Source organism: Brevibacillus sp. SKDU10 (genome assembly GCF_001645205.1).
Lineage (GTDB): Bacteria > Bacillota > Bacilli > Brevibacillales > Brevibacillaceae > Brevibacillus_B > Brevibacillus_B halotolerans.
The window spans coordinates 1-51,659 of sequence record NZ_LSSO01000068.1; the positions used below are offsets into that span (position 1 = coordinate 1).

The 51,659-nt window shown below is 41.9% G+C and carries 46 protein-coding genes, 2 tRNA genes and 1 riboswitch; of the genes, 41 read left to right on the plus strand and 7 right to left on the minus strand.

The genetic code is table 11. The annotated features are described in order from the left end of the window. The first annotated feature begins 20 nt into the window (after positions 1-20). The 15 genes from AYJ08_RS04605 to AYJ08_RS04670 all read left to right on the plus strand — a co-directional run bounded on the left by AYJ08_RS04605 (position 21) and on the right by AYJ08_RS04670 (position 16,939). A tRNA-Gln gene (locus AYJ08_RS04605) sits at positions 21-95 on the plus strand. Between the two features lie 11 nt (positions 96-106). Beyond that, positions 107-186, plus strand: a tRNA-Leu gene (locus AYJ08_RS04610). Positions 187-559: 373 nt separating this feature from the next. After that, positions 560-721 (plus strand): cytochrome c oxidase subunit 2A, encoded by a 162-nt coding sequence (locus AYJ08_RS23350; RefSeq protein WP_119912705.1) that lies wholly within the window; start codon positions 560-562, stop codon positions 719-721. 35 nt (positions 722-756) lie between these two features. Continuing rightward, complete coding sequence (locus AYJ08_RS04615; protein ID WP_003336039.1) at positions 757-1,224, plus strand: cytochrome c oxidase subunit II; 468 nt, start codon at positions 757-759, stop codon at positions 1,222-1,224. Positions 1,225-1,249: 25 nt separating this feature from the next. Continuing rightward, on the plus strand, positions 1,250-2,929 hold the full coding sequence (locus tag AYJ08_RS04620) for a b(o/a)3-type cytochrome-c oxidase subunit 1 (protein ID WP_064016772.1): 1,680 nt from the start codon (positions 1,250-1,252) through the stop codon (positions 2,927-2,929). Positions 2,930-3,192: 263 nt separating this feature from the next. After that, the gene (locus AYJ08_RS04625) at positions 3,193-4,812 is read left to right on the plus strand and encodes an ABC-F family ATP-binding cassette domain-containing protein (RefSeq protein WP_064016773.1); all 1,620 of its coding nucleotides are present in this window, start codon (positions 3,193-3,195) and stop codon (positions 4,810-4,812) included. A 63-nt stretch (positions 4,813-4,875) separates the two neighbouring features. After that, positions 4,876-7,965: a DEAD/DEAH box helicase gene (locus AYJ08_RS04630; RefSeq protein WP_064016774.1), complete on the plus strand. Its 3,090-nt coding sequence runs from the start codon at positions 4,876-4,878 to the stop codon at positions 7,963-7,965. Then, positions 7,962-8,837 (plus strand): SWIM zinc finger family protein, encoded by an 876-nt coding sequence (locus AYJ08_RS04635; protein WP_064016775.1) that lies wholly within the window; start codon positions 7,962-7,964, stop codon positions 8,835-8,837. Before AYJ08_RS04630 ends, AYJ08_RS04635 begins: the two co-directional genes overlap by 4 nt. Beyond that, positions 8,834-9,526: a 4'-phosphopantetheinyl transferase family protein gene (locus AYJ08_RS04640; RefSeq protein WP_064016776.1), complete on the plus strand. Its 693-nt coding sequence runs from the start codon at positions 8,834-8,836 to the stop codon at positions 9,524-9,526. Before AYJ08_RS04635 ends, AYJ08_RS04640 begins: the two co-directional genes overlap by 4 nt. Positions 9,527-9,705: 179 nt before the next feature. Then, positions 9,706-11,226, plus strand: a complete 1,521-nt coding sequence (gene adh / locus AYJ08_RS04645) for an aldehyde dehydrogenase (RefSeq protein WP_064016777.1) — start codon at positions 9,706-9,708, stop codon at positions 11,224-11,226. A gap of 48 nt (positions 11,227-11,274) precedes the next feature. Continuing rightward, on the plus strand, positions 11,275-11,616 hold the full coding sequence (locus tag AYJ08_RS04650) for a DUF779 domain-containing protein (protein ID WP_064016778.1): 342 nt from the start codon (positions 11,275-11,277) through the stop codon (positions 11,614-11,616). Between the two features lie 323 nt (positions 11,617-11,939). Next, complete coding sequence (locus AYJ08_RS04655; protein WP_064016806.1) at positions 11,940-12,995, plus strand: FecCD family ABC transporter permease; 1,056 nt, start codon at positions 11,940-11,942, stop codon at positions 12,993-12,995. Positions 12,996-12,998: 3 nt separating this feature from the next. Continuing rightward, entirely contained in the window at positions 12,999-14,033 is a 1,035-nt protein-coding gene (locus tag AYJ08_RS04660) for a FecCD family ABC transporter permease (protein ID WP_064016779.1), read from the plus strand. Positions 14,034-14,090: 57 nt separating this feature from the next. Beyond that, positions 14,091-15,806 carry an ABC transporter ATP-binding protein gene (locus AYJ08_RS04665; protein WP_064016807.1) on the plus strand — a complete coding sequence of 572 codons (1,716 nt, stop codon included), beginning with the start codon at positions 14,091-14,093 and terminating at the stop codon, positions 15,804-15,806. Between the two features lie 83 nt (positions 15,807-15,889). Next, a complete protein-coding gene (locus AYJ08_RS04670; protein WP_064016780.1) occupies positions 15,890-16,939 on the plus strand; it encodes an NAD(P)/FAD-dependent oxidoreductase in 1,050 nt (349 codons plus the stop codon). Between the two features lie 189 nt (positions 16,940-17,128). Here the strand turns inward: AYJ08_RS04670 and AYJ08_RS04675 are convergent, their stop codons facing one another. Both AYJ08_RS04675 and AYJ08_RS04680 read right to left on the minus strand, forming a co-directional pair. Then, positions 17,129-18,781, minus strand: coding sequence for an ABC transporter substrate-binding protein (locus AYJ08_RS04675; protein WP_064016781.1), 1,653 nt, complete (start codon positions 18,779-18,781; stop codon positions 17,129-17,131). Positions 18,782-18,914: 133 nt separating this feature from the next. Continuing rightward, positions 18,915-19,940, minus strand: a complete 1,026-nt coding sequence (locus tag AYJ08_RS04680; protein ID WP_064016782.1) for an ABC transporter substrate-binding protein — start codon at positions 19,938-19,940, stop codon at positions 18,915-18,917. A gap of 276 nt (positions 19,941-20,216) precedes the next feature. On the opposite strand from AYJ08_RS04680, the gene AYJ08_RS04685 reads away from it, so the two are divergent. Next, the gene (locus AYJ08_RS04685) at positions 20,217-20,906 is read left to right on the plus strand and encodes a helix-turn-helix transcriptional regulator (RefSeq protein ID WP_064016783.1); all 690 of its coding nucleotides are present in this window, start codon (positions 20,217-20,219) and stop codon (positions 20,904-20,906) included. Positions 20,907-20,923: 17 nt separating this feature from the next. Further along, a complete protein-coding gene (locus tag AYJ08_RS04690; RefSeq protein WP_082890863.1) occupies positions 20,924-22,219 on the plus strand; it encodes an L-cysteine desulfidase family protein in 1,296 nt (431 codons plus the stop codon). A gap of 94 nt (positions 22,220-22,313) precedes the next feature. Here AYJ08_RS04690 and AYJ08_RS04695 read toward each other — a convergent pair whose 3' ends face one another. Continuing rightward, on the minus strand, positions 22,314-23,018 hold the full coding sequence (locus tag AYJ08_RS04695) for a YjjG family noncanonical pyrimidine nucleotidase (protein ID WP_064016784.1): 705 nt from the start codon (positions 23,016-23,018) through the stop codon (positions 22,314-22,316). Positions 23,019-23,215: 197 nt separating this feature from the next. On the opposite strand from AYJ08_RS04695, the gene AYJ08_RS04700 reads away from it, so the two are divergent. From AYJ08_RS04700 to AYJ08_RS04730, 7 genes are all read left to right on the plus strand, one after another. Continuing rightward, entirely contained in the window at positions 23,216-24,550 is a 1,335-nt protein-coding gene (locus AYJ08_RS04700) for a CoA-disulfide reductase (protein WP_064016785.1), read from the plus strand. A 33-nt stretch (positions 24,551-24,583) separates the two neighbouring features. Next, the gene (locus tag AYJ08_RS04705; RefSeq protein WP_022586805.1) at positions 24,584-24,964 is read left to right on the plus strand and encodes a RidA family protein; all 381 of its coding nucleotides are present in this window, start codon (positions 24,584-24,586) and stop codon (positions 24,962-24,964) included. Between the two features lie 157 nt (positions 24,965-25,121). Then, on the plus strand, positions 25,122-25,694 hold the full coding sequence (locus AYJ08_RS04710) for a DNA-3-methyladenine glycosylase I (protein WP_064016786.1): 573 nt from the start codon (positions 25,122-25,124) through the stop codon (positions 25,692-25,694). A gap of 345 nt (positions 25,695-26,039) precedes the next feature. After that, a complete protein-coding gene (locus AYJ08_RS04715; protein WP_231929004.1) occupies positions 26,040-27,227 on the plus strand; it encodes a hypothetical protein in 1,188 nt (395 codons plus the stop codon). Positions 27,228-27,524: 297 nt separating this feature from the next. Then, positions 27,525-27,737, plus strand: coding sequence for a small acid-soluble spore protein Tlp (tlp, locus tag AYJ08_RS04720; RefSeq protein ID WP_064016787.1), 213 nt, complete (start codon positions 27,525-27,527; stop codon positions 27,735-27,737). Positions 27,738-27,937: 200 nt separating this feature from the next. Further along, the gene (gene mnmA / locus AYJ08_RS04725; protein WP_064016788.1) at positions 27,938-29,068 is read left to right on the plus strand and encodes a tRNA 2-thiouridine(34) synthase MnmA; all 1,131 of its coding nucleotides are present in this window, start codon (positions 27,938-27,940) and stop codon (positions 29,066-29,068) included. A 17-nt stretch (positions 29,069-29,085) separates the two neighbouring features. Next, the gene (locus tag AYJ08_RS04730) at positions 29,086-29,421 is read left to right on the plus strand and encodes a hypothetical protein (RefSeq protein ID WP_064016789.1); all 336 of its coding nucleotides are present in this window, start codon (positions 29,086-29,088) and stop codon (positions 29,419-29,421) included. A 126-nt stretch (positions 29,422-29,547) separates the two neighbouring features. Here the strand turns inward: AYJ08_RS04730 and AYJ08_RS04735 are convergent, their stop codons facing one another. Further along, positions 29,548-30,945: an amino acid permease gene (locus AYJ08_RS04735; protein WP_064016790.1), complete on the minus strand. Its 1,398-nt coding sequence runs from the start codon at positions 30,943-30,945 to the stop codon at positions 29,548-29,550. A gap of 165 nt (positions 30,946-31,110) precedes the next feature. Here AYJ08_RS04735 and AYJ08_RS04740 point away from each other — a divergent pair, with 165 nt between their 5' ends. After that, the gene (locus AYJ08_RS04740; RefSeq protein ID WP_064016791.1) at positions 31,111-32,721 is read left to right on the plus strand and encodes an acetate--CoA ligase; all 1,611 of its coding nucleotides are present in this window, start codon (positions 31,111-31,113) and stop codon (positions 32,719-32,721) included. Between the two features lie 199 nt (positions 32,722-32,920). Here the strand turns inward: AYJ08_RS04740 and AYJ08_RS23355 are convergent, their stop codons facing one another. After that, entirely contained in the window at positions 32,921-33,037 is a 117-nt protein-coding gene (locus tag AYJ08_RS23355) for a YjcZ family sporulation protein (RefSeq protein WP_099421450.1), read from the minus strand. 154 nt (positions 33,038-33,191) lie between these two features. On the opposite strand from AYJ08_RS23355, the gene AYJ08_RS04745 reads away from it, so the two are divergent. After that, positions 33,192-33,425 (plus strand): hypothetical protein, encoded by a 234-nt coding sequence (locus AYJ08_RS04745; RefSeq protein WP_064016792.1) that lies wholly within the window; start codon positions 33,192-33,194, stop codon positions 33,423-33,425. A gap of 201 nt (positions 33,426-33,626) precedes the next feature. Here the strand turns inward: AYJ08_RS04745 and AYJ08_RS24870 are convergent, their stop codons facing one another. Beyond that, positions 33,627-33,722, minus strand: a complete 96-nt coding sequence (locus tag AYJ08_RS24870; protein WP_197490584.1) for an IS3 family transposase — start codon at positions 33,720-33,722, stop codon at positions 33,627-33,629. A gap of 167 nt (positions 33,723-33,889) precedes the next feature. Between AYJ08_RS24870 and AYJ08_RS04750 the strand changes: the two genes are divergently transcribed. From AYJ08_RS04750 to AYJ08_RS04800, 11 genes are all read left to right on the plus strand, one after another. Next, positions 33,890-34,264: a hypothetical protein gene (locus AYJ08_RS04750; protein WP_064016793.1), complete on the plus strand. Its 375-nt coding sequence runs from the start codon at positions 33,890-33,892 to the stop codon at positions 34,262-34,264. A gap of 406 nt (positions 34,265-34,670) precedes the next feature. Further along, on the plus strand, positions 34,671-34,994 hold the full coding sequence (locus AYJ08_RS04755) for a thioredoxin family protein (RefSeq protein WP_082890865.1): 324 nt from the start codon (positions 34,671-34,673) through the stop codon (positions 34,992-34,994). 165 nt (positions 34,995-35,159) lie between these two features. After that, positions 35,160-36,158, plus strand: coding sequence for an ABC transporter substrate-binding protein (locus AYJ08_RS04760; protein ID WP_064016811.1), 999 nt, complete (start codon positions 35,160-35,162; stop codon positions 36,156-36,158). 33 nt (positions 36,159-36,191) lie between these two features. Then, complete coding sequence (locus AYJ08_RS04765; protein WP_064016794.1) at positions 36,192-37,103, plus strand: ABC transporter permease; 912 nt, start codon at positions 36,192-36,194, stop codon at positions 37,101-37,103. A 5-nt stretch (positions 37,104-37,108) separates the two neighbouring features. Continuing rightward, positions 37,109-37,906, plus strand: a complete 798-nt coding sequence (locus tag AYJ08_RS04770) for an ABC transporter ATP-binding protein (protein WP_064016812.1) — start codon at positions 37,109-37,111, stop codon at positions 37,904-37,906. 66 nt (positions 37,907-37,972) lie between these two features. Then, positions 37,973-39,193 carry a branched-chain amino acid ABC transporter substrate-binding protein gene (locus tag AYJ08_RS04775; RefSeq protein WP_064016795.1) on the plus strand — a complete coding sequence of 407 codons (1,221 nt, stop codon included), beginning with the start codon at positions 37,973-37,975 and terminating at the stop codon, positions 39,191-39,193. A gap of 71 nt (positions 39,194-39,264) precedes the next feature. Beyond that, positions 39,265-39,375, plus strand: a riboswitch (SAM riboswitch). Between the two features lie 142 nt (positions 39,376-39,517). Beyond that, on the plus strand, positions 39,518-40,600 hold the full coding sequence (locus AYJ08_RS04780; RefSeq protein ID WP_082890867.1) for a sugar ABC transporter substrate-binding protein: 1,083 nt from the start codon (positions 39,518-39,520) through the stop codon (positions 40,598-40,600). 80 nt (positions 40,601-40,680) lie between these two features. Next, entirely contained in the window at positions 40,681-42,174 is a 1,494-nt protein-coding gene (locus AYJ08_RS04785; protein WP_064016797.1) for a sugar ABC transporter ATP-binding protein, read from the plus strand. 1 nt (position 42,175) lies between these two features. Further along, positions 42,176-43,177 (plus strand): ABC transporter permease, encoded by a 1,002-nt coding sequence (locus AYJ08_RS04790; protein WP_064016798.1) that lies wholly within the window; start codon positions 42,176-42,178, stop codon positions 43,175-43,177. Between the two features lie 102 nt (positions 43,178-43,279). Further along, positions 43,280-44,371 carry a mandelate racemase/muconate lactonizing enzyme family protein gene (locus tag AYJ08_RS04795; protein ID WP_064016799.1) on the plus strand — a complete coding sequence of 364 codons (1,092 nt, stop codon included), beginning with the start codon at positions 43,280-43,282 and terminating at the stop codon, positions 44,369-44,371. Next, positions 44,368-45,351, plus strand: a complete 984-nt coding sequence (locus tag AYJ08_RS04800; RefSeq protein ID WP_064016800.1) for a C40 family peptidase — start codon at positions 44,368-44,370, stop codon at positions 45,349-45,351. The genes AYJ08_RS04795 and AYJ08_RS04800 overlap by 4 nt, the downstream gene beginning before the upstream one ends. Before the next feature lie 770 nt (positions 45,352-46,121). On the opposite strand, the gene AYJ08_RS04810 is transcribed toward AYJ08_RS04800, so the two are convergent. Further along, the gene (locus tag AYJ08_RS04810) at positions 46,122-47,627 is read right to left on the minus strand and encodes a class I adenylate-forming enzyme family protein (RefSeq protein WP_064016802.1); all 1,506 of its coding nucleotides are present in this window, start codon (positions 47,625-47,627) and stop codon (positions 46,122-46,124) included. Between the two features lie 503 nt (positions 47,628-48,130). On the opposite strand from AYJ08_RS04810, the gene AYJ08_RS04815 reads away from it, so the two are divergent. The 4 genes from AYJ08_RS04815 (at position 48,131) to AYJ08_RS04830 (ending at position 51,241) form a co-directional block, all read left to right on the plus strand. Further along, positions 48,131-49,354, plus strand: a complete 1,224-nt coding sequence (locus AYJ08_RS04815) for an alanyl-tRNA editing protein (RefSeq protein ID WP_064016803.1) — start codon at positions 48,131-48,133, stop codon at positions 49,352-49,354. Between the two features lie 67 nt (positions 49,355-49,421). Further along, a complete protein-coding gene (locus AYJ08_RS04820; RefSeq protein WP_031415491.1) occupies positions 49,422-49,604 on the plus strand; it encodes a hypothetical protein in 183 nt (60 codons plus the stop codon). Positions 49,605-49,881: 277 nt separating this feature from the next. Then, entirely contained in the window at positions 49,882-50,856 is a 975-nt protein-coding gene (locus AYJ08_RS04825; RefSeq protein ID WP_064016804.1) for a PfkB family carbohydrate kinase, read from the plus strand. A gap of 181 nt (positions 50,857-51,037) precedes the next feature. After that, positions 51,038-51,241 carry a hypothetical protein gene (locus AYJ08_RS04830; RefSeq protein WP_064016805.1) on the plus strand — a complete coding sequence of 68 codons (204 nt, stop codon included), beginning with the start codon at positions 51,038-51,040 and terminating at the stop codon, positions 51,239-51,241. Positions 51,242-51,659: the final 418 nt, after the last annotated feature.

Here is a 51,659-nt window from a genome sequence, read left to right on the forward strand (position 1 = left end):
TCCGTCTCTCCCCACCATTTTGGGGTATAGCCAAGCGGTAAGGCAACGGACTTTGACTCCGTCATTCCCAGGTTCAAATCCTGGTACCCCAGCCAACTTTATATTTGCCGGTATGGCGGAATTGGCAGACGCGCGCGACTCAAAATCGTGAGGGAAACCGTGGGGGTTCAAGTCCCTCTACCGGCACTACAATAAAAAAGCGGAATTTACGTTAGATGCGTAGATTCCGCTTTTTTCGTTGTCTATTATCATTTTCTAATCTTGGACTACAAGAGAATATATAAAAGCTAATAAATGAGAAATGAAATGTAAAATTATGAAAATAAAAAGTAATCATTTTTCTCACAAAAAGTCTCTTTTTTCTAAGATGATTTTTAAATAAATAGAATTTTGTCAAAACCTTGACAATGGCGAAAACTGGATAGCTCTAAAGGGCTAAAAGTGATGAATCTCACACCCTTTACAAATGTGGGAATGGTTTAATCAAATCGTAAACAATGCAAATTCCTTTTTGGGAAAAAACTGGATGACAAGGAAGAAAAAGAGAGGAGGTCATCGGATGAACAGCTCTCAAACTCAACCGAATCAAAAGGCAGAGAACGAGAAGCATCAGGAAGGCGAACTAAATTTAAAAGGAACGCTAGCTTCGGTCTTTCTAGTAGGTCTGTTTATCGCAGTGACTTGGTTTGCTGTATTTGGGGTTTTTCTAAGCAGGGCGTAGCTGGTATAGAGAGGGAATGAACGGGAGGGTATTTTATGCATTTACACCGCTTTGAAAAAATTTGGCTGATGGTTGGGGGCGCGACGCTTGTGCTGTTTTTGATCGTCTTGTCTGTCAATGCCTATGCAATGGGGATGATGCCGCCAAGCCATATGAAAATGATAGACCCAAAAAAGGTAGATGAAACTGCCCCTTTTGATAATCTAGGACTTCATAAAACTGGTGATAATGAATACGATCTTGTCATGACATCATTTATTTTTACTTTCCAACCTAATCAAATTGAAGTTCCAGTCGGTGCTAAGGTTAAATTTGTTGTAACGAGTAAAGACGTGGTACACGGCTTCGAGATACCAAAAACAAATGTAAACATCATGGTGTTACCTGGTCACATCAGCGAAGTCACTCACACATTTGACAAGCCAGGAACGTACTTAATTCTCTGTAATGAATATTGTGGCGCTGGTCACCAGTTAATGGCAGCTACAATTGTTGTGAAGTGATTCGGAAAGGTAGTGACGATAAAGTATGGTAGCGCAATTAAAGGAATATCATAAAACACAACCGGTGGTAAAAGTAGATGCCGCGGCTGCAAAACTTTCGTTGGCGCATATTTATGTGGCATACATTGGTTTTGCTATCGCCATTTTGTGCGGCTTGCTTCAAGGTCTGGTACGGGGTGGGGTTATAAGCTTGCCATCTTGGTTAGGCTATTATCAGGTTTTAACAGCCCACGGGGTATTATTGGGTCTAGTTTTTACAACATTCTTTATTATAGGATTTTTCATCTCAGGCTGTGCTCGCACATCAGAGGGAAAGCTGACCCCTGTAGCTTTGAAGCTGGGTTGGATTGGTTGGATTCTCATGACGGTGGGTACAGCGATGGCAACAGTAGCGATTCTATCAAATGAAGCCTCGGTTCTGTATACATTCTATGCACCAATGAAAGCGTCTCCACTGTTCTATATTGGGGCAGCCTTACTAGTCGTAGGCAGCTGGATGGGCGGATATTCGATTTTTGCGAATTACATTCATTGGAGAAAAATAAATAAGGGAAAAACATCTCCCCTATTTCAATTCATGGCTGTTTCTACCATGATTTTATGGCAGATTGCAACATTAGGGGTAGCAGCAGAGGTCTTGTTACAGCTCATTCCATGGTCTCTTGGCTGGGTACCTGAAGTGAATGTCCTGCTAAGCCGTACGCTCTTTTGGTATTTCGGTCACCCACTTGTCTATTTCTGGTTGATGCCTGCTTATGTCTGCTGGTATGTTAATATTCCAAAAATAATCGGTGGGAAAGTATTTAGTGATTCACTCGCACGTTTATCTTTTATTCTGCTTATTCTATTCTCCATTCCTGTAGGCTTTCATCACCAGTTAATGGAGCCAGGCATTTCAGATAAATGGAAAATGCTACATGTAATTTTGACTTTAACCGTAGTATTCCCATCGCTTATGACGGCATTCTCGCTATTTGCCGTATTTGAAACATCGGGACGTAAAAAGGGTGCAAAGGGCTTGTTTGGCTGGTTTTCGAAATTGCCTTGGAAGGATGCGCGTTTCTTTGCCCCCATGCTGGGTATGCTTGCTTTCGTTCCAGCAGGAGCAGGAGGAATTATTAATGCGAGTAACCAGATGAACGCAGTGGTGCATAATACAATCTGGGTTACAGGTCACTTCCATTTAACGGTCGGAACTAGCATTGCGCTCACTTTCTTTGGTATTACGTATTGGTTATTGCCAAATTTAACAGGTCGCAAAATGACCCCTGCCTTGCATCGTGTAGGAATTTTGCAAGCAGTCATGTGGTCGGTTGGGATGTTACTCATGTCAGGTGCGATGCATTATCTTGGGTTGCAGGGTGTGCCGCGTCGTACGGATTACACTACTTACTTTGACAATGCGGAGGCTCTAAGCTGGATACCTCCCCAACAGTTAATGGGCTTTGGCGGTGCTATCCTATTCTTTGCGGGGATACTGATGGTAGGAATCTTATTCTATCTCATCTTTAAGGCACCAAAAGGCGAGGAGGATTATCCAATTGCTGAATCCCAAGAAGCAGTGGAACGTACCCCAAAAATTTTAGAGCGCTGGTCTTTATGGCTCGGTATCGCCGTATTTTTGATTATCGTGGCTTATGCCTATCCGATCTACCAATTGATTGATCATGCACCACCTGGATCAAAACCATTTATCACGTGGTAAAAATAAAAACCATCTGCGGTATGCTTCCTTTTCTAAAAAGGAGTATGCGTGTAGATGGTTTTTTATTATGAGAAAATGAAAAAGGCTGTGTATAAAATCAGTTTGACCGGGAGCATGGAGAGTTTTGGGCTGTAAAAAAGCAAGGATCACAAGCTATAATTTGCTGTGGAAGGTGTTAATAAATACAAGGGGTTAATTTTTACTTGTAAATGTAGTAAAATATACGTTTGAAGAAGAAAATGCATATTAAAGGATGAGATTGAATGATAAGTACAAATGGTGTTACCCTGCGATATGGGAAACGCGCTTTGTTTGAAGATGTAAATATCAAGTTCACACCTGGTAACTGCTATGGATTAATTGGGGCAAATGGAGCTGGTAAGTCTACATTTCTGAAGATTTTATCCGGCGAAATTGAACCAAACAATGGAGAGGTTATTTTAACTCCTGGAGAACGTCTTGCCGTTTTAAAACAAAATCATTATGAGTTCGATGAATGCGAAGTCCTGAAAACGGTAATGATGGGTCATAGAAGACTGTTTGATATCATGGAAGAGAAAAACGCTCTGTACATGAAGGAAGATTTCTCTGAAGCAGACGGCATTCGTGCGTCTGAATTGGAAGGAGAATTCGAAGACTTGAATGGTTGGCAAGCAGAATCTGATGCGGCTGCTCTATTAATTGGTCTGGGAATTCCTGCTGAATTCCATGATAAGAAAATGCTAGAGCTAGACGGAAACCTGAAAGTGCGTGTCTTGCTGGCACAAGCTTTGTTTGGTAACCCAGACATCCTACTACTCGATGAGCCTACCAACCACTTGGACATCGAATCTATTCGTTGGCTAGAAAACTTCTTGGCTAACTATGAAAATACTGTTATTGTTGTATCCCATGACCGTCACTTCTTAAACCAAGTATGTACGCATATTGCTGATATTGACTTTGGCAAGATTCAAATGTATGTGGGGAACTACGATTTCTGGTATGAATCCAGCCAGCTAGCTCTTAAGTTAATGAGAGAGCAAAATAAGAAAAAAGAAGAAAAAATTAAAGAATTGGAAAGCTTTATTGCACGCTTTAGCGCCAATGCTTCTAAGTCAAAACAAGCAACCTCCCGTAAGAAGATGTTGGATAAAATTTCGTTGGATGATATCAAGCCTTCCAGCCGTCGTTATCCATTTATTAACTTCAAGCCGGAGCGAGAAGCAGGTAAAAATATCTTGGAAATTGAAGGCTTATCCAAAACCCTTGAAGGTGAAAAGCTATTCGAAAATCTTCACCTCATTATTAATAAAGGTGATAAGATAGCACTAGTGGGCCCAAATGGTCACGTAAAAACAGCCCTGTTCCAAATTTTAATGGGTGAAATGGAAGCGGACAGTGGAACATTCTCTTGGGGTGTTACAACCACTCAGGCATATTTCCCGAAGGATAACTCTGACTACTTTGATGGATGCGATTTATCCTTGGTTGATTGGTTGCGTCAATACTCGAAAAATCAAGACGAGACATTCTTGCGCGGCTTCTTAGGCAGAATGCTGTTCTCTGGCGAAGAAGCACTGAAAAAAGCCAATGTTTTGTCCGGTGGAGAGAAAGTACGCTGCATGCTGTCCAAAATGATGATGGTGGGCGGAAATGTTATCCTGTTAGATGAGCCTACTAACCACTTGGATTTGGAATCTATTACAGCATTAAATAATGGTTTAATGGAATATGATGGCACGATGCTGTTTGTTTCTCATGACCATCAGTTTGTTCAAACCATTGCCAACCGGATCATAGAGATTACTCCAAATGGTATCATTGATAAAATGATGACATACGATGAATATCTGGAAAGCGAAGAGATCAAACAGCTTCGCGAAAAATTGTACAGCGAGTAATGAAAAAGAAAAGAGGGTTAACCAATCAAGGTTAACCCTTTTACTAAAAGCTGGAGGGCATCAATGACGACGTTGCACGGTATCTGGTTACCAGATGCTTTTTTTCTTTTCTGTTTGCGCGGCGGCGAGATTGTACCCGTCAGTAATTGGATGGAACAATTGTCGACCGAACAACAGATGAAATTGATGAAGTCTGGAAAAGTGGGCATCCGTACCTTTCAAGTTCCATATTGGTTTGATCAAGGGGAGTATTACCCGTCCAATAAGCCAAAATTGATGGTACAACAGATTAATGGACTAAGTATAGCTATGAAGGAAGCTTTACCACTCCTGTGGCAAACAGACGAAGCAATGCTGCAGCATAGTGGTTTTTTGCTAGGTGATAGCTTGCATTACTACCAAAAGGTAGCTCAATTTGCCCTGCAAATGCTATGGCATGCAAATATTCAACCGGGTGTTAAGGTACGTAAAGGAAAACGGTATGGCTATGCAGAGGCAGACGCTATTTGGGATGTAGATTTGACCAAGGAAGAAGTGCGCACATTTTCGCACACCTTGGCGCTTGCTATGCCAGCCATCTGTCGAGCGTATGACCCACAGAAGACAGGTGGAAGCGACATTATGACAGATCCGCACACCATTCAGGCTGATTTTTTACAAAATGCAATACAAACTACGATACATGACTGGCTGGATATGGAAAGCGAAGAGCTACGACAACAGCTCAGCAAGGGGAAGGGAGATTTCTCCTTGCAATGGCTACGGGGATTACTAACTCGGATAACGGAGCCTATTGAGGGTACAACGAAAGAGCTGCAAAGCTTTAAACAGCAAGTAGATTTGTGGACAAAAGGAGAAGGACGTAACAAGCGGGATTGTGTGGGACAGTATGCAATGCGCCTATACTTACGTCTGGAACCACCTCAACAGATCGAAGTAGAAGCAGAAGAGTCTATTTTTACATTGCATGTGTATCTACAACCTGTCACAGAACCCTCTCGGCTTATTTCAGCTAAGGATATCTGGTTAGGGTCTGGTGAGGCTACAGCCTTTTTTGGAAAGGATCTGGGTAGGGCTCAAGAATTCTTGCTGGAGCAATTGGGATGCGCGTCGATACAAATGCCAGCGTTAGAAGAAACGCTTCGCCAAGCATTGGTGGAGCAAATACAGCTTCCTGTGCAAGAGGCCTTTCATTTTTTACAAGAGATAGCTCCACGGTTGCAGGCAGAAGGAGTTGGTGTTCAATTACCTTCTTGGTGGGTAAAGCGTGGACGCAAACGGCTAGGCTTAAAGCTTAGAGTTATGCAGGATCACTCACTCTATGCAGCGGATTCTTCTGCTGTTATTCATCGTTTAGGCTTACATGAAATCGTTCGTTTTGATGCGAAAGCAGCTTTAGGTGACCAGGAAATCAGCTTGGCTGAACTGGAAAAAATTGCAGATTCAAAGCTCCCTTTTATCCAATTACGCGGGGAGTGGACTGAGGTTAATCAGGAATCGGTTAAACGGATGCTGCAATATTTAAAACAGGCTGAGCAAGATGAAATCACGCTGCATGATATGCTTTACTTAATGGCTGAGCTGGAAGCAAGCGATGAATGGCAAGATCTTCCTGTAGTTGATTTCGAACTTCCTACAGCTCTTGATGACTTATTACATGGACGACTAGAACAGAATTTAGATCATATTGACACCCCAAAGGGACTGCAAGGAGTATTGCGTCCTTATCAAAAACGTGGGTATGCTTGGCTTCAGCTCATGTCCAAATTAGGCTTTGGCGTCTGTTTGGCAGATGATATGGGGCTAGGAAAAACCATTCAGATGATTACAGTTTTAATGGCGGAGAAGCTATCTGCACCGGCTATAATCGTGTGCCCGACCTCATTGATGAATAATTGGAGTAAAGAGATAGAGAGATTTGCCCCAACACTACGGGTGTATACGCACCATGGACCAGAACGCTTGCACCAAAATGAACTGCAAGCAAAAGTCGCTGAACATGATGTTGTGATTACATCTTATTCCTTAGTCAACCGTGATTTAGCTGATTTAATGGAAATCAAATGGTCTTATTTGGTGTTAGATGAGGCTCAGAATATCAAAAACAGTAAAAGTAAACAGGCGAGAAGCGCCATGAAAATACATGCTCAGCATCGAATCGCGATGACGGGTACACCAATTGAAAATCGGCTAAGTGAGCTTTGGTCGATCTTCCAGTTTTTAAATCCGGGTTATTTAGGCACTTTAACGCAATTTCGTACACAATTTACGTTACCTATTGAAAGGTATCGCGAGCAGGAGCGTATGGAATCTCTGCGAAAATTAGTAAAGCCCTTTATTTTGCGGCGGTTGAAAACAGACCCTACCATTATTGTGGATTTACCAGAAAAAATTGAAAGCAAAACGTATTGCACACTCTCAGAGGAACAGGCTAGCTTGTATCAAGCAGCCGTTAATCATATGATGCAAAAAATCAATTCGGTAGAAGGAATGCAACGTCGTGGATATGTTCTTGCTACGTTAACTCATCTTAAACAAATCTGTGACCATCCAGCCCTCTATTTACACCAGTCTGCCGATCATTTAGAGCGTCGTTCTGGTAAGGTACGGCGGGTAACCGAACTTGTTCACGATATAATGGAACAGCAGGAGGCCGTGTTGCTGTTTACGCAATATGTAGACATGGGGAGCATGCTTGCAAAGCATTTTCGTGAGGTTTTACAAGAGGAGGTTCTCTTCTTACATGGGGGGATCAGTAAACAAGAGCGTGATGATATGATTGATCGCTTTCAGTCTGGTATGGGACCGCGAATCTTTATTTTGTCATTAAAAGCTGGCGGTGTCGGTCTTAACCTAACTAGAGCAAATCATGTGATTCATTTTGATCGGTGGTGGAATCCTGCTGTCGAAAACCAGGCAACCGATCGGGCATATCGCATTGGGCAAAAGAAAAATGTACATGTCCACCGATTAATTTGTCAGGGAACGCTAGAGGAGCGCATTGATCAGTTAATGGAATCAAAGCGGGAATTGGCAGAGCAGGTGATCCACTCTGGTGAACAGTGGATTACCGAGTTATCCGCAAATGAACTACACTCCTTATTTGAGCTACGTGAGGATTTGATCTGCCAAGAGGAGGATGATTTGTTGTGAAGCCGCAAAAATCGAACGTACAGATTGAGTGGATCGCCCGCTTGAAGGAATTGATTCGAAAAGCAGGCGGGGCACAGCGAAATCAGCGTGGACGTACGAAAGCCAAAGAAGGTGGAGTATTAGAGTGGAAAGCCGATGATGCTGGTATAAATGCAAAGGTGACAGGGGCAAATCAGGTGTACTACACGGTCTCACTTAGTCCCAAAAAACCGGTGCATGTAGGGCGTGACAAAGCATTGCACATCATCGGACAGTCGCCTCTTTTTACAGCTCAGCTATTAGGCGGGACATTTTCTGAAGAACTGGCTGCTCATTTTGCCGATCAAAAAATAGAGCTTCTTCCAGACTCACTAGAGGAATGGAATGCTCACTGTAGTTGTCCAGATGTGGCTGGTTATTGCAAACATGTATATGCTCTGTATTATCAACTGCTCGCTGAAGCGGAAGAGGACCCATTTGTATTTTTAGCTTTTCTTGGGCTACAGCGTTCTGATATTATAGGTGGATTTCGGGAGCAGTGGTTGCCACACAGTAAAGCCTATACCAAAGAGGGAATGGGACAACAGGAAATTACGAGCCTACCAGAGCCGACCAATCCGTCTGAATTGCTACATACAGGTATAGACGAGGAAGTGGGTGCGGTGTTTTTACGCAGAGCGGTTGACCACGGCACCTTTTTTCAGACAGCCCCTCATTTTTCTGCAATGATTATTTCTTTTACGCAAGAAAATATACTACCTGAGCAATTGCTTCTAATCTGGGGACCGCCTGCATTTGCCGTCCGCAAAGAAGCCATGATGATTGGAGCCCTACAAGAAGTGTATCGGGTTGTGAGTAAGAAGGCTGGAGAGGAGATAGCTACGTTGCCATGAAAGTGTTTGGGATAAAAGTACCCGATACGTTTTCAGAGGCGGTGTATCGGGAGTTGCTTTCTCTGCTCCCGTTGGACCGTCAGGAAAAAGTAAATCGTTACCTTAAGACGGAGGATAAATGGCGCTCCTTGCTTGGGGAGGTGCTGGTACGGATGCAATTGGCTCAACGAATGGGGATTTTGCCAAAAGAGATTCGCTATGAGACCAATCCATATGGGAAGCCCTTTGTTACGGGAGAAGGTGCGTGCGAATTTAATGTGTCGCATTCAGCTAGTTGGGTAGTTGCTGCTTTTAGTGCCAGTCCAATTGGCATTGATGTTCAACAAATCAAACCCATTAATCTACAAATTGCTGACCGATTTTTTTCTGAACAAGAGCGTCAGAATTTGTTCCAGCTTCCTGAAGCGAACCAAGTAGAAGGTTTTTTTCGTTATTGGGCGTATAAAGAAAGCTATATAAAAGCCGTGGGGAAGGGACTTTCACTGCCGCTTGATTCTTTTACGATCCAGCAGGAGTCTTTAGACAGAGCGACGGTATACGCTGATAACATACCGACTGGTTATCATTGTAGCGCCTATCACGTTGATGAGATGTATAAAGTAGCCGTATGTACAAAGCAGGATCAATTTTGTAAGGAAATTACAATTGTAGAAATAGAAGAGTTGACCAGCATGCTCTTACAAGCATAAATGGAAAACCAAGAGGAAAGGGTTATCACATGCTTATGGGATAACCCTTTTTTGTCGAATAAAGTCTCAAACTCTCTATTTTTGTTTACAAAGTTTCGAAAATTACGATAATATTTATAGATATTGAGCATAAGGTAAAACTATCAACCCTATTTGTAGGATATGAAGGAGGTTTTCCCATGATTTATGCAAATCCGAATCAATCAGGAGCCAAGGTAGAGTTTAAAAGTAGATATGATAATTATATAGGTGGTAAATGGGTAGCACCTATTCAGGGAGAATATTTTGAAAATGTTACTCCCATTACAGGTAAAGTCTTTTGTGAAATAGCCAGATCGAGTGCTGAAGATATTGAGCTTGCACTTGATGCAGCTCATGCGGCGAAGGAAGCGTGGGGCCGTACTTCTCCAGCAGAACGCGCAACCATTTTAAATAAGATAGCTGATCGAATAGAGGCTAACCTAGAGATGCTTGCGGTAGCTGAGACATGGGAAAATGGAAAACCTGTGAGAGAAACGCTAGCAGCAGATATTCCACTTGCAGTTGATCATTTCCGTTATTTTGCAGGTTGTTTACGCTCGCAGGAAAGCTCAATCAGTCAAATTGACCATGACACTGTTGCCTATCATTTTCATGAGCCACTTGGTGTAGTTGGGCAAATTATACCTTGGAACTTCCCGTTGTTAATGGCTACATGGAAGCTAGCGCCGGCACTCGCAGCCGGTAATTGCGTGGTGCTCAAGCCAGCCGAGCAAACACCGGCCTCAATTCTAGTGCTCATGGAATTAATCGGTGATTTATTACCTCCAGGGGTAGTTAATGTGGTCAATGGTTTTGGGTTAGAAGCAGGCAAACCGCTCGCCTCTAGTAATCGTATCGCTAAGATTGCGTTTACAGGTGAAACGACTACAGGAAGACTGATCATGCAATATGCTTCACAAAATATCATTCCTGTGACATTGGAGTTAGGTGGTAAATCGCCAAATATATTCTTTGCAGACGTATGCGCGAAGGATGATGCGTTTTTAAACAAGGCGATTGAAGGATTTGTCTTGTTTGCGCTCAATCAAGGAGAGGTTTGCACATGCCCATCCCGTGCGCTTATTCAGGAATCGATCTATGATCAATTTATGGAGAAAGCACTTGCACGGGTGGCTTCCATCAAACAAGGAAATCCATTGGACACAGAAACGATGATTGGTGCTCAGGCCTCCTCTGAGCAAATAGAAAAAATTCTGTCCTATTTAGAAATAGGAAAAGCTGAAGGGGCAGAGTGCCTAATCGGTGGAGAACGAAATCTGCTGGGAGGAGAATTGAAAGGAGGATATTATGTTAAGCCGACTGTGTTTAAAGGACACAATCGAATGAGAATCTTCCAAGAAGAGATTTTTGGCCCGGTAGTGAGCGTGACGACATTCTCCGATCCTGAGGAAGCATTGTCGATTGCAAATGACACTTTATACGGACTCGGGGCAGGTGTATGGACACGGGATATCAACCAAGCATACCGCTTTGGACGTTCTATTGAAGCGGGACGTGTGTGGACGAATTGCTATCATGCTTATCCAGCACATGCGGCCTTTGGTGGGTATAAAGTATCTGGAATTGGACGTGAAAACCATAAAATGATGCTGGCACATTATCAGCAAACTAAAAACATCCTAGTAAGCTACAGTGACCAAGCACTCGGGTTCTTTTAAACAAGCATTGTAACATAATAGCCAAACAACATGAGATGAGGGGATATCATGGGAATGCAGAAAAAGGTGTTGGCAACAGATGCTGCGCTTGCTTTAATCGAAAAGCTTACAGCCAAATATGGTCCCCTCTTGTTTCATCAATCTGGGGGCTGCTGCGATGGTAGTTCTCCGATGTGCTATCCTGCGGGGGAACTATTAATCGGCGATCATGATGTCCTGCTTGGAGAGATTGGAAATACGCCTTTTTATATGAGTGAAGCCCAGTATGAATATTGGAAGCACACCCAACTGATTATTGATGTGGTTCCTGGACGCGGAGGAATGTTTTCGTTGGAGGGACCAGAGGGTGTTAGATTTTTAACGCGCTCTAGATTGTTTACAGAAGAATAGAATTTGTTATGCAAAGAGAGTTGCTAATGATCAGTAAGTAGGATATAGATAGTAAAAGGCTTGATCGTATGAACGATCGAGTCTTTTTTTGTTGGAATGAGATCTCAAATGATTCTTTTTGTACAAAAAAATCCTTCAGTTTGTCCATTGTCATGAAGGAATCTAGTGGACTATAATCATAAAAGTGAAAATGAGAATCACTTTCATTAAATTGTAAGATCAGGAGGGATTTCTTCACATGATCACGTGGAAGAAGCCATTTGGTCATGCATTTGTACATATCAGAACCAATTACATATTACATTGATGAAAAGGTGGCACGAATGAGTCAAAAGGCCAATGTAAGTAAAGCAGTTACAGACCTCCATCGCATCAATGTGAGCTCTCGTCCTTGGGCAGTTACATTGATCATAATCGGTGGTTTGAGCTTGCTAGTGTTAGCAATTATTTTATCCGTTTCCTTTGGAGCAGCCGACATTCATTTTTTCGTTGTCTGGGAATCTATTTTTTCCTTTAATCCAGAAATTACCCAGCATCAGATCATCCAGGAGCTTCGCTTACCACGGGTACTTGGAGGAGCTATGGTTGGGGCTTGTTTTGCTGTTGCAGGAGCAATTATGCAAGGTATGACCCGTAATCCATTAGCAGATTCTGGCTTGTTAGGGATTAATGCTGGAGCTGGTTTTGCTCTGGCACTTTGTTTTGCCTTCTTTCCAGGTCTGCCATTTATGTATTTGATCATGTGGTCGTTTCTTGGTGCAGGCTTAGGAGCTGGAATGGTATACGGGATTGGCTCGCTGGCTAAAGGGGGATTAACACCAGTTCGTCTTGTGTTAGCGGGTGCAGCATTAAGTGCTTTATTATCAGCACTTAGCGAAGGGATTGCTCTATATTTTCGCATCGGTCAGGACTTAGCATTTTGGTATGCTGGGGGCGTGGCAGGGACGAAGTGGATACAGCTTCAGATTATGTTTCCTTGGATTGCTGTTTCTATTATAGGTGCGATTGCTTTATCGCGTTCCATTACCATGCTTAGTCTAGGGGAGGATGTTGCAAGAGGACTTGGTCAGAAAACCCTCTTGGTAAAGCTGATGGGGACTCTACTTGTGTTGATTCTAGCAGGTGCTGCGGTGTCGATCGTCGGCGCGGTAGGTTTTGTAGGGCTTATTATCCCTCATGTAACCCGTTATATAGTGGGTGTCGATTATCGCTACATCATTCCATGCTCAGCTATACTTGGAAGTTTGCTAGTGGTTTTCGCTGATTTAGCTGCTAGAATGATTAACCCTCCCTTTGAGACACCGCTTGGTGCCTTGATCGCCCTGATAGGTGTTCCGTTCTTTCTCTATCTGGCACGTAAAGAAAGGAGGGAGCTGTAAGCTATGCAAAGTGTAACAGCTACGAAAACAGAACGGCTTAAATCAAAACGTGGGTTCACGGTGATCGCTATCTTATGCATTTTGATTGCCATTGCCTTTATTTTCAGTATGAATACGGGATTTATCCGATTGTCTCCACTGGAGCTATTACAGACGCTGTTTGGAGCAGGTACAGATAAGCAGAACCTAATCCTGTTTGAATTTCGCCTTCCACGTATCGTGATTTCACTCTTGATTGGTGCAGGCTTAGCCGTGTCAGGCTGTGTGATGCAGGGAATCTCTCGTAATGCATTGGCTGATCCTGGTATTCTCGGTATAAATGCGGGTGCAGGTTTGATGGTAATGCTATTTATTTCTTTTTACCCAACAACAGCAGCTGCGCCGATCTTTTTATTACCTGTTCTAGCTTTGATTGGTGCAGGCTTGACTGCGGCGCTTATCTACTCACTTGCCTACAAGCGATATGAGGGACTTTCAACCACGAGACTGTTACTTAGTGGAATTGCGGTTGCTGCAGGGATAAGTGCTGCCATGATCGTTTTGACACTAAAAATCAGCCCGGAGAAATATCAGTTTGTAGCAACCTGGTTAGCTGGGAGTATATGGGGAACTGACTGGAAGTTTGTGTTGTCTTTACTCCCGTGGATTTTACTATTACTACCATACGTGTACTATAAGGCACGAGTCATGAACGTACTAACCCTTGGTGAGCAAGCTGCTGTCGGACTTGGCGTGTCTGTATCAAGGGAACAGCTAGCGTTGATAGCTGCGGCAGTCGGACTTGCTGGTTCTTGTGTCGCAGTAAGTGGGGGAATTGGCTTTGTAGGGCTAATCGGTCCGCATCTGGCACGGAGATTGGTTGGTCCGCGACATCAGATATTGATTCCCGCGGCAGCTCTAGCTGGAGCATTGCTTGTCATCACGGCAGATACGATTGGAAGATGGATGCTACAGCCATCAGAAATACCGACTGGAATTGTGGTTGCTGTTATTGGAGCTCCTTATTTTCTCTATCTGTTAGCGCGATCGAAAGCATAGCATGACGATCTAAATACTTTGGTGATGAAGACAAAGAAGGGGGCTTTATTGAAAAATATGATAAAACGTTTCTTTGCCTATTATGTTCCTTATAAGAAATTGTTTATGCTGGACTTTGGCTGCGCGGTTTTTGCAGGTCTATTAGAGCTTTGTTTCCCACTTGCAGTTAATTATTTTGTTGACGATCTGTTGCCAGGCGGGAAATGGGATATTATTTTATGGGCATCGCTTGGTTTGCTAGGCATTTATGCCTTGAATACTTTTTTACTCTATATTGTCAACTATTGGGGACATATGCTGGGTATCAACATTGAGACCGATATGCGTAAGAAACTATTCGATCATATACAGAAGCTGTCATTTCGTTTTTTTGATAACAACAAAACAGGCCATCTGATGTCGAGATTAACCAACGACATGAATCAAATTGGCGAGATGGCCCATCATGGCCCAGAAGATTTGTTCATAGCGCTGATGACCTTGACAGGTTCCTTTACTTTAATGCTATTTATCCATTGGAAACTCGCTGTGTTTACCTTTGTGGTCATTCCGATCATTATTTGGTTTGTTGTTTACTTTAACAAAAAAATGACCGAAGCCATTCACCAATTGTTTACTGATATTGGAGATTTTAATGCGCGAGTAGAGGACAATGTTGGTGGCATTCGTGTTGTGAAAGCTTTTTCAAATGAGGAGCATGAGAAAAAGAAGTTTGCCGTAAATAATAGTAGATTTCGTTTAACGAAGCTAATCTCTTATAAGCTTATTGCTAAAAATGGATCGGTTAGTTATATGATGATGCGATTTGTAACGGTTTTTGTGATGGTATGCGGTACCTGGTACGTCATTAATCATGAACTTACATACGGTGAATTTATCGGCTTTTTGCTCTTAACCAATGTCTTTTTCCGACCAATTGAGAAAATTAACTCGATTATTGAGAGCTACCCGCAAGGATTTGCCGGATTCAAACGTTACGTTGAATTGCTAGATACGGAACCCGACATCATGGATGCACCGCATGCAGTTGTAATGAGAGCATTTAGAGAGGCAATCCGTTTTGAAAATGTTTCGTTTGGGTATGAGAATCAAACGAAGGTACTAAATAACGTTCAGTTAACCATTAACAAGGGAGAAACAGTGGCCTTTGTGGGGCCATCTGGGGCGGGGAAAACAACCTTGTGCAGCTTACTCCCGCGATTTTATGAAGTACAAGCTGGAAGAATTATGATTGACAACGTGGACATTCGCGACCTTAAGCAAGAATCCTTACGCAGACAAATTGGGATTGTACAGCAGGACGTATTCCTATTTTCGGGGACCATTCGTGAAAATATCCTATACGGAAAGCTGCATGCCACAGAGGAAGAGATATGGGAGGCAGTTATAAGAGCAAGGCTCGATGAATTTATTCTGGCTCAACCAGATGGATTGGATACGGTCATTGGGGAGAGGGGTGTTAAGCTTTCAGGAGGACAGAAGCAAAGGCTCTCCATAGCCCGGATTTTTATAAAAAATCCACCAATTCTAATTCTTGACGAAGCCACCTCTGCATTGGATACGGAGACGGAGGTTGCTATTCAGCAGGCGTTGACCGAGCTGTCAGTAGGAAGAACTACGCTAGTGATTGCTCATCGTTTAGCAACGATTAAAAATGCTGATCGAATCGTGGTAGTAGCGGATCAGGGAATTATCGAGCAGGGAAGTCATCAACAGCTGCTATCTGTTGGAGGCATATACAGTAGACTGCATGAAGCACAGTTTGGTACGTAATGATTCTATGATTTGCTTCTACATCTGTTTGCTACCCGATTTATGTGTAGGACGAAAATGACTAGAAGGTTGGAGATAGGGATATGACTGAACAGTTAGAGCTATATGATGTAACGATTATTGGAGGTGGCCCGGCTGGGATGTATACCGCTTTTTACAGTGGTATGCGTGATCTAAAAACAAAATTGATCGAGGCAAAGCCAGAGCTTGGGGGACGGATGCTCATTTATCCAGAGAAAATGATCTGGGATGTTGGTGGTGTGACCCCGATTCTGTGTGAAAAATTAATCGGACAATTGGAACAGCAGGCTAGAACATTCGACCCAACAATCGTACTAGGCCAACAAATTACAGGGCTTTCTCGACAAGAAGACGGAACGTTTATTCTTAGGGCTGCAACTGGCGAGAAGCACCATACGCGAACCATTATTCTAGCAATTGGGTACGGTATATTGACCATGCAAAAGCTAGAGATTGAGGGAGCCGACCGTTACGAGGTCACAAACCTACATTATACCGTTCAAGAATTAGAGGTGTTCCGAGGCAAGCGAGTGCTTATTTCGGGTGGCGGTAACTCTGCCGTAGACTGGGCGAACGAATTGGAACCAATTGCTGAAAAAGTAACGATTGTCCACAGACGTGATCAATTTGGAGGACATGAAAAAAACGTTTCAATTATGAGAGAATCTTCTGTCGATATCCGGACACCTTATGCACTAACACAGCTTCATAGCAATGGACAGAGCATAGAGCAGGTAACGATTACCCATATGGAAACAGAAGAGACCGAGCGTATCAAGGTGGATGCTGTGATCGTCAATCATGGACTAAAATGTGATTATGGACCACTAGTTGAATGGGGACTAGAAATGAAAGATGAGCTGGCGGTTGTGAATGGAAAGCTGGAAACCAATATACCTGGTATTTTTGCGGCTGGTGATTTCGTCAATTATGATAGTAAAGTTCGGCTAATTGCCGGGGCATTTACGGACGGAGCACTTGCTTTGAACAGTGCGAAGCTGTATATAGACCCAGAGGCACCAAAAGTGGCATACGTCTCTTCGCACAATATTCGCTTTAAAGAAAAGAACAAGCAACTGGGACTGGATGATGATGATTATCGCAACGTATGATAATTGAATTTTCAGCTATGCTTGGAGGATAGTTATACAGGAAAACATTTGAATCATCTTTTAAAAAGAAAGCAGATAGACACCAATAGGGAGTGTCTGTCTGCTTTTTGATGTATCGACAAAAAAGTACTGGTAAGCAATAAGGTCCAATTCGTATTTTTGATGATACGGCTAAAAGACTAGAGCTAACTAGACCATGAGCTGGGGGAGAGTTTCAAGCAACCACTCTCTTGTCATGGCATCTGCATAATTCCATCTCTCTGCTTCTGCCAGATATACGTATCCATTGCGAACTGCCGGGAGGCTTTTCCATAAAGAGGTGTCCATTAATGTATCGGTAGCTTGTTTAGACTCCAAATTAGTGGATAAAAGCATGAAAATCCGATCACCAGCATATTGTGGCAAGTCTTTCTCCGAGATTTCCTTAAAACCTGAACCTGAATCCAGAATTTCTTGTATTTTGGGTACTGGTTGAAAGCCTAGCGGATGATAAAGTGCTGATGAAAGACCCGTAGTCCCCATGACATACAAATGCTTGCCATGTTCATAGAGAAAGACGGAGGCGGTTTCTCCGGGGGTTATTTTTGAACGTAGCTGCTGCCACATGCTAGTAGCTTTTGTATCATACCAGTCTAACCATTTTTGTGCCTCTTTTTTCTTATCTAAAATGTTGCCGAGGGTTTGAATACGTTCAGCAAGCGGCGCAAACGAATTAAAGGTAACCGTAGGGGCAATCCGTGAAATTTTTTTATATTCATTTTCGTCAGCATTAGCGAAAATAATCAAATCCGGCTTGAGAGCCATCGTTTTTTCAGGATTAATAGGCAAGCCGATATCTTGTACTTCAATTCCCCGATCTTTATAGATGGGGTGATCCACTAAAACATAACCTCCACCGACAGCCTTCACGCCTAAAGCTAGCAAATCCCCATATGTTTCGCCATGATAAATGATGCGTTTTGGATGCGGGGGAATTTTAACCTCATGACCTGTCCAGTCCTTAATAGCCTTCCCACGCCGCATCATCAGAGCATACTGCTTCGGAGCAATCCCCGTCATTTGACGAAAGCGGCGGTTGAAATAATACTCATCTGAAAAACCGACTTGGGAAGCAATATCACGCAGGGGGCTGTTGGAATGGATTAATAATTCCTTCGAATGGTTAATGCGTAGCTCGGTTAAAAAGTCTAGCGGTTTCTTCCCCATTAATTCCTGAAAGATCGTTGTGTATTTCCAGGGAGCTACATTAGCTAGCTGGGCAAGCTGTTTAACTGTAATGTTGTACATATAGTTTTGTTTCATATAATGAATCGTGTTTTCTACCGAGAGAGTGGAATGAAACGACTGATTATAATGAAGAGTATGTTCAAACAGAAAGCCTAGCAAGTCCTGAAAATAAAGATGCTGTTTAAACCATTCAAGCTCGGAAGAATGGCCGTTTCCCGCATATAACGCTTCGGCGAGACGATGTAAACGTGAGAATGGGTATACCGCTATTTCCTGTTTGTCAGGCAGAATGTTGCCAGAATAAGAGGTATGCTGGGATTCACCTATTTGAATTACGGTAAACGTAATCTGATAGAATTGAATTTCACTATCGTATCCATTTTCAATCTGAACCTTACTCCCTGGGGGAAGGGAATAGCATTTTTCAGGCAATAATTGAAGGACGTCCGTGCCGATATGTATAGTGCCCTTTCCCTTACTAAAAATGAAAAGGGTATGATAATCAGAGGTTTCCATTTCGGACTTCCATCCTACTGGCTTACTAATCATCTCAATAGCTGAGAGATGAAAAAGCAAGGAACGGAGTGGAACACAAGTAGATGTAAGCTGAGTCATTCAGTTCTCCTCCTCAACGATGAGAATTATTATCAGTTGTGTTTCATTGTATAAAAAGAAAAGAAGCTTTTCAATAATATTTGAAAAGCTTCTTCATGTATTTTATTCACATATTTTTTAAGGGAGAACCACCTTATTTTTTTAGTAGCTTAGGTAATTTTTCTACCAGCCATTCTCTTGTTAAAGCATCACTACCAGATTTCACGATGTCAAGGGAATAGACATGCCCCTGTTTTACGGCAGGTAGCTCCTTCCACATTGCTGATTGTAGTAAATCATCTGTAGATCTTTTTGCTTCATCAGCGATAGGAGTGAGGATAAAAATCCGATCACCGGCATATTTCGGCAGAAGCTCCATAGAAATTTCTTTAAATCCAGTATTATTGTTCAAAATTTCTTGAATTGGTGCGGTTGGTTTAAAGCCATTTGGCTGGTATAGCACCTGTGAAAGCCCTGTACTTGCCATAACAAATAACCGATTGCCGGGATAATAGGTGAACACAGAAGCAGTCTCGTCATTTCCTAACCCATTTTTGTGCAGCTCATCCCACATTTTATCAGCTTTGGCATGGTAATCAGCCAGCCATTCTTTTGCTTGCTGCTCTTTCCCAACGATACTGCCTAATAAAGTGATACGCTCGTCTAACGGTGCAAAGGTATCGAACATAACTGTAGGCGCGATTTTAGAAAGCTGTGCGTATTCCTTCTCGTCTGTACTCGCGAGAATAATTAAGTCTGGTTCAAGACCCAACGCTTTTTCAAGATTGATCGGAAATCCGACATCTACAGTATGTTGTTTGACTTTATCTTCATAAACTGTGTCTGAAAAGAATTTGGAGGATGTACCAACAGCATTCATCTGTAGGGCCAATAAATCACTCAATGTTTCTCCATGATAAATAACGCGTTGTGGTTCAACAGGAATATCCACAGAATGCCCCTTATAATCTGTAAATTTTCGAGTAGAAACAGTTGTGCCTCTCGTATCCTGCTTCGTAATATCAGAAGAGGTAGGTGGTGTATTTGTTTGATTGATTTGCTTCGAATGTAGCTCTGTACTGCTTTTTTGCGCTTCCGAAGGGCCGCCACACCCCGCTGCAACAGCTCCAATCATTGCAATCATACAAAAATTTACGATATTTTTTCGGACTTGAATCATGATATACGTTCCTCCAGCATACTTACATGTTATTTCGAAAGTAATGATTATCATTATCATCTACTAAAAGAATAATAAAGGATGATTTATAGTAACTCAATGGACAAACCTAAGATGCCTATTTTATTTTGTGCAAAAGTGAGAAGGGGAGGAGTGTATTTACAGCATCTTCAAACAGTTTTGAGGATCAAAATATGTAGAAAAAATATTATTGCGATGATAAAATCTTATTATCTTTTTTAACGCTAACAATGATGGAAAACGGAGAAATACAGCATGCAGAATACAGCAGTTCTACAGATGTATGTTCCACTTGTCTCCTTTATCGCCTCCATTCTTGGCAAGCATTCAGAGGTAGTTTTACATGACTTGTCTCAGCAGGAAACCTCTATTATCGCGATTGAGAATGGGCATATTAGTGGAAGAAAAGTAGGAGACGCACCGACGAATCTGGTGCTACAGGTACTACAGGATAAGACCTATTTAAAAAAGGAATTTATTGCAAACTATAAGGCATACGGTAAAAATGGGAAGGTTTTTCGCTCATGGAGCTATTTTATTAAGAATCAAGCAAATGAGCTAATCGGTGTGCTGTGTGTCAATTCGGATGTGGAACATTTTGAAAAAGCAAAAGAGTGGATCGATAGCTTTTTACACATCGGGGAGCATCCGCAAGAGGTAGGGCATACAGGACGCAGAGATGTAGAACACCTGCCGGAGCACCTGCATGGTCAGGCGGAGGATGTACTTGCTAGCATGATCCACCATACGATGATGGATCTGCCAACACCACCGGAGCGGATGACGGTGCAGGAGAAAATGGAGATTGTGAAAAAATTGTACCATCAGGGTGCTTTTCAGTTAAAAGGCGGGGTACATGCGATTTCCAAGCAATTAAAATCCTCAGAACCAACTATTTACCGGTACTTGCAAAAAATCAAGGAAGAAGAGAAGGATTTATTTTAACGAAAAGGAAGACGGCTATGAGAGATATGAGCAAAAAGATTGTACAGCTATTAGAAAAAGAATTGGTTATTGCTCTTGGGTGTACGGAGCCTGTAGCTATTGCTTGGGCAGCCTCTGTCGCCAAAAGTTATCTGGAAGCCGCCATTACCTCTATTGATGTAACAATTAGTGCGAATGTGATGAAAAATGCTATGGCAGTGGGAATACCTGGCATGCAACAAACCGGGATCGATTTTGTGGCTGCATTGGGGGCTTTGGCAGGCGATCATGAACGAAAGCTAGAAGTGTTGAAGAATGTAGGACCCGAATTTGAACAACAGGCACTTGAATTCGTTGAAGCTGGCAATGTCACGATTCAGTTAGCAGACACGCCCAAAAAGTTGTATATTGAAGTAACTGTCCGCTCGTCCTCTGATTATGCCAAAGTAATCATAGAAGATATGCATACAGAAATCAGACGGATTGAAGTGAATGGGGCTGCTTTATTTGAAAAGGAATGCGACTACTATCATGAGCAGGGCGGGCAAGAAAAAGATATATGTGAAACCCTGACGCTAGATAGTATCCATCAATTTGTTATGGAAGTGTCTCTTGATGAGTTGACTCTGGTCAAGCAAAGCATTGAGCTAAATCGAGCAATCTGCATGGAGGGACTAAAAAACAACTACGGATTACAGGTAGGTAAAATCCTCAAGGATAATGTTGCCAAAGGATTATTGTCCGATGACTTAATTACGCATGCCATGTCAGTAACAGCCGCAGGTTCAGATGCAAGGATGGCTGGGATTATGTTACCTGTAATGTCCAATTCAGGCAGTGGGAATCAGGGAATTTCCGTAACTATGCCAGTGGTTGCGGTTGCAGATAAATTGGGATCGTCCGATGAACAGATGATTCGAGCCGTTACCTTTAGCCATTTATTAGCTATTTGGATTAAATCAAAATTTGGCAGATTATCTGCGTTATGCGGAGTAACGGTTGCGGGAGCTAGCGCGGCTGCGGCGATTACGTATCTACTCGGTGGTAATCTTAATCAAATTTCTTTTGCCATTCAAAATACGATTGGCAATGTAACAGGTATGCTTTGTGATGGGGCAAAAGCAGGCTGTGCGATGAAAGTGTCTACTTGTACAGGTGCAGCCGTACAATCTGCCTTGTTAGCGTCACAGGGGATCGGGGTGCCTGGAACAAATGGAATTATTGATGATGGCTTAGAAAAAACGATCGACAACTTCTGCCGACTAGGCAATGAAGGCTCAGGTAAAATGGATGAGCTGATGCTAGAGATGATGGTTAAGAAGCAAAAGAAATAAATAGGCCCTATCATGTAATCTAAGGTGGTTAATGTGACAAGATATGGATTACATGATAGGTTTTTTTGTATAGAGATTTCGTTTTGAATGAAATTTAGAGGATGGCCGAGTTGATTCTTACGATTTGATATAGTTCTTCAAGCTTTTGGATTTGATAAGTTGGCACAAATTCAGTATGATTTGGCTTCATGTCGGGATTGAACCAGCATGTGTCAAGCCCGGCTAGCTGTCCGCCTTTTATATCCGCGTTTAAAGAATCCCCGATAAGTAAGCCTTTTTCAACAGAGAAATTAGGAATTTGGGCAAAAACATAATCAAAATATTCTTTCATAGGCTTCTGAAACCCAGTGTCCTCCGAAACATAAATACCCTTAAATAGTGGATATAATCCGCTATCACGTAAGCGTCTATACTGAGTCTTGGAAACACCATTTGTAACAATATATAAGTCATAATGCTTGTGAAGCTTTGTTATCAATTCAAAGGCCCCATTAATAAGCTGGTGTCCCTCTTCTAAGTAGCTGCGATAGCTCTTCTCCAATAAGAGTCCATCCACCTCTTGATCATATTCCTTGAATAGAATGGAAAAGCGTGTGTTTATGACCTCGTCTCGACCTATTTTCCCTTCCTCAAAGGCTCTCCATAGACCCTGATTTATGTGCTGATAATGTGCTTCGATCTCAGGCGTTAAAAGAAGGTTTTGATCCTTAAAAAGTAATTGTAGGGCTGAGCGTTCTGCTGCACCAAAGTCTAAGAGTGTATCATCTACATCAAATAATAGGGTTTGATAATTTTTCAAAAAATTTCCCCTCGTTTTCTTATTGATTATTTTTTAGTATAGCACTTTTTATTTCAGTATTTAAAAAATCATCTTACCAGATAGAGGGCTGAACAAAGAAATACATGGATGCACTCAACCTTAGGTGGCAATGCTAGCTGTTAGAATCCCTTTGAGCCTAGATAAAGAACCTATAACACACAAAAGGAGAACCGCGGATGAAAATTATCATTATTGGTGGAGTTGCAGCCGGTATGAGTGCAGCAGCGAAAGCAAAGCGAATCCATTCAGATGCAGAGATTGTAGTCTATGAAATGACCGAAGAGGTATCGTTTGGCGCATGTGGTTTACCCTATTTTGTAGGAAATTTTTTTGAGAACCCCAATCAAATGATTGCCCGTACAAAGGAGAAATTTGCCGATTCGGGAATTATAGTGCATACGAAGCATCAGGTGATGGCACTACATCCACAGTCGAAAACCATCCGAGTGAAGTCTTTAAAAACGGGCCAGGAGTTTGATGATCAATATGACAAGATTATGATTGCTACAGGAGCGTCTGCGGTGATACCACCGTTTGATAACAAAGACCTTGTGAACATTTTCACGCTAAAAAGCATGCAGGATGGTGTAGCTTTAAAAGAAAAGGTCATGAAGCCTGAATACAAGCAAGTAGTGATCATCGGCGGGGGTTATATTGGAATGGAGGTCGTGGAAGCTATGCTGCATATAGGGAAAGAGGTGAGGTTGTTTCAAGCAGATAGCCGAGTTCTTCCTGAAACATTTGATGAAGAAATCACCGATATCATGACTGATGAAATTCTTCGTAAAGGTGTACTTTTACATACAAAGGAACGTGTGCAGGGGTTTGTCGGAGAAATAGAGGTAGAGGGTGTTATAACGGATCAAGGTCAATATCCGGCTGATCTTGTCGTGATAGCCACTGGTGTGCGTCCGAACACGGAGTTTCTTACAGATACAGGAATTAGGATGCTGGAAAATGGCGCGCTTGTCATTAATGGGCATGGAGAGACTTCTCTTCCAGACGTTTATGCCGCTGGGGATTGTGCAACGGTCTATCATTTGGTCAAAAAACAAGAAGTCTACATTCCGTTAGCTACCACAGCTAATAAGCTAGGGCGGATTGTAGGCGAAAATCTAGTGGGTCTCAACAGTCATTTTCCCGGAACATTAGGCTCTGCCTGCATAAAGGTACTAGATTTGGAAGCGGGGCGTACAGGACTTTCAGAAAAGGAGGCAAAGGAGCTAGGGCTCTCCTATAACACAATCCTGATTCGTGACAAAAATCAGACCAATTATTACCCTGGTCAGGTAGACATTCATGTTAAACTGATTTATGATGCAGAGACAAAGGTCATTCTTGGTGGACAAATCGTTGGAAAACAAGGAGCTGTCCTGCGAGTTGATGTGCTTGCAGCCGCTATTTACAACAAGATGACAACAGAAGAGATAGGAATGCTTGATCTATGTTACTCTCCACCGTTTTCACGAACATGGGATGTACTTAATATAGCGGGGAACGTAGCAGAATAAGCAAAGAGAAGAAAATCTAGGGGAGGATCAATTATGAACAGACAAGTTATTCATACCGAAAAAGCACCTCAAGCGATTGGACCGTACTCACAAGCAATTAAAGTAAATGGCATGGTGTATACTTCAGGTCAATTAGGGTTTAAGCCAGGTACGGCAGACCTATTTGAAACAGTGGAAGAGCAGACCCATCAAGCGATGAAAAATTTGCAGGCTATCTTAGAAGAAGCGGGGACAAGCTTAGAGAAGGTGGTAAAAACGACTGTATTTGTTCAGGATTTGAACGACTTTGCTAAAGTGAATGAGGCTTATCATACATATTTCCAACAAGACGCTCCTGCACGTAGCTGCGTACAAGTTGCTGCCTTGCCTAAAGGCGCCCTAGTTGAGATTGAAGCGATTGCAGTCGTTGAGTAAGGATAGTGTGGTAGATTAATGAGGAAAAGCACCTTTGCAGATCTTGAAGCAAGGGTGCTTTTTTAGCATTACATCTTGCTTACAGGTTTAACATTCGATATGATAGGTTTACAGAGAAGGAACGTTTGTTCGTGATGGTAATAAGGAGGAAAAGCAGATGAATAGATGCGGTTGGGTAAATCAAGACCCCTTGTATATTGATTATCATGACAAAGAATGGGGCGTCCCAGTCTATGATGATCGGTTACTCTTTGAATATTTAAATTTGGAAGGGGCTCAGGCAGGACTTAGCTGGTACACCATTTTAAAAAAGAGAGAGAATTATCGTCTAGCCTTTGACCAATTCGAGCCATCAAAAATTATTGCCTACGATGACAAGAAAATAGCAGAACTAATGAATAATGAAGGGATTGTAAGAAATAAGCTTAAAATACAAGCTGTTATTACCAATGCCAAGGCTTATTTTGATGTTGTAAATGAATTTGGATCGTTTAGCACATACATATGGTCATTTGTAGACGGAAATCCTATCCAAAACCCTCCTTCTAGTCTGCAAGACGTTCCGGTAACCACAGAAATTAGTGACAGGCTAAGTAAGGATTTGAAGAAGCGTGGGTTTAAGTTTGTAGGCTCTACAATCTGTTATGCCTTTATGCAGGCTGTTGGAATGGTAAATGATCACGTTGTAGACTGTCATTGCTATCGTAAGCAAGTGGCCAGAGAAAAATGAAAGCCATGCTTCCTGTTAGAATGGATAATCACATATCCATTTAGTAACAGATACAACTATTTAGTGAAAATTCGATCAAATCGTTTTCTGATAAGTGATTCTCTTTTACAATGAAAGAAGAGCGGGGGACTTGCATATGGTGAATAGAGAAGAGGTCGTGGGAGCAGGTGTAATGGGGTACGGCATTGTGCTACTACATACATGATAGTGCGGAAAAACTAGCAACTCATTTGATCTGGATGAAAATATGCTCCAAAAGGCAATTCATCTGCTAGAGACAGCATGAATCTGGATAAAGACTTTCAAGATCAAGAGTAAGAACATCAGCGAAATGGGGGAGGCAGGATGGCTACTTCAATCCAAAAAGGGATGTTTATGTATGCATGGACGGTTTATGAAATCGGCACAGAGCGCATCTTATCTGATATGCAAAGAATAGGATGCGATACGGTGGTATTAAATAGCAGCTACCATCAGGGACGGTTTTTTCAATCCCAAACAGAGCAGTTTCTACAAGTGCCACATGCAGGGGTATTTTTTAGGCCCGATCCGACACGCTATGGTCGAATACAGCCAGTCGTACATCGCTCGTTAGCGAAGGAGGAGTTGTTTCCACGAATGAGAGAAGCCTGTCGGAAGCAAAATATGCACTTTCATACCTGGTGGGTAGGGGTGCATAATTCTGCAATAGGTACCCAATTTCCTGAATTATGTGTACAAAATGTATGGAGGGATAGATTTACATACAGCTTATGTCCAGCTCAGCCAGACGTAAAGGAATATATAGAGGCTCTATTTGAGGATACGTTAATTCAGGTTCAACCAGATCGGATTACGGTAGAAGCAGCTTCTTTTATGATGATGAAGCATGGCGGCCATCATGAGATAAATTTGTTGCATGTAGGTGAAGCGGTTCAATGGTTACTTTCGCTTTGCTTCTGTCCTGCATGTAAACGAATTGCGACGGAGAGAGGCATTGATGGAGATGCTGTACAAGAATTGTCCAAACGCTTGCTACAACCGATGTTATCCAAAGATTACGGACCGCTCCCAGAAGAAGGTAGCCAAATTGCTTATTTGATGCTCTCTTATCCTGAATTGTATGCCTATCAACAATCACGAGAACAAATCACTACAGACCTGATTGCTAGCTTGCATGAAATCGCAGGACGTTATCAGGTAAAAATAGATTACATTCCATCCTCGACACCGTTCTCTGTAAACCAGTCATTTTTAGAAGGAGTGTCGTTACGTAATATTGCCCCTTATGTCGATCGTTTTGTTCCTTTAATGTATGGTGACCAGACTGACTCCCTGCGATACGGAGTTCAAAATCTACAACTACATGATCCCAAACAGGAGATTGGTGTTGCGCTTTCTCTGCACCATCAGCGAACGAAAACAAAGGGAGCTTTGATAGAGAAAGTAAAAGCTGCGGTAGAAGAGGGAGCAAATTGTTTATATTATTATAATTATAGCCTAGCAAATGAAAGGCGCTTGGCTTGGGTGCAGGCAGCCAACGAATCTGTTTAGTTAACTTAGATAAGATTAGCTGGATCTATGCCATTTCAGAGGCTTCAGGCTCCTTATAATGAAATGGAGAAGCTTGTGGAAGATTGAACCACAGAAGGCGAGATGTAAAAACCAATGGCAATATGGCTACGAAGGTGATTACAAAACAAAGTAGGACATCTGAAATTCGAATATTCGGTCGTTTTAAGCCTAAAAACAGGTGTGCGGATAGAAAGTTATTTCCTGTTAATATGCATAAAATCTCCTTTTTGGAAAAAAATATATGATATTCTAGCAATTTATTTAGGAGGAGTATCCATGGCGAAACCAGACGATCGTTCCGACAATGTTGCAAAGCTAAAACAAATGATTGAAAACACAAAGCAAAATATTAGTGAGACAAAGGATTACTTGAAAGCACATGGAGACGAAATCTCCAATAAAGAGCGTTCGGATATACAAAATAAAAACGCTCGTCGTGAAAACAGTATCGATTCTTTCAGTTCCGAGATTGAAGACGAGCTGCAATAAGAAGACATATACCTTGTGTAATCGAGTGACCGTTAGTGCCAAGCGTACAGCGGTCTTTTTATATAAAATTCCGTTTAGTTGTATATCATTTCCCTTTCCTTTTTATTTTTAGTATAATAAACTTATTTTCAATCGTTCTTATTGTGAATATCAGTTAAGATGGAAATAGGAAGCTTGTTGGTGCAGAGAGGAGATTTAACATGAAAAAACCTGAAGATACACGTGTCGTTGTCGGGATGTCCGGTGGGGTTGACTCTTCCGTGACCGCTTTGCTTCTCAAAGAACAAGGCTACGACGTAATCGGCATCTTCATGAAGAACTGGGACGATACGGATGAATTTGGTCATTGCACAGCAGAAGAGGATTATCATGATGTCCGCCGTGTATGCGACCAAATCGGTATACCTTACTATACAGTTAATTTTGAGAAGGAATATATGGAGAAGGTATTCTCTTATTTTTTAGATGAATATAAAAGTGGACGAACACCTAATCCAGATGTAATGTGTAACCGAGAAATTAAGTTCGGTGAATTCTTGAACAAGGTCATGGACTTGGGCGCTGACTATGTAGCAACCGGTCACTATGCACGTGTGGAACAACGTGATGGTGAATATAAATTGCTAAGAGGCGTTGACGAAAATAAAGATCAGACCTACTTTTTGAATCAATTGGGTCAGAAGCAATTAGCTAAAACCTTGTTTCCGATTGGTCATTTACCAAAAAAACAAGTGCGTGAAATTGCTGATCGAGCAGGACTTGCTACAGCTAAGAAAAAAGATAGCACAGGCATCTGCTTTATTGGAGAACGTAATTTCCGTGAGTTCCTCCAAAATTATCTGCCTGCAAGACCAGGTAAGATTGAAACTACAGATGGCGAGGTTATCGGTAACCACGATGGCTTAATGTATTACACATTAGGACAACGTCAAGGCCTTGGCATTGGGGGAGGAGCAGGAGAAGGACTACCTTGGTTTGTTGTTGACAAGGATTTAGAGAGAAATGTTCTCATTGTCGGACAAGGCTCAAACCATCCTTGGCTTTACTCATCGCACCTGATCGCTGAACAAGTGAAGTGGGTAAGTGATGAACCAAAAGAAGAAGTATTTACCTGCATGGCTAAATTCCGCTATCGTCAACCGGATCAGCAGGTTACGGTTCGGCGGATAGAAAAAGATACCTACAAGGTCGAATTTGCAGAACCACAAAAAGCAGTAACTCCTGGGCAGGCAGTTGTCTTTTATCAAGGAGAAGAATGTTTGGGCGGCGGTACCATTGATAAGGTATATATAGATGCGAAGGAAGCGGCAAAAGCAAACGCACAAGCTTAGTCGCAAGGAGGAACCGGATGGACAGTACAAAGAAATCGAAACTTCTGATCATCGGATTTTTGGTTGTAAGCGTACTAGCAGTTATTGCGGCATTCCTCGGATTTAGACAAGCAAAAGACGCGAATATGGATACAATCCAGCAGGCGATAGCCCAACGAGACGGGCAGCTTACTTCTGTCACTGTCATACCGCTGGAAAAAAGCCCATTTGACAAAAGTAATAAGGGTAACACGATTTATCAGGTAGAATATCAAAAAGCCAATAAAAGCTATGTTGCCTATTATCGAGCCTTTAATGATCTGTCTATTATTCGTGAACCAGAAGAGTGGATTTATCCAGAGGAGAAGGAATAGGGGCAACTTCTATTTGAAGGTAGCTAAACATAAGAGGATAATCAGAAAAAGCAGGCAAGGAGCACAAACTCCTTCCTGCTTTTTTCTATATAACTATGAAGTCTTGAGCTGTTGTTCTGGGCTATATCAAACTGCTTTCTTAAAAGCAAAAGGGTAGATCAAAATAGCACTAAAGAAAAGTCCTATCCCAAGTAAAAGGGTTTCTAAATCCGCAATACCTGTTTTAATCACCCACATCGAATAGAGCGTTGCTAAAATTCCAATGCAACCATCCAATAACCTAGTTCGTGTTTCACCCGTACGATAGGTTTCCCCCGTATACACCAGCTTCAGTTGAAAGAGGGCAGATACGATATACGGGATCAGATAAGCAAGAGTTGCTACCGTGATGACAAAGGTAAATGCTCCTGCGATCGTATTGGAAATGGTGGAAAAAACAAAGAGCTGTGTGCACAAATTAGTAATCACTAAGGCTTGAGCCGGGCTTCCATGCTGATTCGTTTTTTCAAAGATTTTAGGAAACATCCCTGCTTGTGCCGCTTGATAGGATACCTCCGAACCTACTAAAATCCAGCCAATCGTTGTCCCAACTAGGGAAAAAATCGCTAGAAGTGCTAAGACAATGCCCCCAGCAGGTCCCATAATAGCAACGAGTGCATCTGCTAGCGGTTTATCTGAATGACGCAGTGCTTCGACAGGGAGCACACCCATTGTCAGTAATGTAATTAAAACATAGATACAGACAACAATTACTAATCCAAGAATCGTAGCTATTTTTACATCTCGCTGGGAGCGAGCTCGTGATGATAAAATGGAGGCAGACTCGATTCCTACAAATGCCCATAGCGTTGAAATAGCCGCTAGATTAACTTGTTCAAGCAATCCATGCTCTACTGTAGAACCAGCTTCAGGCATTGGATAATAAAACGACCCCATCATGGACCATTGAAAAATAGAAAGAGCCGCAACCATGAAAAAGACAAATCCGACCACTTTTGTGGCTGTTGCCATGAAGTTAAGTCTACCGGCTACCAGAGTGTTGCGACATAAAATGAAATGCGTTCCCCATAGGTAAATCGTACAGACTAAAAAGGTGATAAGTTTCCCTGTCTCAACCGGAAAAGAGCCAATTTGAAATAAAACACTAGTTTGTTTCATGATAGGGAAAAAGGTGGAAAGATATCCGGCAAATGTTGTGATAATCGCTACATTTCCTGACCAATTCGCCACCCAGTAACCCCAAGCAATTGTAAAACCGAATACTTTCCCCCGTCTTGGATTTCGAAATAAGGCAGAGGCATAACTCTGTGGACCTGCAGTCAGATCAGGTCGGCGAATTGCTAAATTACCAAAGACGAGCCCAATTAATAAGACTCCAAACCCGGTAAGCAACCATGCTAAGGTGACTGCCAAGGGGCTAGCTATTCTTGCTAAGGCACCTGGTAGCATAAAGATTCCTGAGCCTACCATGTTACCTACCACAATGGCGGTTAGCATCCAAGCTCCCCATTTTTTTGTTGTCATTGATGTTCCCTCCATGTTGCAAAAAAGACGAACAAATCATAGCAGATGATTAATATTTATGCAATCAAACAGGATATTTACATATTTGTCTCGGAAAAAGGAATTTTCAGAAAATAAATAGAATTCCTTATTAAATAACAGTTACATCTAAGGGAGGGATTTATCATGTCAACAGATAAGCTAAGAGAACATGGAATGGTTGAGATTCCGCCACTGTATAACTTTGCATCTGAAGTAGAGCGATATGCTCTTCTTCATCCAGAGAAAGCTGCACTTGTGATTGTCTCAGAAGATGAAAAGGAAGAAATTCTTACCTACGAGCAATTACGCATTTATATGAATAAGCTTGTGAACGCTTTCCTAAGCTGTGGAATTGCTCGCTATGATAAAGTGCTTGTGTTAGTGCCGCGTGGAATAGAAGCATATGGGATTTATTTAGCGCTGATAAAAATGGGTGCTGTCGTGATACCCGGCTCTGAAATGCTAAGGGGGAAGGATATTGCGTATCGTGCTAACCATGCAGAGGCAAAAGCCATTATTGCTACAAAGGAACTGCTTTCTGAAATTGATGATATTCGAGATGAATGTGAATCACTAACTTGTTTTATTTCAGTTGGGGAGCATAGGAAGGGATGGCAGGAGTTAACTGATATCCTAGTCGGTGTATCAGACGAAGCTGAGAGCGTAGCGACAGGATCGAATGAGCTTGCCTTCCTATCTTACACATCAGGTACGACTGGTGGGCCTAAAGGTGTTATGCATGTTCACGGTTGGCCGTTTGCTCATTTAGCTGTTGCAGCCACATATTGGCTTGACGTTCAAGAAAATGATCTGGTATGGGCCACAGCAAGCCCTGGATGGGCAAAATGGATATGGAGTCCTTTTGTATCTACTTTAGGCAAGGGTGCAACTGCGTTTGTCTATAAAGGGAAATTTAGACCTGATACCTATTTATCCCTGTTACAAAAATATCCCATTTCCGTTATGTGTGCCACTCCAACGGAATACAGACTGATAGCGAAAATGCCCGATTTGGCGAATTATAAAATGAACGCTTTGCGCTCGGCTTGTTCAGCCGGAGAGCCTTTAAATCGTGAAGTGATTGATATGTTTCGCAGGACTTTCAACCTGACTGTACGAGACGGATACGGGCAAACGGAAAATACTTTGCTGGTAGGTACATTTATTGGTATGGAACCACGTCCAGGCTCGATGGGACGACCTTCTCCAGCGGTGCGAATCGCGATTATTGATGAGGAAGGCAATGAATTGGAAACAGGAAAAGTAGGTGATATTGCAGTCGATCGCAAAATGATTGCTTTATGTAAAGGGTATTTGAATGATTCCATACGGACACAGCGAGCGTTTCGGGGTCACTGGTATGTAACGGGGGATCAAGGTCGTCAGGACGAGGATGGCTATATTTGGTTTGAGGGGCGTTCTGATGACATCATTATTTCGTCTGGCTATACGATTGGACCGTTTGAGGTAGAGGATGCGTTAGTAAAGCATGAAGCAGTTGCAGAATGCGCAGCCGTAGCTAGTCCAGATCCTGATCGCGGACAGGTTGTAAAAGCCTTTATTGTATTAAAACAAGGGGTGGAAGCGTCTGATGAATTGATTACACAATTGCAGGAGCATGTAAAAAGCTTGACAGCCCCATATAAATATCCACGCAAAATTCAGTTTGTCAGCGAGTTGCCCAAAACTACTTCCGGTAAAATCAGAAGGCTAGAGCTACGTCAAAATGAAAGGTCGTCAGAGAGAACAAATTAATACAGTAAATATGTAAAAAGACGCCATTAATGTGGCGTCTTTTTACTTCGCTGTAAATCAGCATATTGAGATGGTGATCTAACTCACCTAAGAAATGGCTAGATTCATAGCTACCTAGGATTAGCGATGGATATAAGTCTGCCGTGATATACTAGCTCCTATACGAGGTAGACCATTTCCAGTTCGGGTGTCTCAGTGCTTAGCAGCGAGAATTGCAATTATCGAAGCAGCAGCAACTGATAATCACCAAAAGAATAAACAACACTAGGATACAAGAGAAATCGCCACAACCATTACCACCAAAGATACTTGACATTTTATATCACCCTCCTTTGTCTCTGCCCTATATCAATATGTCAAAAATGGGTGGATGGTTATTGAGGAGAAAAAATTTTTTCGCCCAAAAAGATGGAAGCTTGGGCGAAAACAGGTTAAGGTAAGGATAGGAAAATGAGAAGGAGGCAATGAATATGGGGGAATGCAAGCTAGATCACAGTCAGGACGATGTCCTACAAAAATGGGCGGATCAACAGGCTTATTTACCTAAAGCATTGGCAGAGCAGATACATGTATTTTTACTAAAGGAGCTGCCTCAATCGACTTTGAACGAACTGTTTCATGCGCTTAAAAAATACGACTTGGCAGAAGAAAGCGAACGTGAAACTCGTAACAAGAAGCTATTGGACTTGATTTCTTTGCCGTAAACGAGAAAAACCACTCTTACTCTATAATATGTAGGACATGTGGTAGTACATGAGGCTATTACATGTAAAAACTTGTCTATCATGTTGTGAATTATAAAAAGTACACCGCTTATTTATGATCTTACCCCTGTCAAGAAGACAACTTTAAACAAGCCTCATCTAGGCAACCTGAGTTCGGTATTCTATCGGACTCAGGTTTTTTTATCGAGATTGAAACCGTTGCTGATTATAGAAATTAATGTAGTCGTGAAGAGCTTCTTCCACTTCTTTATCTGTTTGAAACGAATGAAGATACAAAGGGCAGCTTATCTATTCCCCATGGCTGGCCTTACTTGGGATCGTATGTTTAGGAGCCGCTTATAGTATGGCGTTGATGCTAAACGAAGCCCACTTCGACCTTTTCGTGCCACTTATCCTGCTTAAGTCATAATCGGTACATATCTTTTTTTACACAGGTAAGTGTAATGCTGCTGAATTTTATTCAGAAGCGTTTTGACATTTACTACAATCGTACGAATATGATTATACTCGCTCAGATCGGCCACAAGATGCAAGATAATGAGCGGATGTTGTTTATTGTATCAATTTTGAGTGCGGTTATTTTAACGGTTACAAGTGCGATTTACATGTTAACGCTAGCCGTTCAATATCACGATATAAAGACGCAATACGATAATGCAAGGGAAGTAATCTCATTGACGATGTTTATTGGCATTTTCGTCAATTTGCTGTTTTTCCTTGCATCTAGCAGCATCATTTATTTTAAACTGTTTACAGAACTACAGGAGGATCAGACACAATTTAAGGCTTTATCCCGTATCGGCTTAACCCCAGGGTGAAATTCGGAAAATTGTCTTCACACAGGTTGCCATTATTTTTTTCATGCCATACATCGTTGGGATTCTCCACGCGTTGGTTGCGATGAAGGCATTGGATAACCTTCTTACGTTATCTAGCTATCTTTATTGTGTTGGTTATTTTTTATCCATGAATAGCAAAGAAAATTTCAGTGCACTTCTAACTGTTTGAATATTATTCCCCAATGACATTTATCAGATTAGCCAATTGTTTTATAGCCATATAAATTGTATCTCCTATCTCGTACCATTTTCGCTCAGGAAAAATATGAGATACCCCCTCCGTAGTATAGGAGGGGGCCTTTTGCAAAGTGTTATGGCTCGATTAGGATATACTTAGAGATGCAGTAATAGGAATTTATTTTACATAGGAGGGAAGAGAGGTAACGTGGAAGAGATCATAGATGCCCAAAAAGTAATTCAGGTAGATTTATTACAGACAAAATACTCGATATTCTATCTGTATACGCCGCTGTGTGGAACCTGTCAAATTGCTAGTCAGATGGTGACGATGCTAGAACAGCTCTTTCCTGCAGTAGTGTTTTACCGAGTTAATATTAATATTCATAAAAAGCTGGCACAAGACTGGAAAATTACCAGTGTCCCATGTCTCATTATTTACCAGCGTGATAGAGAAGTAGCACGAAAGTATGCCTTTGAATCCGTACCAGATCTATATTCTTGGCTACAATCACTTTCTATATTTCAATAGGAATCGGGTACATGCCCGATAAAATAATTTTCTAACTCTTCAAAATATAATTGATTGATGGTAACATAGTTACGTATATCGTTACTTGTAGAAGGTAAAGGGGGATTCTGTGTGAAAGGTAAATTAAGTAAGGCAAGGTTCGTTTTGGCCGTATTTTCAGCCCTAATGCTTTTGATTGCAACTGCTTGTAGTCAGACTAGCACAGCTCCAGCTAACAACCAAAACGGAGCAAATTCTGGAGTTCAATCTGCTGCAAATGAGTCTAAAGCCACTAAAGTCGGAATTGTGCAAATAATCGAACATCCAGCTTTAGATGCCGCGAGGGATGGATTTATAGCCAAAATGAAGGCAAATGGTTTTGAAGAAAATAAAACTGTGGTATATGATCTTCAATCTGCACAGGGAAATATGGATACGGCGATTCAAATTGCCAAAAAATTCACTGGCGACAAGGTTGATCTCATTCTTGCTATTGGCACCCCTGCTGTACAAGCAGTAGCACAAACGACCACAGATATCCCTATCCTGTTTACCGCAGTGACCGATCCAGTAAGTGCCGGATTAGTTAAATCAATGGATAAACCTGGTGGCAATGTATCTGGCACTACAGACATGAATCCCGTAGAAGAGCAATTATCATTGATTAAAAAAGTAAAAGCCGATGCAAAAAATGTAGGTGTAATCTATAACTCTGGGGAAGTCAATTCAAAGGTGCAGGTAGATCAAGCGAAAGAGGTAGCTGAAAAGTTTGGGCTAACGATCATAGAAGCTGCTATCACAAATCCAACAGAAGTAAAGCAAGCGGCAGAGTCTATGGTAGGTAAGGTGGATTCCTTTTATGTGCCAACAGATAATATGGTAGTAGCCTCTATCTCAGCAGTTGTGAGTGTTGCGGAAGCACAAAAAATTCCTGTGGTCGCTGGAGAAGAAAATTCCGTAAAGAGTGGGGCAATTACTACCTTTGGTATTGATTATAGCCTGCTCGGTGCGCAAACAGGAGATATGGCTACTAAAATTCTTAAGGGAGAAAGTAAGGTGGGCGATATGCCAGTGGAATCCCAAAAGGAAATGAAGCTGGTCATTAATAAAAAGGCAGCCGAAAAAATGGGCATATCATTGCCGCAGGATCTCATAGACAAAGCTGTACAAACCTTTGATCAATAAGCAATTGACAGAGGAGTTAAAGAGGGGGAAGCAATGAACATTGCCATTGTTGGAGCATTTGAACAAGGACTACTCTTCGCAGTCATGGTATTGGGCGTTTTTTTAACCTTTCGAATTCTGAATTTTCCTGATTTGACGGTGGATGGTAGTTTTGCCATGGGAGGAGCCATTGCGGCTATTCTTATTGTAGACGGAATGAATCCATTTGTAGCAACCGCACTTGCCATGGCAGGCGGCGCGATTGCTGGAGTATTTACTGGGGTTCTGACGACAAAGGGAAAAATAAATGGCCTTCTGGCAGGTATTTTAACCATGATTGCATTATATTCAATCAATCTACGGATCATGGGGAAAAAATCAAATGTACCACTTTTGCGAGAGGAAACACTCTATACGAAAGCCCAGGCAGTCTCAATATTTGACTTTCAAATCTATGGTGTCTCATTAGCGAGTTCTATTGTATTTCTCATCATGGTGTTGATTGTAAAGTTAATTATGGACTGGTTTTTGCATACAGATCTGGGACTAGATATTCGAGCCACAGGCGATAATGATCGGATGATCCGTAGCTTCGGGGCTAATACAGATACGACTACGATTATAGGTCTGGCGTTATCAAATGCGCTGGTAGCTGCTTCTGGAGCTTTAGTAGCGCAATATCAGGGCTTTGCTGATGTAGGGATGGGAATTGGAATGATCGTCATCGGACTTGCTTCCGTCATTATCGGGGAGGTGTTGTTTGGGACAAAAAGTATAATGCGACTTACGCTCGCAGTCATTCTTGGTTCCATTGTGTATCGACTGGTGATTGCGTTTGCTCTGCGGCAGGGTTTCCTTGCGTCCGATATGAAGTTGATCACGGCAATTATTGTAATCATTGCTCTAATCTTACCGAACATCATGAAGGGTGTTTGGAAAATAGGGAGAACGGTGAAAGGAGGGTAATGATCGTGTTAGAGATAACCAATGTCACCAAGGTGTTTAATCCAAATACCGTAAATGAAAAGATTGCCCTTAACAACATACATGTAAAACTCGAACACGGGGACTTTGTGACAGTGATTGGTAGCAATGGTGCAGGAAAATCTACTTTGATGAATACGATATCTGGTGGAATCATCCCTGATACAGGAAGTATCTTTATTGATCAGCAGAATGTAACGAAACAGGGTGAACATAAGCGAGCCGCTTTGATTGGACGAGTATTTCAAGACCCAATGGCAGGTACAGCTCCACAGATGACAATTGAGGAAAACTTGGCTATCGCTTATTCTCGTGGGCGTCACCGTACGCTTTCATTGGGTGTAACCAATAAAAAAAGAGCGTTTTTTCAAGAGAAGCTGAAAATATTAGACCAAGGATTAGAAAATCGTTTGAAAACCAAGGTTGGGTTTCTATCTGGTGGACAACGTCAGGCGTTGAGCTTGCTGATGGCTACGTTTATCAATCCTAAATTATTACTGCTGGACGAACACACGGCTGCTTTGGACCCAAAACGGGCTCAGTTAATTGTTGATTTGACCAAAAAAATAGTGGAAGAAAACAAATTGACTACGCTCATGGTCACTCATAACATGGAACAGGCCCTGCATATGGGAAATCGATTATTCATGCTGCATGAGGGGCGGATTATTTTGGATCTTCCCCAAGAGACGAAAGCACAAATGACAACAAAAGACTTGCTACAGGCGTTTGAGGAGGCAAGAGGCGGAGAAGCTTTTTCAGAAGATCGATACATTTTAGCATAAGCCGCCTCTTGTATTTTTAAATATTCAGAACATTCAACCAAGTAAATGGCGAAAGAGGGACAAGACATGAAAGTAAATCAAAAATCACTTGCAATCGTATCTTCAATTTTATTGGCTGGAGCAGCTTTGTCAGGGTGTGCAGGAGGCAATAATGCGACATCAGGCACTTCACAGCAGAAGGGGAGTGAGGGAGGGAGTGGCGCAGCAGGTGGAGACAAGATTGTGATTGCGTTAGTTGGTCCGCTCTCAGGTTCTGCTTCAGATTATGGTGACTCCGCCAAAGCAGGTGCCGAATATGCACTAAAATTAAAGCAGAAGGAATTACAAGACTTAGGTCTTAACGTTGAATTAAAACCTTTAGACGACCAAGCAGAACCTAAACAAGGTGTTGTTAACGCACAGATGGCGATTAACGACAACGATGTAGTAGCGGTTGTAGGTCACGTGACTACGGGTTCATCCTTGTCTGCTGTAACAGCTTATGAAAAAGCTGGTTTGGTCATGGTATCGCCTTCTACAACAGGGCCCGAATTTACTGAGGGAGGTAAAAAAGTAGCACATCGTATTTGTGCACGCGACGACGAACAAGGAAGAAAAGCGGCTATTTATGCAAAAAATACCTTGCATGTAAAAAATGCGATGGTCATTCATGATAAACAAGCGTACGGCCAAGGCTTAGCCAATGAAGTAAAGAAGCAATTTGAGAAGGATGGTGTTACCGTTCTAGGTTTTGAAGGCTTGACTGTTGGTGAGAAGGACTATAGTGCAGTGGTGAACCAAGTGTTAGCGAAGAAGCCGGAAATGGTCTATTTTGGCGGTTATTATGCAGAAGCCGGAATTTTAATTAAGCAGTTGCGGGAAAAAGGGTTTACCGGTGTGTTTATGGGCGCTGATGGTCTTGATTCTGCTGAGATGTTTACGATTGCGGGACCTGCAGCAGAGGGTGTCGTGTTTACCTCCACTGTTGGTGACGTAAGAGCAACAGAAGAAGGGAAGAAATGGATACAGGAATTTGAAGGCTCGACAGGCAAAAAGCTGGGGATATTTACCTCGTTTGGCTACGATGCCATGGCTGTAGCTATCAATGGGATTGAGGAGGCGGCTAAAGCGAATGGCAACAAAAAGCCAACTCGTGCTCAAGTATTCGAAGCCATTCACAAAACACAAGATTTTAAAGGACAGTTTGTACATGTTTCTTTCGATGATAAAGGTGACAATAAGAATGCTCAGGTGTTTATTTATAACTATGCAGGCGGTTCAAAGAAATTTGAAGGTGAAGCAAAATAATCTATTGACATGGATAAGGACCCAGGTGTAATATCTGTTGTAAGAAAAAACGTTACAAAATTTAAAATACTCTCTTATCAAGAGTTGGCTGAGGGACTGGCCCGATGACGCCCGGCAACCTAATGTCTGTTTGACAAGACATCAAGGTGCTACCTCCTGCAGGGAAACCTGAGAGATAAGAGGCGTAGTGGGTTTCCATATACACAAGCCTCTTTTCTTAGGAAAAGGGGCTTTTTTATATCATCGAGTAGAACCCAGCTTTGAATGAACCAATGTAATTGTACATTTTTTCACAAAAAGAGATAAATGAAAAAGGGGAGAGACATGATGAAAGGTCTAATTAACAAAGGTTTTGTCTATTTATTCGCAATATTCTTTCTAATAGGGGGTGTGCTAAGCGGTTGTGGTGCAACCTCTACAACTTCTACATCAAAAGCCGATAATGTGTCAGCATCAAGTAGTGAAGCTGCTGGGGGTCAACCTACGACAGATAAGAAAAAGCGAATTGCGCTGGTGGTGCAATTTAATATTGGATCGTTTTCATCTCAATATATTGCAGGTGTGAAGGAAGAGGTAGAGAAGCTGGGGGGAGAACTGACAGTTTTAAGCGGGGATAATGACCTTGCTAAAATGGCTTCACATCTGGACGCGGCTGTTACCCAACAATTTGATGGCATTTTGCTGGATCATGGACGTGCAGATAGCTTAGCACCAGGTGTTCAAAAGGCCTTGGCTCAAAAGACTCCAATTGTAGCTTTTGATACAGGATTAGATATTCCGGGAGTAACAGTAGTAGAGCAAGATGATATTAAATTGGCTGAACAAACACTAAACAAAATGGCACAAGACACAGGTGGCAAAGGAAATATTGTGAAGATATGGGTAGCTGGTTTTACTCCAATGGAACGTCGTCAAATCGCTTATAAGGCATTTATGGACAAAAATCCAGGCTTTAACGAAATGGCTGCATTCGGATCAGCTTCTGCCAACACGGCTTTGGATACGCAGGCACAAATGGAAGCGATTCTGAAGCAGTATCCAAACAAAGGAGATATCACAGCAGTTTGGACTGCTTGGGATGAATTTGCCAAAGGTGCGACACGCGCGATACAGCAGGCTGGACGCAATGAAATTAAGGTATACGGCATAGATATGAGCGATGAGGATTTGCAAATGCTGCAAGATCAGAATTCACCATGGGTTGCAACGGCAGCCGTAGACCCTTCTGATATTGGACGGGTACAGGCACGATACTTATTTAAGAAGCTGAAGGGAGAGCAGGTACCAGATAAGGTAAGCTTGAACCCTGTGCTAATCACACGTGAACAATTGCCTAAGGAGCCTGTGAAAATGGCAGATTTGAACAAGTACGTGAAGGAATGGGGCACGAGCACACAGGGCCAATAGGAAAGGTAGCGGAGAATGGGGTTTGGCATAGAGGTTGCCAGACCCCTTGTAAAATCCGCCCATAGAAGGGGAGAGACACGTTGACAGCATTAGAGATGAAGGGGATCAAAAAAGCATTTCGCTCTGTCCCAGCTTTACGCGGTGTGGATTTTACTGTAAGGCCTGGTGAAGTTCATGCTTTGCTTGGGGCAAATGGAGCGGGTAAGAGTACGTTGATGAAAATCATGACAGGTGCTTATGCATTAGACGCTGGCCAAATTGTCATAGATGGAAAAGAAGTTAGTCTGACCGAGCCGCAGGACGCCAAGGCACATGGTATCCAATGTGTATATCAGGAAGTGGATACAGCACTCATTGGATATGGAAGCGTAGCGGAGAATATTCTGCTGGAGGGCTTTGTAGAGAGGGGACGCTCTCCTTTTATTAACTGGCGAAGCTTGGAGGAAACAGCAGCCCAAGCACTCAAGCGGCTAGGACTTGATATCCCTATGCAAAAAAAGGTTGAGGAACTAACGTTATCCGAAAAGCAGTTGGTGCTTTTAGCTAAGGCGATTGCTCAAAAGGCTAAAATTATTATTTTAGATGAACCAACTGCTCCTTTAAGTCAAGCAGAAACGGTGCAGTTATTCCAGATCATCAAACAATTGCGGGAACAGGGGATTGGAATCGTATTTATCTCTCACAGAATGCCAGAGGTCTTTGAGATCAGTGATCGAATTACGGTTTTACGAGACGGGGAGCTAGTCTTGTGCAAGCATGCAAAAGAGACCAATCCGCATGAGGTTATTACCAGTATGCTAGGAAAGGCATTGTCTCAGGAATATCCCAAAGAGCAGGTCAAAATAGGAGAGCGGTTGCTTGCGTGTAAAAATGTAGTGGCTGGATCACAAGTACGCAACCTTTCCTTTACGGTTCATGAAGGTGAAATTGTAGGGATTGCAGGTCTTGTGGGGGCAGGAAAGTCGGAATTAGCTCGGGTTCTATTTGGAGCTGACCCACTGATCTCAGGAGAAGTGCACAAAAGAGGGAAAAAGCTGAAATGTACATCGCCAAAAGTAGCTGTTGATGAGGGGATTGCCCTGATTCCCGAAGAGCGTAGGCGAGAAGGCATCATGGCAGAAGAATCCGTAGCTGTTAATTTAACAATGACTACCCTTCATAACTATAGTCGATTCGGTTTCTTGCGCTCGCTGTTAGTAAATGAAGCGGTAAAAGGGCTGATTCAAGCATTACAGATCAAGGTAGCTAGCCCGCAGTTGCCTATTAGCTCATTAAGTGGAGGAAATCAACAAAAAGTAGTGATTGGGAAATGGCTGGCTACGGAAGCCGATATCTTTATTCTGGATGAGCCGACGAAGGGTGTTGACGTGGGAGCGAAAGCAGAAATCTATAGAATTATCGGCAATTTGGCTAAAAATGGAAAAGGGATTGTGTATCTTTCTTGTGAGTTCGAGGAGCTTGTAGGGATTGCAGATCGCATTTTGGTCATGTACGACGGGTCCTTCGTTAAAGAACTAAGCCGATCACAAGCAACAGTGGAAACCATCATGTATTACGCGAGCGGAGGACAGTAGTATGGCACAAGGAACAGCTAAAGATAAGCTTTTACATCTTCTATTTCGATATGGAACATTAGGTTTTATTGCGTTTATCATCGTTTTGTTTAGCATAGTAAATGAGTATTTTTTCACATTTAACAATATTACTGGTATTTTACAGTCCATTTCTATCGTTACGCTTGTTGCTATTGGAGTTACGTTTACTCTTATTGTCAATGGCTTTGACATGTCAGTAGGCTCTATCGTCTCACTAGCTTCTGTCGTGTCAGCCTCTATCATGGTCTGGTTTGAACAAAGCGTGTGGTTAGCCGTTTTGGTACCGATTGTTATAGGAGGTTTGATTGGATTATGTAATGCTTTTCTGGTAGTAAAAGTGAGAATTCCTGATTTGCTGGCTACCTTAGCGGCTCTCTACATTGTGAAAGGAATTCATCTGGTATATACAAAAGGGTATTCCATTACTTCCAACATGGTCATGCCCGATCAGACAACAGCTCCAGGAGTTATATCTCCAACCTTTTTGAAAATTGGCCAGGGGACGATAGCTAACATTCCCATCTCAGTGATTATCATGATAGTAGCTGTTGTCTTGGTGTATATCTTTCTGCATTATACGCGTTACGGCCGCTTACTCTATGCAGTTGGTGGCAATCAGGAAGCGGCTCGTCTATCAGGAATTCCAGTTGATCGCTATCGGGTTTTAGCTTATTTGTTATCAGGACTCTTTTGTGGCTTGGCAGGAGTTCTAATGACGGCACGTATCGGGACTGGGCAGGTAGATGGAGGTGCCCCTTTGTTAATGGATGCGGTTGCGGCAGCATTTGTTGGCTATTCTGTGTTAGGAGCTGGCAAACCAAATGTCGGAGGGACCTTTGTAGGTGCTGTACTGATCGGTGTACTTCTGAACGCTTTGACCATGCTGAATTTGCCTTACTATGCACATGATATTGTAAAAGGCACTGTGCTTATTTTTGCATTATCCGCTACGTACTATCAGATGAGACATCGTTCCAGCTAAGGTTTGAATGGGCGAACCCAGATAATTTTGGTATACTACGTTTATTATTTTAACGTGAAGTTTACTGAAGTATTCCATAATTCCAATAACTGGAGGTTCCTCATGAATATTACTGACATAGAAATCAGACGTCAATTTGTGCCGCTGATTAAACCTTTTAAAACAGCCTTGAGAACGGTAATTACTTCAGAATCGATTATTGTAAAGGTGTCGACCGATACTGGATGCCATGGATTTGGTGAAGCGCCAGCAACTGTGGTGATCACTGGTGATAGTCTTGAAAGCATTGAGGGGGCTATCCTGCATGTCATCCGTCCACGATTAGTCGGAAAATCTTTGTCTAACTATGAAGATATTTTTCAAACGCTCCATAGCTGTATGGTAGGCAATTATAGTGCAAAAGCAGCAGTTGATATGGCTATTTATGATTTAGTAGCACAAAAAGCCAAAATGCCGTTGTATCAGTTTTTAGGAGGATTCCGAAACAGTATGGAGACGGATTATACGGTTAGTGTGAACTCTCCTCAAGAGATGGGAGAGGACGCCGTTTCCTATTTGCAGGCTGGATTTCATACGTTAAAAATTAAGGTAGGCAAAGATGATATTGAACATGATATCCTTCGTATTCAGGAAATTCGCAACCGTGTAGGCAATCAGGTCAAAATTAGACTGGATGCTAATCAGGGCTGGGGGGTCAAGGAAGCGATTCGCTCGATACGCAAGATGGAAGAGATGGGATTGGCTATAGAATTGGTGGAACAGCCAGTTAAAGCACATGATATTGAAGGTCTAAAGCTGGTAACAGATCATGTGGATACACCGATTATGGCTGATGAAAGTGTATTTGGTCCCAAGGAGGCTTATGCTGTATTAACCACACGCGCTGCTGATCTTATCAATATTAAATTAATGAAAGCAGGCGGAATCTATAAAGCACAACAAATGAATCAATTGGCAGAGTTATGTGGCGTAGAATGTATGGTGGGGAGCATGATTGAGACTCGTTTGGGTATCACGGCAGCCGCTCATTTTGCCGCAAGTAAGAAAAATATTACTCGCTTTGACTTCGATGCTCCATTAATGCTACAGCATGATACGGTGAAAGGTGGCGTCGTGTATGAGGGACGTTGCATGAAGCTAACGGATGCTCCCGGACTAGGTATAACTGATGTGCTGGAGGTAGAACACACATGAGTACATATGAACAGCAGTATGTTGTTAGTGTAAATGTAGCAACCCTTTGGACGTCTCCTGAATCTCCACGTGAGTTAGATCTGCCTGCCCTACAAAATCCAACACACCTCTCTGAGTGGTTGAATGATCTTGGCTATCTCGAACGGCTGGAGCTTTGTGAGGCAAACAAGACACAGACACAGGTTTTGTTTGGAACTATTGTTCACGTAGAGGAAGAGGCTGGGGATTGGGTAAAAGTCCTTGTCAGAGACCAGCCTACTCTAAAAAATAAGAAGGGTTATCCAGGCTGGATGCCTCGTGCTCAATTGGCTCTGGTGAATTGGCCTGTTCCCACACCAGAACAGATAATTGCGGTCGTACAAGTCAATAAGGCGTGCTTGTATGTTGAAAAGGAAGGGCCCGTCACCGGGGAAGCTCAGCTCTTGCCTAAAGCAATCGAGCTTGAATTGAGCTACCTGACTGCATTGCCTGTCGTTGAACAAGAAGAGATGTGGGTTCGGGTACAGACCCCCATCGGGGAGCGGTGGCTACAAAAGGCAGATGTGTCTATCCGTACACGTGGTGAAAAGAGCGATGTTTCAGGAGAGCTGATTGTGCAAGCGGGTAAGCAGTTTCTTGGGTTGCCCTATCTGTGGGCTGGGACTTCTTCGTTTGGCTATGATTGTTCAGGGTTTGCCTATTCCATGCATAAAGCATTTGGCAAAATAATTCCTCGTGATGCTTCCAATCAGGCTAAATTTGGGCAAGAGATACCGTTGGATAAGGTACAACCAGGAGACTTATTGTTTTTTGCCTATGAACAAGGGAAGGGTGCTGTTCATCACGTGGCCATCTCGCTGGGAGGTACACGGATGCTTCACGCTCCTAAGACAGGACGCTGTGTAGAAGAGCTAGAAATTACCGGACATCCTGAATACGAGCCGGAACTATGTATTGCTCGGCGCTATTGGCATTTAACAAGCCCTGTTTTTTATTCATGACGATAAATAAAAAGAATAGACAGTCCGTTATGCCGCCAGATAGTGGTATTTACGTGGCTGTCTTTTTTTGTGTGTGGACTATAATCTAGAAGCTTTCCAAATAGATCGGGAGATTTGATTGCTTATTAAAAAGAGCAGAGCAAAAAACTGCTCTTCAGAAAGCAGTAGTTTAGGGTAATGGCTCGTGGGATGAAAAAATGATCCAATTGTACATTCCTGACGAGTATCCATAATAGCTTCAAAAAGAAATCCTACTCTCCAAAAAGAATATAGGGAAGCGTAGGTGGTGTGTGCTTTACGAGCTTCTTTTTGGACCCAATAAAAAGAAACCGCCTCCAATGGCGACAATAATGATACAAATTAGGAGTGTGAACATGTAGGAACCTCCCTCTATAAGTAAAAATCTCGAAAGAAAACAAGTGAAATTTTTGTGTCTTCCTTAAGAATAACACGATTTTAACACATTTTTGTAACAATGTGTTCATTAGTTTGCCTTAAAAAGTAAAAATCTCTTCTTTAAGAAAATCTAAATTTGTAAAATGGATGCTTAGAAGAGCATTTGCCGACTAAAAAGAAGCTCATTCTTCTCATAAAGAAACAAAAACTTGGAACAAGAAGAGAAGACTCTCCATGTTTCCAAGTTTTTTACATACACAAAGGTATTCATATCGCTTATAAGTGGATGAAATGTTGCAAAAGTCAGTTTATTCTTTTGCTGGAATAGCTTCTTAACAAAGCAGACGACTACTGGCTTGTAAACGACAAATCTGTTATTCCATGACAAGTGCCCGTTCTCGTAAGCTTTGTTTTAGCACTTTTCCTAAGCTATTCTTCGGTAGAGCATCTGTGAATCTAATTTGAGGGATCTTATAAAGAGCGAGTCTTTGTTTACAATATTCGATAACGTTTTCCTCCGAAAGGCTACTTCCGACTTCCTTCACGATATAGGCGCGTGGGATTTCACCCAACATTTCATCAGGAGCAGCAACTACTGCTGCTTCTAGAACCTGTGGTATTTGCATAATGACATCTTCTACCTGATCGGGATAAACATTTCTTCCACCAGATACAATAACATCCTTATATCTACCCATAATATACAAAAAACCATCCTCATCAAATTTACCGCTATCACCAGTATGTAGCCAGCCTTCTCTCAGCACCTGATTAGTGGCTTCAGGATTATTCCAATAGCCTTTAAATACATGAGGGCTTTTCACCACAATTTCTCCAACTTCTCCGACAGGCAACTCCTCGCCTGTTTGGGGATGGATAATTTTACATACAACTTTTGGCAGGGGCTTTCCGGCAGATTCGGTTTTTTCCAGGCCCATATCAGGAGTATAGAAGCTAACTCCGATCGCTTCTGTGCATCCATAAGTGACAGACATCGAAATTCCTAATTCGTGATATTGCTTAATTAAGGTAGAAGGGACCTTTGTGCCTCCTGTGCTGACAGTTTTTAGTGATGTCGTTTTTCTCTTGCTTTTTTTAAATTCATGTAGCATATAGGTAAAAATATAAGGGAAAGCAATCATCGTCGTAATGTTTTCTTGATCAATCATCTCCCAAATTTTTACGGGATCGTAATCATGCAAAAAGACCAGCGTATTCCCAGAAGCGATACTGTATAGCATGTTATTAATGGAACTTAGATGATAGAGATGATGGACGGCAAGAAAACGTTCATTTTGATAAGCATGGGGATAAGAAAGCATTTCTTTAAATGATTCAGAGAAAGTGCGATGGATGAGCTCGCAAGCTTTTGGATTGCCGGTGGTGCCTGAAGTAAAGCAGTAAAATGCTGTATCGTTCTGACTTACGGTTACAGAGGGTTTCGAAGAAGGAGAGTTGCCGCTAAAGATTTCTTCAAAAGCTGTTGAGGTATCCATTCCTATGCCAACTACTATCGAAGTGGGGAGTAGATCCTTTTTGGGAAGTGCGTTAGTAAATTCTTGGTCATAGAAAAGTATTTTCGGCTTAGATGTATGGAGGATGCCTTCCAATTCATAAGAGGAGTAGGTAAGGTTTAAAGGGACAACGATTGCTCCTATGCTTAATGCCGCCATCATGATGGTCGGAAAAGGGTGATTGTTTTTACACATTATGGCTACCCGATCACCTTTTTGTATACCTGTTTCCAATAAATAATGTGCCAATTGATTGACTCTTTCGTTATACATTTGAAATGAATAGCGAGTGGACCCACCAACAAGAGCTTCCAAATCAGGTGTTTTTTCAGCGCGAATTTTTAACATTGTGTGTAAGGAATACATCAGATAACCTCATTTCCAAGTTATTTTTTTGCCGAAATGTAAGAGCTGTTTTTATAGATTACTTTTGTTTACGTATCAAATTGTATTTAAAATGTTTGTCTATTATGTATAATTTTACCTTATATAAATGAATTTGTATAGATTATGTAGCTGTTTTTTGGGCTGAAAATACTTTATAAATAAATAATTTTTGAGATAGTTTTCGTATTTCGTGTTCAACAATTCCCGATTGCTTTTGTTTTCGTTGTGTGAATTTCCATTCCCCTGGTGAATCATGCTGAGATTTGAGTTTATTGGACCTTATGCTTTAGTTATAAAGTAACTACGTATGGAAAAGGCCTCAACAAAGGTTAAAAGGTTAACATAACTAAAATATTTGTAACTAAAGATTATCAGCGTTTGGATCGCCGTGAATTATTTTCATGATTTGCTATCCGAATATTATGCTTCTTTTGCTCTTTTTACTCGGTTCCCTCTATAATAGAGGCGGAGGTGTGAGTAGCATGTTAATTTCAGCGACAACCAAACTCTACTATCAAAATCCTTATTGGCGGGAATGTACAGCCACCGTCTTACACCAAGTCACCGATGAATTTCAGAAAAACTGGGTTGCGTTTGATCAAACCATCTTTTATCCAACAGGTGGGGGGCAGCCACACGATACAGGATACATAGGTCAGCATAAGGTACTAGATGTAGAAGAGAGAGAGGGCGTGGTCTGGCATCATATAGAAAGCCCGCTCACTTCAGATCAAAAGCAGATTCAGATGAGCATTGATTGGGATCGACGCTTTGATCATATGCAGCAGCATGCAGGACAACATATTTTATCCGCAGCCTTTGCTGAGGAGTATCGCGCCTCTACCATCGGCTTTCATTTAGGACAAGAAACCTGTACCATCGACTTGGATATAAAAGAATTAACCGAAGAGATGGTAAAAGAAGTGGAAGCCTATGCGAATCAGATCGTATTTGAGAATCGTGATATCATCGCACGTTTTGTACATGAAGAAGAGCTGGAGAAATATCCGTTACGTAAAAAACCTACTGTTGAGGAAGATATTCGTTTAGTGATTATTCCTGACTTTGACTACAATCCTTGTGGAGGGACGCATCCTAATCGCACTGGTGAAGTAGGTCCAATCCTTATTTTGCAGTGGGAAAAGCATAAGGGGCATATTCGTTTAGAGTTTACAGTAGGAAAACGAACAGTAGAGCGATTGCATCATAAGCATGCCCTGTTAAGACAGGTTAGCCGTCTTCTCCAAACAAATGAAGCTGGGTTGCAGGAGGCTGTCTTACGATTACAGGCGGAGCAAGAGGAACTAGCTGATGAGCTGCTGCAAGTAAAAGAAGCGTTGTTCTCCCATGAGAAGGACATGCTGATTCGTCATGCAGAACAATTAGATGACAGACTGTTGATTACGCAACGGTATGAAGAGCGGCCCTTATCTGAGCTACAAAAAATAGCACAGCTTATTACTGGTCAGGAAGCGAATGCAATTGTTCTGTTGATCACAGGTGGAGCGAAGCAGCAATTTGTCTGCGCATGTGGAAAAGAGGCGGATGTTGAGATGAACACGTGGGTAAAGCGCATTCTACCACGGGTCGAAGGAAAGGGTGGCGGGAATGCATTGATTGCACAAGGTGGTGCAGCTTCTCCTTATAACCCAGACCAAATTCATACATATGCACGGGAAGAATTGCAGGCTTTGCTAGAAAAATAGGTTATTGAACGCTTTCATAAAAAGCTATACAATAGAAAGTAGTTTTCGATGAAGAAGGTGTAAATTTATGTCAGAGGGACAAGCTCCAAAAAAAATTAGTCTAGCTGAAGCGATGAAACAACGACTAGCTCAGAAAAAACAACAGGCAAGTGACAAGGATTTTCAAAAAGGAAATCATTCAACTAAAGTGCTAAAGACGCAAAACAACAAGAAGCCTAACAATCAACGTAGAAGAACAGGCGGCTCATAGGAATTCTAACAATTAAAGCTTGGCATGAGCGAATGGAGAAACGCGGAATGTTTCTTGTTCGCTCTTTTACTTTTGAAGGTAAAGCCTATGGCAATCGTGGATTTCATTTGTATACAGTAGCACCATGTTTTTCTTCGATAAGCAGGTATTGCCGAACCGTTTTGCCATTTAACTATTGTTGAATGTTGTCTAATAAGGTAATATTACAATAATGTAAATGGCATATGGATTAGTTATCAATGACATAAAACAATATAAAGACAGGAGTCTAGTGATTATGAGTCTTTTTCTCTCTGTTCTAGGAACAGTTTTTATGGATGTGAAAGGATTTCCGTTTCAAGCATATGAGGCCAAAAACCGGAATCTAGGGAATGTCCAATTTGTTCATGGCGGAGTAGGACGTAACATTGCTGAAAATCTTGGGAGAGCGGGCTGTCCAACCGCTTTTGTATCGGTACTAGAGACGACCGGTATGGGGCCAGACGTTGAGAATCGTTTGAAAGCAGCAAATGTAAGTACGGATTATTCTCATTATACCAAGCATGGTGGAATGGGAATGTGGATGGTTATTTTGGATGAGACTGGAGAATTACAAGGCTCTATTTCTCAAATGCCAGATTTAAAACAGATGGAACAATTGATCAAGGATAGAGGAGAAGAGATTGTTCAAGCCTCCTCACATATTATTACGGAGTTGGACTTAAATCACGAAATCATTTCTCATATCACGAGCTTAGCCAAAAAGCATAACAAACCAATCTATGGTTTGCCAGCTAATATGGAAATCGTGCTTGAGCATCCAGAGCTACTACATGAGTTTGATTGTTTTGTTTGTAATAATTATGAAGCGGACAAAATTTTTGGTATTGATTTTACCAATATGGAAATTGCGGATCAATTGGCAGTACTTACTGACTACATGAATTATTCTGGCTTACAGCAAATGGTTATTACGTTGGGGGAGAAAGGCTCTGTATTCTATGACAAGAAGACGGGAGCGAAAGGGCACCAGCCTGTATTCCCTGTGAATCTAGTTGATTGCAGCGGCGCTGGAGATGCTTACTTCTCTGGGATTGTCATGGGGCTATCCACTGGTTTAACTCTTCAAGAGGCGGTTATATGCGGTACCAGAGTAGCAGGATGGACAATTGAGTCAACTGAGAGCATCTGCCCTGATTTGATGGAGAAAATTGAACAAAATCAAGAGATGCGCGACTTGCTTTTTCGGCATAGATTAGTAGGACAGGCGTAGAAAATAAGGAACTAACCCTTTTGGTTAGTTCTTTTTTTGTAGCATCATTTTTCATAACTCGTCACCAGTTAAGAGCATTATTTACGATAAACCACTTGTCGAATTTCCTTCCTAACCATTAGGCATACTGATTAACAAAAAGGCGATGCCTTGGACAGCGTTAGGAGGCATATAAAAGCAAATGATTGGTTATCAAGTAACCTGGGAGGATGGGGGTCAAATAAAAAAAATACTTGATGATTTCTCCATTCCTTATCGTGTAAAAAACCAGGTAGGTCAGCTCATTTTTTTATTTCCCCAGTTACCTTTTGGAAAAGATGTATTTATTCGTGAAGTATTTTCGCTATATGCCAGTACGCTTTCTTCCCAAAATGAGCGTGGCTAGCTTTACCTTTAGCAGGGGTGGGGTTTCAGCATAGTGTTGCTGGTTCCCCAGCCCTTTTAATATAGCAGTAACATGATCTTAAAAAAGTAGCAAAGAAATTTAATGTAGAAAAAATCCCAAAAAATAAATTAAATTCAACTTTTAAAAGTTTAGTAATACTAAAAAATATAAACTTACTTTTGATTATATATACGCATTACATATAGATTTGAGCATTTTTAAAATATTTTTTTTCAAATTAAGTGAAACTATTTGCCATGTCTTGAGTCTAAACATAGAAGGGAAAGTTATCCAAAAAAACACAAAGGGTAGCAAATGCTTGCCTGATAAAGACCTTTTAAGGGGACAGGCCTTGTATAGGAACTGAAAGGAGCTACAACATGAAAAAAACAAGTTCGATCCTGTCATTGGTGGTGCT

Coding starts and splice junctions, on each gene's coding strand:
- AYJ08_RS04790 (WP_064016798.1), top strand. CDS start 42,176: ATGGCACAAGGAACAGCTAAAGATAAGCTTTTACATCTTCTATTTCGA.
- AYJ08_RS04820 (WP_031415491.1), top strand. CDS start 49,422: ATGTCAGAGGGACAAGCTCCAAAAAAAATTAGTCTAGCTGAAGCGATG.
- AYJ08_RS04640 (WP_064016776.1), top strand. CDS start 8,834: ATGAAAGTGTTTGGGATAAAAGTACCCGATACGTTTTCAGAGGCGGTG.
- AYJ08_RS04660 (WP_064016779.1), top strand. CDS start 12,999: ATGCAAAGTGTAACAGCTACGAAAACAGAACGGCTTAAATCAAAACGT.
- tlp (WP_064016787.1), top strand. CDS start 27,525: ATGGCGAAACCAGACGATCGTTCCGACAATGTTGCAAAGCTAAAACAA.
- AYJ08_RS04625 (WP_064016773.1), top strand. CDS start 3,193: ATGATAAGTACAAATGGTGTTACCCTGCGATATGGGAAACGCGCTTTG.
- AYJ08_RS04825 (WP_064016804.1), top strand. CDS start 49,882: ATGAGTCTTTTTCTCTCTGTTCTAGGAACAGTTTTTATGGATGTGAAA.
- AYJ08_RS04800 (WP_064016800.1), top strand. CDS start 44,368: ATGAGTACATATGAACAGCAGTATGTTGTTAGTGTAAATGTAGCAACC.
- AYJ08_RS04795 (WP_064016799.1), top strand. CDS start 43,280: ATGAATATTACTGACATAGAAATCAGACGTCAATTTGTGCCGCTGATT.
- AYJ08_RS04630 (WP_064016774.1), top strand. CDS start 4,876: ATGACGACGTTGCACGGTATCTGGTTACCAGATGCTTTTTTTCTTTTC.
- AYJ08_RS04685 (WP_064016783.1), top strand. CDS start 20,217: ATGCAGAATACAGCAGTTCTACAGATGTATGTTCCACTTGTCTCCTTT.
- AYJ08_RS04730 (WP_064016789.1), top strand. CDS start 29,086: ATGGACAGTACAAAGAAATCGAAACTTCTGATCATCGGATTTTTGGTT.
- AYJ08_RS04650 (WP_064016778.1), top strand. CDS start 11,275: ATGGGAATGCAGAAAAAGGTGTTGGCAACAGATGCTGCGCTTGCTTTA.
- AYJ08_RS04620 (WP_064016772.1), top strand. CDS start 1,250: ATGGTAGCGCAATTAAAGGAATATCATAAAACACAACCGGTGGTAAAA.
- AYJ08_RS04705 (WP_022586805.1), top strand. CDS start 24,584: ATGAACAGACAAGTTATTCATACCGAAAAAGCACCTCAAGCGATTGGA.
- AYJ08_RS04700 (WP_064016785.1), top strand. CDS start 23,216: ATGAAAATTATCATTATTGGTGGAGTTGCAGCCGGTATGAGTGCAGCA.
- AYJ08_RS23355 (WP_099421450.1), bottom strand. CDS start 33,037: ATGTCAAGTATCTTTGGTGGTAATGGTTGTGGCGATTTCTCTTGTATC.
- AYJ08_RS04710 (WP_064016786.1), top strand. CDS start 25,122: ATGAATAGATGCGGTTGGGTAAATCAAGACCCCTTGTATATTGATTAT.
- AYJ08_RS04715 (WP_231929004.1), top strand. CDS start 26,040: ATGGCTACTTCAATCCAAAAAGGGATGTTTATGTATGCATGGACGGTT.
- AYJ08_RS04815 (WP_064016803.1), top strand. CDS start 48,131: ATGTTAATTTCAGCGACAACCAAACTCTACTATCAAAATCCTTATTGG.
- AYJ08_RS04750 (WP_064016793.1), top strand. CDS start 33,890: ATGCTGCTGAATTTTATTCAGAAGCGTTTTGACATTTACTACAATCGT.
- adh (WP_064016777.1), top strand. CDS start 9,706: ATGATTTATGCAAATCCGAATCAATCAGGAGCCAAGGTAGAGTTTAAA.
- AYJ08_RS04675 (WP_064016781.1), bottom strand. CDS start 18,781: ATGACTCAGCTTACATCTACTTGTGTTCCACTCCGTTCCTTGCTTTTT.
- AYJ08_RS04655 (WP_064016806.1), top strand. CDS start 11,940: ATGAGTCAAAAGGCCAATGTAAGTAAAGCAGTTACAGACCTCCATCGC.
- AYJ08_RS04615 (WP_003336039.1), top strand. CDS start 757: ATGCATTTACACCGCTTTGAAAAAATTTGGCTGATGGTTGGGGGCGCG.
- AYJ08_RS04690 (WP_082890863.1), top strand. CDS start 20,924: ATGAGAGATATGAGCAAAAAGATTGTACAGCTATTAGAAAAAGAATTG.
- AYJ08_RS04775 (WP_064016795.1), top strand. CDS start 37,973: ATGAAAGTAAATCAAAAATCACTTGCAATCGTATCTTCAATTTTATTG.
- AYJ08_RS04760 (WP_064016811.1), top strand. CDS start 35,160: ATGCTTTTGATTGCAACTGCTTGTAGTCAGACTAGCACAGCTCCAGCT.
- AYJ08_RS04830 (WP_064016805.1), top strand. CDS start 51,038: ATGATTGGTTATCAAGTAACCTGGGAGGATGGGGGTCAAATAAAAAAA.
- AYJ08_RS04745 (WP_064016792.1), top strand. CDS start 33,192: ATGGGGGAATGCAAGCTAGATCACAGTCAGGACGATGTCCTACAAAAA.
- AYJ08_RS04670 (WP_064016780.1), top strand. CDS start 15,890: ATGACTGAACAGTTAGAGCTATATGATGTAACGATTATTGGAGGTGGC.
- AYJ08_RS04780 (WP_082890867.1), top strand. CDS start 39,518: ATGATGAAAGGTCTAATTAACAAAGGTTTTGTCTATTTATTCGCAATA.
- AYJ08_RS04810 (WP_064016802.1), bottom strand. CDS start 47,627: ATGTATTCCTTACACACAATGTTAAAAATTCGCGCTGAAAAAACACCT.
- AYJ08_RS04740 (WP_064016791.1), top strand. CDS start 31,111: ATGTCAACAGATAAGCTAAGAGAACATGGAATGGTTGAGATTCCGCCA.
- AYJ08_RS04765 (WP_064016794.1), top strand. CDS start 36,192: ATGAACATTGCCATTGTTGGAGCATTTGAACAAGGACTACTCTTCGCA.
- AYJ08_RS04680 (WP_064016782.1), bottom strand. CDS start 19,940: ATGATTCAAGTCCGAAAAAATATCGTAAATTTTTGTATGATTGCAATG.
- AYJ08_RS04735 (WP_064016790.1), bottom strand. CDS start 30,945: ATGACAACAAAAAAATGGGGAGCTTGGATGCTAACCGCCATTGTGGTA.
- AYJ08_RS23350 (WP_119912705.1), top strand. CDS start 560: ATGAACAGCTCTCAAACTCAACCGAATCAAAAGGCAGAGAACGAGAAG.
- mnmA (WP_064016788.1), top strand. CDS start 27,938: ATGAAAAAACCTGAAGATACACGTGTCGTTGTCGGGATGTCCGGTGGG.
- AYJ08_RS04665 (WP_064016807.1), top strand. CDS start 14,091: ATGATAAAACGTTTCTTTGCCTATTATGTTCCTTATAAGAAATTGTTT.